Annotated in this window: 56 protein-coding genes and 1 pseudogene (2 of these 57 running past the window's edge); 23 read left to right on the top strand and 34 right to left on the bottom strand. The window is 61.7% G+C overall.

The genetic code is table 11. From position 1 onward, the window contains the following. Positions 1-706, bottom strand: partial view of a sterol desaturase family protein gene (locus AC07NR_RS11530; RefSeq protein WP_495078604.1) — the 5' portion only. It extends 530 nt beyond the left edge of the window; the window shows 706 of its 1,236 coding nt (coding positions 1-706); the start codon lies at positions 704-706; its stop codon lies beyond the left edge, outside the window. A 116-nt stretch (positions 707-822) separates the two neighbouring features. Between AC07NR_RS11530 and elbB the strand changes: the two genes are divergently transcribed. Next, complete coding sequence (elbB, locus tag AC07NR_RS11525; RefSeq protein WP_085731453.1) at positions 823-1,491, top strand: isoprenoid biosynthesis glyoxalase ElbB; 669 nt, start codon at positions 823-825, stop codon at positions 1,489-1,491. Positions 1,492-1,621: 130 nt separating this feature from the next. On the opposite strand, the gene AC07NR_RS11520 is transcribed toward elbB, so the two are convergent. Together AC07NR_RS11520 and AC07NR_RS11515 are read right to left on the bottom strand one after the other, a co-directional pair. Beyond that, positions 1,622-2,077, bottom strand: coding sequence for a YaiI/YqxD family protein (locus tag AC07NR_RS11520; RefSeq protein ID WP_065258237.1), 456 nt, complete (start codon positions 2,075-2,077; stop codon positions 1,622-1,624). A gap of 4 nt (positions 2,078-2,081) precedes the next feature. Continuing rightward, a complete protein-coding gene (locus AC07NR_RS11515) occupies positions 2,082-3,977 on the bottom strand; it encodes an FTR1 family protein (RefSeq protein ID WP_495078603.1) in 1,896 nt (631 codons plus the stop codon). Positions 3,978-4,153: 176 nt separating this feature from the next. Between AC07NR_RS11515 and AC07NR_RS11510 the strand changes: the two genes are divergently transcribed. From AC07NR_RS11510 to AC07NR_RS11490, 5 genes are all read left to right on the top strand, one after another. After that, positions 4,154-5,554, top strand: a complete 1,401-nt coding sequence (locus AC07NR_RS11510) for a COG3014 family protein (protein ID WP_495078757.1) — start codon at positions 4,154-4,156, stop codon at positions 5,552-5,554. Between the two features lie 206 nt (positions 5,555-5,760). Beyond that, the gene (locus AC07NR_RS11505) at positions 5,761-7,155 is read left to right on the top strand and encodes a COG3014 family protein (protein WP_085708949.1); all 1,395 of its coding nucleotides are present in this window, start codon (positions 5,761-5,763) and stop codon (positions 7,153-7,155) included. Positions 7,156-7,170: 15 nt separating this feature from the next. Further along, the gene (locus AC07NR_RS11500) at positions 7,171-7,545 is read left to right on the top strand and encodes a YcfL family putative periplasmic lipoprotein (protein ID WP_495078602.1); all 375 of its coding nucleotides are present in this window, start codon (positions 7,171-7,173) and stop codon (positions 7,543-7,545) included. 36 nt (positions 7,546-7,581) lie between these two features. Further along, positions 7,582-8,169, top strand: coding sequence for a penicillin-binding protein activator LpoB (gene lpoB, locus AC07NR_RS11495; protein ID WP_007951848.1), 588 nt, complete (start codon positions 7,582-7,584; stop codon positions 8,167-8,169). A 3-nt stretch (positions 8,170-8,172) separates the two neighbouring features. Next, entirely contained in the window at positions 8,173-8,916 is a 744-nt protein-coding gene (locus tag AC07NR_RS11490; RefSeq protein ID WP_495078601.1) for a penicillin-binding protein activator LpoB, read from the top strand. A gap of 61 nt (positions 8,917-8,977) precedes the next feature. Here the strand turns inward: AC07NR_RS11490 and AC07NR_RS11485 are convergent, their stop codons facing one another. From AC07NR_RS11485 to AC07NR_RS11475, 3 genes are all read right to left on the bottom strand, one after another. Then, a complete protein-coding gene (locus AC07NR_RS11485; protein WP_085708946.1) occupies positions 8,978-9,610 on the bottom strand; it encodes a LysE family transporter in 633 nt (210 codons plus the stop codon). A gap of 114 nt (positions 9,611-9,724) precedes the next feature. Next, positions 9,725-10,306, bottom strand: coding sequence for a mechanosensitive ion channel domain-containing protein (locus tag AC07NR_RS11480; protein ID WP_495078600.1), 582 nt, complete (start codon positions 10,304-10,306; stop codon positions 9,725-9,727). Next, positions 10,306-12,216, bottom strand: a complete 1,911-nt coding sequence (locus AC07NR_RS11475) for an ATP-binding cassette domain-containing protein (protein ID WP_495078599.1) — start codon at positions 12,214-12,216, stop codon at positions 10,306-10,308. The genes AC07NR_RS11480 and AC07NR_RS11475 overlap by 1 nt, the downstream gene beginning before the upstream one ends. 50 nt (positions 12,217-12,266) lie before the next feature. On the opposite strand from AC07NR_RS11475, the gene AC07NR_RS11470 reads away from it, so the two are divergent. Continuing rightward, the gene (locus AC07NR_RS11470; RefSeq protein ID WP_495078598.1) at positions 12,267-12,728 is read left to right on the top strand and encodes a TIGR02444 family protein; all 462 of its coding nucleotides are present in this window, start codon (positions 12,267-12,269) and stop codon (positions 12,726-12,728) included. On the opposite strand, the gene AC07NR_RS11465 is transcribed toward AC07NR_RS11470, so the two are convergent. Next, positions 12,725-13,900, bottom strand: coding sequence for an AlgP family protein (locus tag AC07NR_RS11465; protein ID WP_495078597.1), 1,176 nt, complete (start codon positions 13,898-13,900; stop codon positions 12,725-12,727). The two genes, AC07NR_RS11470 and AC07NR_RS11465, sit on opposite strands and share 4 nt — an antisense overlap. 192 nt (positions 13,901-14,092) lie before the next feature. Here AC07NR_RS11465 and AC07NR_RS11460 point away from each other — a divergent pair, with 192 nt between their 5' ends. Next, positions 14,093-14,758, top strand: a complete 666-nt coding sequence (locus AC07NR_RS11460) for an FKBP-type peptidyl-prolyl cis-trans isomerase (protein ID WP_248739862.1) — start codon at positions 14,093-14,095, stop codon at positions 14,756-14,758. Between the two features lie 59 nt (positions 14,759-14,817). Here AC07NR_RS11460 and rsd read toward each other — a convergent pair whose 3' ends face one another. From rsd to AC07NR_RS11420, 8 genes and pseudogenes are all read right to left on the bottom strand, one after another. After that, positions 14,818-15,276: a sigma D regulator gene (gene rsd / locus AC07NR_RS11455; protein WP_119426767.1), complete on the bottom strand. Its 459-nt coding sequence runs from the start codon at positions 15,274-15,276 to the stop codon at positions 14,818-14,820. A 185-nt stretch (positions 15,277-15,461) separates the two neighbouring features. Further along, a complete protein-coding gene (locus AC07NR_RS11450) occupies positions 15,462-16,013 on the bottom strand; it encodes a disulfide bond formation protein B (protein WP_495078596.1) in 552 nt (183 codons plus the stop codon). Positions 16,014-16,230: 217 nt separating this feature from the next. Further along, positions 16,231-17,469, bottom strand: coding sequence for a heme biosynthesis protein HemY (locus AC07NR_RS11445; protein ID WP_495078595.1), 1,239 nt, complete (start codon positions 17,467-17,469; stop codon positions 16,231-16,233). Next, a complete protein-coding gene (locus AC07NR_RS11440) occupies positions 17,466-18,605 on the bottom strand; it encodes a uroporphyrinogen-III C-methyltransferase (protein ID WP_495078594.1) in 1,140 nt (379 codons plus the stop codon). Before AC07NR_RS11440 ends, AC07NR_RS11445 begins: the two co-directional genes overlap by 4 nt. A gap of 16 nt (positions 18,606-18,621) precedes the next feature. Beyond that, complete coding sequence (locus tag AC07NR_RS11435; protein ID WP_495078593.1) at positions 18,622-19,377, bottom strand: uroporphyrinogen-III synthase; 756 nt, start codon at positions 19,375-19,377, stop codon at positions 18,622-18,624. Continuing rightward, complete coding sequence (gene hemC / locus AC07NR_RS11430; RefSeq protein ID WP_248739857.1) at positions 19,374-20,315, bottom strand: hydroxymethylbilane synthase; 942 nt, start codon at positions 20,313-20,315, stop codon at positions 19,374-19,376. The genes AC07NR_RS11435 and hemC overlap by 4 nt, the downstream gene beginning before the upstream one ends. A gap of 138 nt (positions 20,316-20,453) precedes the next feature. Next, entirely contained in the window at positions 20,454-21,200 is a 747-nt protein-coding gene (locus AC07NR_RS11425) for a LytR/AlgR family response regulator transcription factor (RefSeq protein ID WP_085708933.1), read from the bottom strand. Further along, positions 21,197-21,328: pseudogene (locus tag AC07NR_RS11420) on the bottom strand (sensor histidine kinase); the annotation flags it as partial. The gene AC07NR_RS11425 and the pseudogene AC07NR_RS11420, both read right to left, overlap by 4 nt. 343 nt (positions 21,329-21,671) lie before the next feature. Between AC07NR_RS11420 and argH the strand changes: the two are divergent. Next, positions 21,672-23,066 (top strand): argininosuccinate lyase, encoded by a 1,395-nt coding sequence (gene argH, locus AC07NR_RS11415; RefSeq protein ID WP_119426773.1) that lies wholly within the window; start codon positions 21,672-21,674, stop codon positions 23,064-23,066. 59 nt (positions 23,067-23,125) lie between these two features. Here argH and AC07NR_RS11410 read toward each other — a convergent pair whose 3' ends face one another. After that, entirely contained in the window at positions 23,126-23,785 is a 660-nt protein-coding gene (locus tag AC07NR_RS11410; protein ID WP_265812905.1) for a glutathione S-transferase family protein, read from the bottom strand. Between the two features lie 123 nt (positions 23,786-23,908). Here AC07NR_RS11410 and AC07NR_RS11405 point away from each other — a divergent pair, with 123 nt between their 5' ends. The 3 genes from AC07NR_RS11405 (at position 23,909) to AC07NR_RS11395 (ending at position 27,667) form a co-directional block, all read left to right on the top strand. Next, positions 23,909-24,193 (top strand): hypothetical protein, encoded by a 285-nt coding sequence (locus AC07NR_RS11405; RefSeq protein ID WP_495078592.1) that lies wholly within the window; start codon positions 23,909-23,911, stop codon positions 24,191-24,193. Between the two features lie 191 nt (positions 24,194-24,384). Further along, positions 24,385-24,630, top strand: a complete 246-nt coding sequence (locus tag AC07NR_RS11400) for a TIGR02647 family protein (RefSeq protein WP_007951883.1) — start codon at positions 24,385-24,387, stop codon at positions 24,628-24,630. A gap of 193 nt (positions 24,631-24,823) precedes the next feature. Next, positions 24,824-27,667, top strand: a complete 2,844-nt coding sequence (locus AC07NR_RS11395; protein WP_495078591.1) for a class I adenylate cyclase — start codon at positions 24,824-24,826, stop codon at positions 27,665-27,667. A 7-nt stretch (positions 27,668-27,674) separates the two neighbouring features. On the opposite strand, the gene rnk is transcribed toward AC07NR_RS11395, so the two are convergent. The 3 genes from rnk to cyaY form a co-directional block, all read right to left on the bottom strand. Further along, positions 27,675-28,085 (bottom strand): nucleoside diphosphate kinase regulator, encoded by a 411-nt coding sequence (rnk, locus tag AC07NR_RS11390; protein WP_495078590.1) that lies wholly within the window; start codon positions 28,083-28,085, stop codon positions 27,675-27,677. A 128-nt stretch (positions 28,086-28,213) separates the two neighbouring features. After that, entirely contained in the window at positions 28,214-28,432 is a 219-nt protein-coding gene (locus tag AC07NR_RS11385) for a DUF1289 domain-containing protein (RefSeq protein WP_085708928.1), read from the bottom strand. A gap of 1 nt (position 28,433) precedes the next feature. Continuing rightward, positions 28,434-28,766 (bottom strand): iron donor protein CyaY, encoded by a 333-nt coding sequence (gene cyaY, locus AC07NR_RS11380; protein ID WP_085708927.1) that lies wholly within the window; start codon positions 28,764-28,766, stop codon positions 28,434-28,436. A gap of 239 nt (positions 28,767-29,005) precedes the next feature. Between cyaY and lptM the strand changes: the two genes are divergently transcribed. From lptM to AC07NR_RS11350, 6 genes are read left to right on the top strand one after another with little or no spacing between them, the layout of a single operon-like run. Further along, positions 29,006-29,179: an LPS translocon maturation chaperone LptM gene (lptM, locus tag AC07NR_RS11375; RefSeq protein WP_495078589.1), complete on the top strand. Its 174-nt coding sequence runs from the start codon at positions 29,006-29,008 to the stop codon at positions 29,177-29,179. A 9-nt stretch (positions 29,180-29,188) separates the two neighbouring features. Further along, positions 29,189-30,436, top strand: coding sequence for a diaminopimelate decarboxylase (gene lysA / locus AC07NR_RS11370; RefSeq protein WP_495078588.1), 1,248 nt, complete (start codon positions 29,189-29,191; stop codon positions 30,434-30,436). A gap of 4 nt (positions 30,437-30,440) precedes the next feature. Beyond that, on the top strand, positions 30,441-31,271 hold the full coding sequence (gene dapF / locus AC07NR_RS11365) for a diaminopimelate epimerase (protein ID WP_495078587.1): 831 nt from the start codon (positions 30,441-30,443) through the stop codon (positions 31,269-31,271). A gap of 13 nt (positions 31,272-31,284) precedes the next feature. Then, positions 31,285-32,010, top strand: coding sequence for a DUF484 family protein (locus AC07NR_RS11360; RefSeq protein ID WP_114886291.1), 726 nt, complete (start codon positions 31,285-31,287; stop codon positions 32,008-32,010). A 2-nt stretch (positions 32,011-32,012) separates the two neighbouring features. After that, positions 32,013-32,912: a tyrosine recombinase XerC gene (gene xerC, locus AC07NR_RS11355; protein ID WP_114886293.1), complete on the top strand. Its 900-nt coding sequence runs from the start codon at positions 32,013-32,015 to the stop codon at positions 32,910-32,912. Continuing rightward, the gene (locus AC07NR_RS11350; protein WP_495078586.1) at positions 32,909-33,613 is read left to right on the top strand and encodes an HAD family hydrolase; all 705 of its coding nucleotides are present in this window, start codon (positions 32,909-32,911) and stop codon (positions 33,611-33,613) included. Before xerC ends, AC07NR_RS11350 begins: the two co-directional genes overlap by 4 nt. Positions 33,614-33,678: 65 nt before the next feature. Here the strand turns inward: AC07NR_RS11350 and sutA are convergent, their stop codons facing one another. The 4 genes from sutA to glnK all read right to left on the bottom strand — a co-directional run bounded on the left by sutA (position 33,679) and on the right by glnK (position 36,462). Further along, on the bottom strand, positions 33,679-34,005 hold the full coding sequence (gene sutA, locus AC07NR_RS11345; RefSeq protein ID WP_007951900.1) for a dormancy-specific transcriptional regulator SutA: 327 nt from the start codon (positions 34,003-34,005) through the stop codon (positions 33,679-33,681). A 102-nt stretch (positions 34,006-34,107) separates the two neighbouring features. Further along, positions 34,108-34,533, bottom strand: a complete 426-nt coding sequence (locus tag AC07NR_RS11340) for a secondary thiamine-phosphate synthase enzyme YjbQ (protein WP_085708920.1) — start codon at positions 34,531-34,533, stop codon at positions 34,108-34,110. Between the two features lie 215 nt (positions 34,534-34,748). Then, positions 34,749-36,086 (bottom strand): ammonium transporter, encoded by a 1,338-nt coding sequence (locus tag AC07NR_RS11335; RefSeq protein WP_495078585.1) that lies wholly within the window; start codon positions 36,084-36,086, stop codon positions 34,749-34,751. Positions 36,087-36,123: 37 nt separating this feature from the next. Continuing rightward, entirely contained in the window at positions 36,124-36,462 is a 339-nt protein-coding gene (glnK, locus tag AC07NR_RS11330) for a P-II family nitrogen regulator (protein ID WP_002555808.1), read from the bottom strand. A gap of 413 nt (positions 36,463-36,875) precedes the next feature. Here glnK and AC07NR_RS11325 point away from each other — a divergent pair, with 413 nt between their 5' ends. Continuing rightward, positions 36,876-37,136, top strand: a complete 261-nt coding sequence (locus tag AC07NR_RS11325) for an accessory factor UbiK family protein (protein WP_007920416.1) — start codon at positions 36,876-36,878, stop codon at positions 37,134-37,136. Positions 37,137-37,508: 372 nt separating this feature from the next. Here the strand turns inward: AC07NR_RS11325 and AC07NR_RS11320 are convergent, their stop codons facing one another. After that, entirely contained in the window at positions 37,509-37,814 is a 306-nt protein-coding gene (locus AC07NR_RS11320) for a HigA family addiction module antitoxin (RefSeq protein ID WP_115079643.1), read from the bottom strand. 7 nt (positions 37,815-37,821) lie between these two features. Beyond that, on the bottom strand, positions 37,822-38,100 hold the full coding sequence (locus AC07NR_RS11315) for a type II toxin-antitoxin system RelE/ParE family toxin (RefSeq protein ID WP_495078584.1): 279 nt from the start codon (positions 38,098-38,100) through the stop codon (positions 37,822-37,824). 329 nt (positions 38,101-38,429) lie between these two features. Here AC07NR_RS11315 and AC07NR_RS11310 point away from each other — a divergent pair, with 329 nt between their 5' ends. Further along, positions 38,430-39,923, top strand: coding sequence for a YifB family Mg chelatase-like AAA ATPase (locus tag AC07NR_RS11310; protein ID WP_495078583.1), 1,494 nt, complete (start codon positions 38,430-38,432; stop codon positions 39,921-39,923). 105 nt (positions 39,924-40,028) lie between these two features. Here AC07NR_RS11310 and AC07NR_RS11305 read toward each other — a convergent pair whose 3' ends face one another. Next, positions 40,029-42,005: a methyl-accepting chemotaxis protein gene (locus tag AC07NR_RS11305; protein ID WP_495078582.1), complete on the bottom strand. Its 1,977-nt coding sequence runs from the start codon at positions 42,003-42,005 to the stop codon at positions 40,029-40,031. 182 nt (positions 42,006-42,187) lie between these two features. Beyond that, positions 42,188-43,108, bottom strand: coding sequence for a LysR substrate-binding domain-containing protein (locus AC07NR_RS11300; RefSeq protein ID WP_085708898.1), 921 nt, complete (start codon positions 43,106-43,108; stop codon positions 42,188-42,190). 157 nt (positions 43,109-43,265) lie between these two features. Between AC07NR_RS11300 and AC07NR_RS11295 the strand changes: the two genes are divergently transcribed. Continuing rightward, on the top strand, positions 43,266-44,660 hold the full coding sequence (locus AC07NR_RS11295) for a NorM family multidrug efflux MATE transporter (protein ID WP_495078581.1): 1,395 nt from the start codon (positions 43,266-43,268) through the stop codon (positions 44,658-44,660). A 39-nt stretch (positions 44,661-44,699) separates the two neighbouring features. On the opposite strand, the gene AC07NR_RS11290 is transcribed toward AC07NR_RS11295, so the two are convergent. Beyond that, a complete protein-coding gene (locus tag AC07NR_RS11290; protein WP_085708896.1) occupies positions 44,700-46,370 on the bottom strand; it encodes a putative bifunctional diguanylate cyclase/phosphodiesterase in 1,671 nt (556 codons plus the stop codon). Positions 46,371-46,634: 264 nt separating this feature from the next. Between AC07NR_RS11290 and rep the strand changes: the two genes are divergently transcribed. Continuing rightward, on the top strand, positions 46,635-48,644 hold the full coding sequence (gene rep / locus AC07NR_RS11285) for a DNA helicase Rep (RefSeq protein WP_085708895.1): 2,010 nt from the start codon (positions 46,635-46,637) through the stop codon (positions 48,642-48,644). Positions 48,645-48,702: 58 nt separating this feature from the next. Next, positions 48,703-49,275: a xanthine phosphoribosyltransferase gene (locus tag AC07NR_RS11280; RefSeq protein WP_003229440.1), complete on the top strand. Its 573-nt coding sequence runs from the start codon at positions 48,703-48,705 to the stop codon at positions 49,273-49,275. A gap of 68 nt (positions 49,276-49,343) precedes the next feature. Here the strand turns inward: AC07NR_RS11280 and AC07NR_RS11275 are convergent, their stop codons facing one another. The 6 genes from AC07NR_RS11275 to dadA form a co-directional block, all read right to left on the bottom strand. After that, positions 49,344-51,266 (bottom strand): acetyl-CoA hydrolase/transferase C-terminal domain-containing protein, encoded by a 1,923-nt coding sequence (locus tag AC07NR_RS11275; RefSeq protein WP_495078580.1) that lies wholly within the window; start codon positions 51,264-51,266, stop codon positions 49,344-49,346. Between the two features lie 136 nt (positions 51,267-51,402). Further along, a complete protein-coding gene (locus AC07NR_RS11270; protein ID WP_025112727.1) occupies positions 51,403-51,819 on the bottom strand; it encodes a c-type cytochrome in 417 nt (138 codons plus the stop codon). 182 nt (positions 51,820-52,001) lie between these two features. After that, complete coding sequence (locus AC07NR_RS11265; RefSeq protein WP_003229444.1) at positions 52,002-52,550, bottom strand: cupin domain-containing protein; 549 nt, start codon at positions 52,548-52,550, stop codon at positions 52,002-52,004. An 89-nt stretch (positions 52,551-52,639) separates the two neighbouring features. Beyond that, complete coding sequence (gene alr, locus AC07NR_RS11260) at positions 52,640-53,713, bottom strand: alanine racemase (protein WP_265815088.1); 1,074 nt, start codon at positions 53,711-53,713, stop codon at positions 52,640-52,642. Positions 53,714-53,808: 95 nt separating this feature from the next. Continuing rightward, entirely contained in the window at positions 53,809-54,162 is a 354-nt protein-coding gene (locus AC07NR_RS11255) for a RidA family protein (RefSeq protein ID WP_085708889.1), read from the bottom strand. Further along, positions 54,134-55,352: the 3' portion of a D-amino acid dehydrogenase gene (gene dadA / locus AC07NR_RS11250; RefSeq protein WP_085731396.1), read on the bottom strand. Its footprint extends 86 nt past the window's final position; 1,219 of the gene's 1,305 nt are visible here — the last part of the coding sequence; its start codon lies beyond the right edge, outside the window; its stop codon occupies positions 54,134-54,136. Before dadA ends, AC07NR_RS11255 begins: the two co-directional genes overlap by 29 nt.

Raw genomic sequence — 55,352 nt, 5'->3', positions numbered from 1 at the left:
GATTCCAGCTCGCCAGCGGCGTGGTCACGCCGAAAATCACCGGTTCGTTGTCGTCCTCTTCCTGGAACGAGCCGAACAGACGATCCCAAATAATGAACACCCCGCCGTAGTTGCGATCCATGTAGAGAGCGTTCTGTGCATGGTGAGCCCGATGATTGGACGGCGTGACGAAGCACCATTCGAACCAGCCGAGCTTGGGAATGTGCTTTGTATGCACCCAGAACTGATACAGCAGATTCATCGCCGCGACACTGACAAACACCAGCAGCGGCACACCGAGCACGGCCATCGGCAGGTAAAAGATCCAGCCCAGCAGAAACCCGGTGCTGGTCTGGCGCAAGGCGGTGGACAGGTTGTAGTCCTCGCTCTGGTGATGCACCGAATGCGCCGCCCAGAGAATGTTCCGCTCGTGCCCCATGCGGTGCAGCCAGTAGTAGCAGAAGTCGTAGAGGACAAAAGCGAAGACCCACGTCCAGACGCTGTCCGCCGACAGCCTGAGCAGCGCCAGATGCTCCAGGGCAAACCCGTAGGTCACCACCCCCACGCCTTTGGTCAGCAGGCCGGTGGTGGTCGACAACACCCCGGTGCTGATGCTGTTCACCGCATCGGCCAGGCGATAATTGCTCACCCCGCGCCAACGGTCGGCGATCAACTCGGCCGCGATCAATACGAAGAAAAACGGCACCGCATACAGAATGAAGTTCATGACGCGCCCTGATCGAGATCCGTGTGCACAGATCCTAGGTGTAGCCACGGCCTGGCCCTATGGCAACGAACGACAAATTAGTGGACATTTAGCGCCATGAATCTGGAGAGAAACCCATGAGCAAAAAAGTTGCAGTGATCCTGTCCGGTTGCGGCGTGTACGACGGCGCCGAGATCCACGAAAGTGTCATCACCCTGTTGCGCCTCGATCAACGCGGCGCCCAGGTGCAGTGTTTCGCCCCGGACATCGCGCAATTGCATGTGATCAACCACCTCACCGGCAAGGAAATGCCCGAGTCGCGCAACGTGCTGGTGGAGTCGGCGCGCATCGCCCGGGGCAACGTCAAGGATGTCCGTGAAGCCGATGTCGATGATTTCGATGCGCTGATCGTGCCCGGCGGTTTTGGTGCAGCGAAGAACCTGTCGAACTTCGCCGTCGACGGCGCTGGCTGCTGCGTTCAGCCGGACGTACTGGCGCTGACCGAGGCGTTTGCCGAAGCGGGCAAACCGGTGGGCCTGATGTGCATTTCGCCGGCACTGGCCGCCAAGATCTACGGCCCGGGCGTGACCTGCACCATCGGCAATGACGCGGAGACGGCCAAGGCCATCGGCAAGATGGGCGCCACCCACGAAGACTGCGCGGTGACCGACATCATCGAAGACAAGGCACGCAAACTCGTGACCACCCCCGCCTACATGCTGGCGCAGTCAATCAGTGAAGCGGCTTCGGGGATCAACAAGCTGGTGGATCGCGTGCTTGAGCTGACCCACGAAAACGACGCCTGATCTCTCGGTCGAACACAAAACCAATGTGGGAGCGGGCTTGCTCGCGAAAACGTCAGGTCAGACAACTATTCGTTGAATGACACAACGCGTTCGCGAGCAAGCCCGCTCCCACAAGGGATTTATGTAATGTTCAGGGTTTGCGGGTGAGCCTGGTGAGGATCCGGTCCAGAGCATTGGCGAACGCCTGCTTCTCCCGGTCACCGAACGGCGCCGGGCCGCCGCTAACCTGGCCCTGCTCGCGCAGATCGGTGAACAGGTTGCGCGTCGCCAGCCGTTCACCCATGTTCTGCGCGTCGAACTCCTTGCCTCGCGGGTCCAGTGCTGCAACGCCCTTCTTCACCAGCCGGTCGGCCAGCGGGATATCGCTGCAGATCACCAGTTCGCCCGGCACCGCGTGTTCCACCAGATAATCATCCGCCGCATCCGGGCCGCTCGGCACCACGATCAGCTTGACGATCGCCAGTGCCGGTTTGCTTTGCGGCTGCCCCGCCACCAGCACCACCTCGAAGCGGCGCTTGAGGGCGAACTTGACCACCAACTCCTTGGCCATCTTCGGGCAGGCGTCGGCATCGATCCATACGCGCATCATCTCAGGCCGCCACTCGGCGCTTTTCCGCCACCCGGCTGCGGCCGTACAGCACGATAATCGCCGCTATCGCCACGGCCTGCGCCGCCAGCGAGTAGGCGTCGGCATGAATCCCCAGCCATTCGAAATCGAAGAACGCCACCGGCCGCGTGCCGAAGATCCCGGCCTCCTGCAACGCCTTCACACCATGACCGGCAAACACCACCGACAGCGCGCACAGCAGCCCCGCGTTGATGCTGAAGAACAGCGCCAGCGGCAGTTTCGCCGAGCCGCGCAGGATCACCCACGCCAGACCGAACAGCAGCACCAGCGCCGTCGCACCACCGGCCAGTACCGCGTTGTGTCCGGCAGGCCCGGCCTGCAGCCAAAGGGTTTCGTAGAACAGGATCACTTCGAATAGCTCGCGGTACACCGAGAAGAACGCCAGGATCGCGAAGCCGAAACGCCCGCCACCACCGACCAGGCTCTGCTTGATGTAATCCTGCCAGGCCGCCGCGTGGCGACGGTCGTGCATCCACACCCCGAGCCACAGCACCATGACACTGGCGAACAGCGCCGTGGCGCCTTCCAGCAGTTCGCGTTGGGAACCGCTGACATCGATCACGTACGCCGCCAGCGCCCAGGTACCGAGACCGGCCAACAGCGCCAGGCCCCAGCCGACATTGACGCTACGCACCGCCGATTGCTGGCCGGTATTGCGCAGGAACGCGAGGATCGCCGCCAGCACCAGAATCGCTTCCAGGCCTTCGCGCAGCAGAATCAGCAGCCCGGAGATGTAGCTCAGCGACCAGCTCAGACCGTCGCTGCCCAGCAAATCGGCGGACTCCTTGAGCTTGGCCTTGGCCGCGTCGAGACGCTGCTCGGCCTGCTCCGCCGACAAGCCGTCCTGCAGCGATTGCCGGTAGGCCATCAGGGATTTTTCGGTGTCCTTGCGCACATTGGCGTCGACGTTATCCAGCGAACTTTCAACCAGTTCGAAGCCTTCCAGATAGGCGGCGACGGACAAGTCATACGCCTGATCACGCTCGCCGGCGCGGTAGGCGGCAAGGCTCTTGTCCAGAGTCGCGGCGGTGTAGTCGAGCAACTGCGCCGGGCCACGCTTGACCTGCGGTGGTTGTGCCCGTTGTGCGCGGAAAGTCGCGGCGGCGGCCGGGCCTTCGGCGGCCTGCACTTCGGCCGGCGTCTGACGGGCGAGGTCGGCGATGTTGTAGGTCTTTTCGGATTTGGCCGTGGCCGGGTCGGCACTGAACTGGGCGATGTAGGTCGCCAGGTCCCAGCGCTGACGGTCGTCCAGTTGATCGGCGAAGGCCGGCATGTCGGTGCCTTCGACGCCCTGGCCGAGGGTGTTGTAGATCGCGTAGAGGCTCAGATGATCCAGACGCCTGGCATCACGCAGGTTGGCCGGTGCGGGCTCCATACCGACACCCGCAGGGCCATCGCCGGCGCCGTTGGCGCCATGACACACCGAACAGTGCTGGGTATAGAGCGGCGCACCACGGGTCGGGTCCGGGGTGATGATCGGCGCCTGGCTGACCTCATAGGCCACCGCCAGTTTCGCCCCCAGTTGCCGGGCCTGACGGGCGACGTCCGCGCCGTCCTGCTTCGCGGTGATGGCAGCCAGCAGGGCGTCGATGCCCTGCTCGAGGCCGGCCTTCTCCTGTTTGGCCGGCATGCCGGCAATCAAGCCTTGCAGCGCCCGGGTGAACTCCAGTTGTTCACGGTATTCGGCATCGTCGATGACCTTGCCTGCCTCTACCGTTGGCGGGTAATCGGCGCTGATGTAATCGAGCAGGTGCAGCGCTTGCGGCGCGCCTTCCACGGTATCGGCCAGCAGATTGAAGCTGCTCAGGGCAAACAACGGGAACACCAGCCAGGCCAGGAATCGGGACGAGGCAGTCATGAAGGGGTCTCAATTGGAAATGCGAAGTAACACATTGTTCACGTCGGGGGAGCCCGACTCAAGCTTTCTCATTGGACGCACCGGAATTATGCGCATTGTGCTGCAGCACATAGCCATCACTCGCCTCTATACTGCGTCGCCTTTCGCCCCTTTCGATTAAGGAAAATCTCGTGGTCATGCGCCATTGCCTGCTGTTCCCCTTGCTGTTGAGCGCGGTCCTGCAACTGAGCGGTTGCGGGGCCTACCGCAATTACGACCTGGAACTGGAACAGACAACCGATCAGTTGAAAGCGGGCAACACCGACGGTGCGCTGGCCCTGATCGAGGCGCATAACCCGGATGAAGAAAAAGACCTGCTGTATTACTTCGAGAAAGGTGCGGTACTCAGCGCCGCCGGCGACTTGCCACAGAGTCAGGTCGCCTGGCGCAGCGCCGAACAGATGGTGATCCAGCGCCAGGACGCCATTGAAACCACTGGCGACAAGCTGCTTTCCGCCCTGGGCAATCAATGGGGCAGCATCATCAACGACAAGATTCGTCGCTACGATGGCTATGACTATGAGAAGGTCATGCTGACCACGCAAATGGCCCTGAATCAGTTGGCCGTGAATGACTTCGATGGCGCTCGTGCGGACATCAAGAAGACCCACGAGCGCGAAACACTGATCGCCCGGCAGCGAGAGCTCGAATACGAGCGTGTTGAAAACGCCGCCAAGGACCAGGGCGCCCGTGTGCATTACAAGGACCTGCAAGGTTACCCGGTGGTCATGCTGGACTCGCCGGCGGTCATCGCCCTGAAGAACGGCTATCAAAGTGCGTTCAGCCACTATCTGGCCGGCTTCACTTATGAAGCCCTGGGCGAAAAGGATCTGGCGGCCCCGGGTTATCGTCAGGCCATTGAACTGCGTCCTGACATGCCGTTCTTCCAACAGGCCTTGCGTGACCTCGACAGCCCCGGGCTCAAGGCCGGCGAAAGCGACGTGCTGATCATCGTGCAAAGCGGGCTGGCACCGGCTCGCAGCTCGGTGCGCGTGCCATATCCGGTGAAGCTTGAAGACGGTCAGGTAATCGTCGCCAATGTGTCGTTTCCGGTGATGGTGCCCGACACCTCCACCCAGCCCTTCAATCAGATAAACCTCGATGGCCGCCAAAAGAAGCTGATCACGGTCAACAACATCACCGACATGTCCCTGCGCACCCTGCGTGACGACATGCCCGGGATCATTCAGCGCACCACCTATCGAGCGTTCCTCGCCGCAGACGTCCAGGGCACCGACAATCGGCGCAACCCGGCGAAGGCGTCGTACGTGACCCATTACGATGGATTCGAGCACGCGGACACCCGCACCTGGCGCACCCTGCCCAACCTCACTCAAGTGCTGCGCTTGCGTCTGAAGAAAGGCGAACACTCGATCAGCCTGCCAACCGCACCCGGTGTCGCACCGCTGAAAATCCGCATCGATCAGGATCGCCAGATCATCGGCCTGCGTGCCCTGGGCGACCGAATCTATGCCAACGGCAGTGCTTTCCAGGCGCCCGTTTCAGTGGAAAGCCGCGTGGTATCCGGCCTGAAATAAGTAATGGCATCTAACTAACCAGTGCAATTAAAAAGCTATTACATAGCCAGCATCGCCCGCTTATAATGCCGCGCCCTCGTTATCGCGACGCGGCATTAAAGCTCCTCTGTTTATGAGGAATTGGCAGGAGGCCAGCGCCACTGCCGATCGGTCCCAGCAGCCCGACCCGCACCCGAGGCTGTCGCTACTCATGGAAGAAGTACCCCATGGCATTCCGCGCTCCCACTCTGATCGCGCTTGGCGCAGTCACTCTGCTGTCCGGCTGTTCGGCGTTTCGCAACTACGATTCCGAACTGGCCCAGACCAATCAGCAACTGGCCACCGGCAACGTCGACGCCGCCCTGACCCTGCTTGAAAAGAACAACACCGGCCCGGACAAGGACCTGCTCTATTACTTCGAGAAAGGTGAACTGCTGCGCGCCAAGGGTGACCTGTCCGGCAGCCAGAACGCCTGGACCAGCGCCGACCAGGTGGTCGGCAAGTGGGAAGACTCGGTCAAGCTCGACACCGACAAGTACCTGGCCCAGTTCGGCAGCTTCCTGGTCAATGACAAGGTCCGTCGCTACGAAGGCTACGACTACGAAAAAGTCATGCTGACCACGCAGATGGCCCTGAACCTGCTGGCGGTCAACGACTTCGATGGCGCCCGCACCGCGATCAAGAAGACTCACGAACGTGAAGCCGTGATCGCCGACCTGCGTGACAAGGAATACCTCAAGAGCGAAGAGGAAGCCGAGAAAGAAGGCATCAAGACCCAGTACAAAGACCTGCAGGGCTACCCGGTCGCCAGCCTCGACGCCCCGGAAGTGGTCGGCCTGAAGAACAGCTACCAGAGTGCGTTCAGCCATTACCTGGCCGGTTTCGTCTACGAAGCCCTGGATGAAAAAGACCTGGCCGCGCCGGGTTACCGCAAGGCGGCCGAGCTGCGTCCGAACACGCCGCTGCTGGAGCAGGCGCTGGTCAACCTCGACAAACCGGTCAAGAGCGATGACAGCGACGTCCTGATCGTGGTGCAAAGCGGTCTGGCACCGGCCCGCGACTCGATCCGCGTACCGCTGCCGCTGCCGATCTCCAACAACGTGGTGATCACCCCGCTGTCGTTCCCGATCATCAAGCCTGACACCTCCACCGCGACCTTCGCGCAGATCGGCGTCGACGGCCAGCAACTGAACCTGACCGCCCTCAACAGCACCACCGCCATGTCCCGCCGCGCCCTGCGCGATGACATGCCGGGCATCATCGTGCGCACCATGGTGCGGGCAATCACCAAAGGCGTGGCGCAGAAGAAGATCAACGAAACCAACCCGCTGGCGGGTCTGGCCGTGGGTATCTCTTCAGCGGTGCTCGAAGGTGCCGATACCCGTACATGGCGTACCCTGCCGGACACCACTCAAGTGGTACGTCTGCGCCTGAAAAAGGGTGAGCATCAGGTTACTCTGCCGAGCGCCGTGGGTGGCACGCAGGTCAAAGTTACCGTCGATCAGCGTTACCAGGTCGTCACCCTGCGCGCCGTCGGCAATCAGGTGTTCGCCGCCGGCCTCGCCGCCCACGTGACCCCGAGCGCCGGCACCACCGCCGTAGCCAGCCTCAAACAACCTTAAGAACGGAGTCTTTGCATGCGTTTCAAACTCTTCGCCGTCGCCGCCCTCGCCGTGCTGGCCAGCGGCTGCGCCACCCCGCCACCGCCGGAGCCGGGCAGCGCCGCGAGCAAGGTCGTGGCCATGGGCCCGCAGAAACACATCGCGGTCGGCGCCATGCGCGTCGCCCGTGAGAACGGCTTCATGACCGTCAATGTGCAGTTGACCAACACCCTCAACAGCAACAAGACGTTCTACTACCGCTTCGCCTGGCTCGGCGCGGAAGGTTTCCCGATCGCCGAAGAAGAAGTCTGGAAGAGCCAGATGATGTACGGCACCCAGACCAGCTTCATCCAGGGCATCGCCCCGACACCGAAAGCCGTGGATTTCCGTCTGGAACTCAAGACGCCTTAAGCCCGACACCCTATTCCCGATTCAGAGAGCATTCCCATGTTTGCACGCTTTTCCTTCATCGCCGTCCTCGCCCTGCTGGCCTCCGGTTGCGCCAACACTTCGCCGACCCTGGGCAGCAAAAACATCAGCTACGGCGACACCAAGGCCGTTGAAACCGTGACCAACGAGTTCGGCTCGACCGACCTGCAGATGATCGCCGAATCGATGACCCGCTCCCTGGCCCAGTCCGGCATTCTGCAGGGCCGCCCGGTGGTGCAGGTCTACGACGTGAAGAACAAGACCAGCGAATACATCGACACCCGTGAAATCACCACCAGCATCAAGACTCAGCTGATGAAGTCCGGCACCGCCCGTTTCGCCAGCGACAACACCGCGATGCAGAGCCAGGTCGACCAGCTCAAGCTGCAAAACCAGAGCGGCCTGTACAAGAAGAGCACCGTGGCCAAGACTGGCAACATGATCGCTGCCAAATACCGTCTTGAAGGTTCGATCAGCTCGATCGTCAAGCGCAGCAGCGACTACAAGGACGTCTTCTACAAATTCAGCCTGCAACTGATCGACGTTGAAAGCGGTCTGGCCGAGTGGATGGACGAGAAAGAGATCCGCAAAACCACGGAGCGTTAATCGATGCGCGCATGGATTGGCATGATGGCCCTGGCTTGCGCGTTCAGCGCGCAAGCGGCCCCGAAAGTCGCGGTAACGGATCTGGCGTACCAGGAACGCGTGGAGCAATACATCCACGTCGTTTCGTCGAAGAACAATTACCGCGAGGGCTACTACAGCTCCAGCGGTTCTTCGAGCTACGACGAGTTCGAATCCAACACCAGTTACATCGAGCAGGCCGAACTGCGCAAATTCACCGGCGATATCAAGGGTGAAATCCTGCGCACCGGCATGTTCCAGTTGATTCAGGGCACGCCGTACACCACCTCGTCCAAGGGTGACATCTACGATGTGATCAAGCGGATCAAGGCCGGCAACTTCAAGGGCGCCGACTATGTGCTGTTCGGTACGGTGTCCGACATCGACTTCACCCAGGACATGAACGAGCTGGCCAATACCGACAGCTATTCAGCCGTACTGGGCCTGACGCTGGTGGCGGATTTCAGCCTGATCAACACCAAGACCTACGAGATCACCTCGGCCTTCACGGCGATGGGAGAAGCGCAGGACACCAAACTGGTGAACCACCGCGACATCAAGATCTCGCTGAACCGCCCACGGGTAGTGCGTGATGTCTCGAAGGCGTTGGGTGAAGACGTGGCCGGACAACTGAGCATGCAGCTCGGCGGTGGCGGTTACGAGCAGCCGCGTGAACCGCAGCAGCGCAACAATCTGCCGCGTGATACGGCGCCAGTGATTCTTCACTGACCGACCGCCGGAAACGAAAAAGGCGACCTGAAAAGGTCGCCTTTTTTTATGCCTGCCCGCTTTACGCGGCGGCTTTGCGCAACGTCGCCATGAACGCCGCTGCACCGATGAACAGCCCGGCAAAGGTGCGGTTCATGCGTTTTTGCTGGGTCGGTGTGCGCAGCAGACGCAGCACCTTCGACGCCAGACCGGTGTAGCCGGCCATGACGATCAGGTCTACGCAGATCATGGTCACGCCGATCACCACATACTGGATCAGCAGCGGTGCGTGAGGATTGATGAACTGCGGCAGCACCGCCAGCATGAACACCAGGGCCTTGGGGTTGCTGATGTTGACCAGGAACCCACGGAACACCAGCGCCATCGGCCGGCCGATCGGGCGTACCGCCGCGTCATCGCTCATGTCCATCGGCAGTGCGCGCCACTGCTTGATCGCCAGGTAAACCAGGTAGGCGACGCCGAACCATTTGATCGCATGGAACGCCGTGGCCGAAGCGGTGAGGATCGCGCCGACACCGGCACCGACGATGGCAATCTGCAAGGCCAGGCCCAGTTGCAGGCCCAGGGCGTTCCAGTAACCGCGCCAGAAACCGTATTGCAGACCGCTGGACATCGACGCAATCGCGCCGGCGCCCGGAGAAAGGCTGATTACCCAACACGCGGCAAAAAACGCCAGCCATGTTTGAAGCTCCATCGCACACCTCGACTCAGACTCGTGACAAACGTCCAAGCTAATGGGATTCAGGCTGGATGACTACCGATTTTTTTCAGGATGTTGCGGCCGCCGACCAACGTGGCCGGCGCCCGATCACTTTTCGAAACCGCTGGAAGGGAATACATCCGTGCCACGCCAGCGTCGCACCGAACGCTGGAAGAACAGGCTGTTGGGGACCTGCACCATGGCGCTGCCGGTGCCGAGTTCTTCGGCTTCGATCAGCGTGGTGTAGAGCAGATTGATCGCCACCACCCGGCCTTTGACGCCGGGCTTGTCGGTGGTGTCCACCAGCTCCACCACATCGCCCAGACGAAACGGGCCGACGGTGAAGATCAGAATCGCGCAGAGCAGGTTCGACAGCACACTCCACATGGCGAAGAACGCCACCGCCGCCACCGCGACGAAGCCCGACAACGCTGTCCACAATACCGTGGCCGAGACCCCGAGCCGTTCCAGCACGAAGATCAGTGCACTGCCCATGATCAGCCAGCGCAGACCACCGCGCAGCGGCATCAGCAACTGCGGCGGGAACGGATACTTCTCGCCCAGTCGCGTCAGGAACCGCGCGACGACACGCTGAGCGAAGTACCCCGCCAGCAGGATCAGCAGAATCTGCACGCCCAGCCAGATCGGCTCGACCCACACCGCCGGCAGCGGCAGCTTGAACGCGTCCATCAGGACAGCGCCTCCAGCTCCGCCTGCATGGTTTCCAGGGTTTCCAGCGCCTGCATCCACGCCTCTTCAAGTTCGCCTTCGCGGACTTTCAGTTTGGCCTGTTCAGCCAGCAGGTCACGCAATTCGTTCTTGCGCGCCGGCTCGTAGAGATCGCTGTCGCCGAGGCTGGCGTCGACCTTGGCCAGTTTCTCGTGCAGCTTGCCCAGCTCGGCTTCGAGCTTGTCGGCTTCGCGCTTGTGCGGCGCCAGTTGCTGACGCAACGCAGCGGCGGCCTGACGCTGGGCCTTCTTGTCGGTCTTGTCCGGGTTCACCGGCGTGTTGCTGACCGGGGCGTTGCGCTGACGGTACTCGACCAGCCAACGGGCGTAGTCTTCGAGGTCGCCATCGAACTCTTCGACCTTGCCGTCCGCGACCAGGAAGAAGTTGTCGGTGGTGCTCTTGAGCAGGTGCCGATCGTGGGAAACCACCAGCACCGCGCCACTGAATTCCTGCAACGCCATGGTCAGCGCCAGGCGCATTTCCAGGTCCAGGTGGTTGGTCGGTTCGTCGAGCAGCAACAGGTTCGGCCGTTCCCAGGCGATCAACGCCAGGGCCAGACGGGCCTTTTCGCCACCGGAGAAATTCAGCACCGGCTCGTCGATCCGCGCCCCACGGAAGTCGAAACCGCCAAGGAAGTCGCGCAGGGTCTGCTCGCGTTCGGTCGGCGCCAGACGCTGGAGGTGCAGCAACGGGCTGGCCTTGGCATCCAGCGAATCGAGCTGATGCTGGGCGAAGTAGCCGACCACCGTGTTCTCGCCGCGAGTCAGGCGCCCGGCCAGCGGCGACAGCTCGCCGGCGAGGTTCTTGATCAGAGTCGATTTACCGGCGCCGTTGGGGCCGAGCAGACCGATTCGCGCACCGGGGGTCAGTTGCAGCTTGACCTTCTCCAGCACGGTTTTCTCGCCATAACCCAAACGCGCATCGGACAGGTCGATCACCGGGCTGGAGATCTTGGTCGACTCGCGGAACACGAAATCGAACGGCGAATCGACGTGGGCCGCCGACAGCTCTTCCATGCGCTCCAGCGCCTTGATCCGGCTCTGGGCCTGACGGGCCTTGGTGGCCTGGGCCTTGAAGCGGGCGATGTAGCTTTCCATGTGCGCACGCTGCGCCTGCTGCTTCTCGTAGGCCTGTTGCTGCTGGGCCAGACGCTCGGCACGGGCGCGTTCGAACGCGGTGTAGCCGCCACGGTAGAGCACCAGTTTGCGCTGATCGACGTGGGCCACGTGATCGACTACTTCATCGAGGAAGTCCCGGTCGTGGGAAATCAGCAACAAGGTGCCGGGGTAACTTTTCAGCCACTCTTCGAGCCAGATGATGGCGTCGAGGTCCAGGTGGTTGGTCGGTTCGTCGAGCAGCAGCAGGTCTGACGGGCACATCAAAGCCTGCGCAAGGTTCAGACGCATCCGCCAGCCACCGGAGAAATCTCCTACCTGACGATCCATCTGCTCGTTGGTGAAACCGAGACCGGCCAGCAACTTGCGTGCACGCGCGTCGGCGGTGTAGCCGTCGGCGCTGTCGAGTTCGGCGTGCAGGCGCGCCAGAGCAGCCCCGTCGTGGGCCTCTTCGGCCGCTGCGAGATCACGCTGGACCTCGCGCAGGCGCAGGTCGCCATCGAGCACGTAGTCGACCGCCAGACGCTCGAGGGTGTCGACCTCCTGGCGCATGTGGGCGATACGCCAGTCGGCCGGCAGCAGGCAGTCGCCCGAGTCCGGGTGCAACTCACCGCGGAGCAAGGCGAACAGGCTGGATTTGCCGGCGCCGTTGGCACCGATGAGGCCGGCTTTGTGGCCGGCGTGCAGAGTCAGCTCGGCGTCTTCTAGCAGACGTTGCGGGCCACGCTGTAAAGTCAGGTTCTGAAGTCGGATCATAATGGCGGCGGAGTCTACCAGCTTCGCTCACAACTGGCGCGAGTAGCACGATGTCCTCTGACCTGTGGAGCTTTGCCCTTGCCGTCTACGCCCGTCCCGGCGTGGAGGATGCCTGCCTGCGCCTGCAATCGGCGGGGGCCAATGTGTGCCTGATGCTGTGTGGTTTGTGGCTGGAACAGCGCGATGCGACTTGCGACGAGATACGTGCGCAACAGCTTCAGGAACTGACCGTTCCTTGGGACAAAGAGGTGGTTCAACCGCTGCGCGCGATGCGCATGCAGTGGAAAAACCTGGCCGACACCGATCCTGTGCTCAAGGGTATGCGCGAGCAGATCAAAGGGTTGGAGCTGGAGGCGGAGCGCGCGTTGCTGTCGCGACTTGAAGGCACGGCGCAGGGCTGGAAACGTAATTCGAAGGAATCGAGTGACTGGCTGGAAGTGCTGGCCGGCCCTGTGGCCAACCTGAACCGCGACGCGCTGCAAGTGCTGCGCGTCGCGGCGACCGGCGCTTAGGAAGCGCTGGACGGGTTGCTGGCGACGCTCGACACCGGCGCCGAGGATGGCGTGGTTGCGGTGGTCGAGGTAGTGGCGGCCGATGCAGGTGCTGTAGTCGCAGCCGGGTTTGCCGGAGCGGCAGGTTTGGCAGCAGGAGCGGTGGCCGGTTTGGCTGCAGCAGGCTTGGCAGCGGCTGGTTTTTTCACTGCTGGTTTTGCAGCAGGTTTTGCGGCTGGCTTGGCGGCCGGTTTAGCGGCGGTCGCTGGTTTGGCGGCGGCAGTTGCAGGCTTGGCAGCGGCAGCCGGTTTGGCAGCCGGTTTGGCGGCTGGTTTCGCAGCAGGCTTGGCAGCAGCAGGTTTGACCGCTGCTTTTACCGCAGGCTTGGCCGCTGGTTTCGCTGCAGCTTTGGCAGCGGGTTTGGCTGCAACCGGTTTGGCAGCGGTTTTGGCCGCAGGCTTGGCAGCAGCAGTTCTGGCGGCTGGTTTAGCAGCCGGTTTGGCGGCGGTTTTGGCGGCTGGTTTAGCAGCCGGTTTGGCAGCTGCGGTTTTTGCCGGAGCCGCTTTTGCAGCAGCGGTTCGCGCAGCAGGTTTGGCAGCGGCTGGTTTTGCGGCAACCGGCTTGGCGGCAGCTGGTTTTGCAGCGGTGGTTTTAGCCGCAGGTTTCGCAGCGCTTGCGGCTGCGGGTTTCTTCGCTGCAGGTTTTGCGGCGGCTTTCACTGGCGCTTTGGCCGGTGCCTTTGCAGCAGGTTTGGCGGCCGCTTTTTTCGCAGGCGCCGCTGCCGGTTTTGCCGAGCGCAGGGACAACGCCTTGCCGACGGCTTCCTGTACACGACCGACACCCTGGGCCAGTTTCAGGCTTTCCTGGGCATCGCGCTTGAGTTGCAGAATGTAGCTGCGGGTGTCGGACTGACGATCCTTCAGCGCATCGAGCAGGTCTTCGAGTTCCTTCACGGCAGCCTTGGCCTTGGTCTGCGCCTTGGCTTTACCGGCTGTGGCTGCGTCCTGCAATTTGGTGCGGGATTTGTGCAGTTTTTCTTGTGCCTTGCCGCGTTGCTTTTCCAGTTTGGCGAGCAGTTTTTCAGCATCAGCCAAGGCTTGGGAGCAAGCGTTTTCCAGATGTTCGAGCAGGCTGCCCGAGAGCTGTTGGAGTAAGTGCAACGGAGTGTTTACAGGCTTCTTGGTGGCCGACATGGTTTACCTCCTGGCTGACGTGAGTGCGGCTCATACTAGACCTCTGCTGCTACCGCCGCTAGGGCATGTTGACAGTATCGAATGCACTCGGTTGCAGGCTCACGAAAAACTTCTGCACATTGCTCAAAGCAGTTCACCGTTGCAGAGCTTCGCGCTGGCATAATCCACCGCAATTCAGGACGGAGAGTGCCCATGTCGCGCTACCTTTTTTTATCCCTCTGCATGATCTTTTCGGCGGTCCAGGCCGACGAAAAAAACACCGCGAACGATGCCCACGATCTGGCCTACAGTCTCGGCGCGAGCCTCGGTGAACGGCTGCGTCAGGAGGTTCCGCAACTGCAGATCCAGGCCCTGATCGAAGGCCTGCAACAGGCTTATCAAGGCAAGCCGCTCGCCCTGAGCGAGGCGCGGATCGAACAGATTCTGGCGGATCACGAATCGCAGACGGCCGAGCATGCAGCCATCCCTTCGACTGAAGCTGCGATGGAAAACGAACAACGCTTTCTCACCGCAGAAAAAGCCAAGCCCGGGGTGAAGACGTTGGCCGACGGCATCCTGCTGACCGAACTGGCACCGGGTACTGGCCCAAAGGCCGGCCCTGACGGGAAAGTACAAGTGCTGTATATCGGTCGGCTGCCGGATGGCACCGTGTTCGACCAGAACACTCAGCCGCAGTGGTTCAATCTCGACAGCGTGATCGCCGGATGGCGCACCGCCTTGCAAAACATGCCGGTGGGTGCGAAATGGCGATTGGTGATTCCATCGGATCAGGCTTACGGCGCCGATGGTGCCGGCGACTTGATCGCGCCGTTCACACCGCTGGTGTTCGAAGTCGAATTGCGTGGCGCGACCAGTTGATCGCCCAATAAAAAACGGTGCGCTGTTGGCGCACCGTTCTTGTGTCTTGCGGGACCGGTTCAGGCCTGAACCGAATCCTCTTCCTTGTGGGCGGTATGCAGCACTTCGATCAGGCAGTCTTCCAGTTCGAAGCGCTCGTGGAGCAGCCCACCCAGCTCCTTGAATTTTTCGGCAACGCATTTGCCTTCATCGCAAAGATCGTTGAAGGCCAGCAGTTTTTCCGTGATGACATCGATGCGCGGGTAGATCGTCTCGGCCAGTTCCAGGCCGCGCTTGTCGTTGAAGGCCTTGGCCTCGCCCGTCAGCTGTTCGTAGATTTCGAAGTGCCCGGCCGACACGTAATCGACCAGTACGCCGCAGAATTCCTGCAAGGGCTTTCGATCTTCGGACAGTGCCTGAGGTTCTGCGCCCAGCTTGTCGTAGGCAGCGATCAGTTCCTCACGCTCCTGGAGCCAGCGGTCGATCAGCAGATGAACTCCACCCCAACGTTCCTGAGCATTCTGACAACTTTCGAGCATGGCGATCTCTCTTCCCTTGTGGGTCATGCTGCCCTACACCCGCGCCCCTTCTTGTGGCTATTGCTTTGAGAGGCGTTCGGGCAGAGCGTCATCGAGCAACACAAATCCAATGACACGTGCGGGCCAGATTATGCCCGCACGCCTGTGGCTTCAAGGTACGCAGGAGAGAAAGTTCATACAAGTGTTTAATCCCTGACCAGCCCCCGGTGCGACGCTTCGCCGCTGAGCGGTCGCTGCAGAGCGCTCCAGGCCAGTCGCAGCAATTGGTAAACCGCAAGGATCGACATGGCGACGAAGAACAGCAGACTCCACTCCGGAACGCTCAGATCGAACAGCGTCCAGGACATTTGCGAGCAATCCTCGCTGTCAGTGAACATCCGCGCCAGGGCGCAAAGCCACGGCAGCTGGCTGAATAATTCCTCGGTGCCGGGCGCGCACTGTGCCAGATGATGCAGCGAATCGCTTTGCAGGAGCACCTGCCGCCATGCAGCCATGGTCGCACCGAGACTGGCCGCCAGCGCACCGGACCAGTAGAGCGAAAGGCCGAAGCGCCCTGGCCCGTGCACCGCCGCCACACCGCAGCAGGTGGTGAGGATACTCAGGAAAAGCCGTTGCACCAGGCACAGGCTGCACGGCACGAGACCCACCGCGTACTCAAGGTAATAGGAAGCTCCCAGCGCCAGTGTTCCCGCCGTGAAAGCCATAAAAAACAGGGAGCGTGAGCAGGTCAACGACATGGGTTATCCGTAACAATAAAGACAGGCAGTTACGGTAGAGGAAAGGGCCTCGGCCTTTCAAGGCAGGTCACTGGCGACACTTCACCAGAGATGTAGGGAAATCCCGACAGACGCGAGAGGAAAGAATGTAGGGCTCTGTAGGACTTTGCCTCAGAAGTGAAATAGCGGTAACTATTCAGTCGAGAATATGGGCGAGGGAGCGCACTCCCCCATCCACTCAGGCGTGAGCCTGCACCGGTAAAGGCGCGGCCAGCAGGCGTTCGTCCAACAATCCCAGACCTTCCTGGAACAGCTGGTTGCTGCGCTCGGTATCACCCAGCCGGGCCAGCAGTCGCGCCAGCTCCGCGCAGGCTTCCGGGTTGCGCTGCGTACGCAGGCTGCTTTCCAGATAGTCCCTCGCCTTGCCCCACAGACTGGCTTGCAGGCACAGTCGGCCGAGCGTCAGCAGCAGGCTCGGGTCGGCGGGATGCTCCTTGAGCCAGCCCTCGGCCACCTGCAATTGACGCGCCGGATCACTGCCGCGCACCAGGCCATAAAGGCGCGCCAGGTGGCTGTCGTACTTACGCTTGAGGGCGTTGCGCAACACCTCTTCCGCCTCGACCTGCGCGCCGAGCTGACGCAGTTGCTCGGCGTAGGCCAGTACCAGCGGCGACTCCTGGCGCTGTGACGAAGTCAGTTGCTGCCAGGCACGGTTGAGCGATTGCAGACCGATCGCGCCATCTTCTTCGCGATGTGCCGCCAGCGACAGGTTCTCTCCCCAGGCGCGACGTTCCAGCTCGGCCAGTTCGGCAGGCGGCAGGACTTTGTCCTTGCGCAGCTCGGGCAGCATGCGGATCACCGCCGACCAGTCACCGCGCTGCTGATGCAGTCGCTGCAACTGACGCAGGGTCTGGACGTTATGCGGATGACGCTCGCGCATGGCCTGCAAGGTCACCAGCGCACCTTCGGTATCGCCACGGTCGGTTTGCAGTTGCGCATGACTCAAGGCAATCGCCAGTTCGGCCTGAGGCTGACGCTCGAGCGCGCGCTCCAGCAGACGATCACTTTCCTCGTAATTGCCTTGCTCGTTGGCAGCACGGGCGGCACCGAGGTAATACAGCAATGGTTGGCGCTCGGCCTCGGCAGCCCGATAAAGGTGACGCTGGGCGCTGGCCCAGCGACCTTCGGCCAGGTCCAGTTGACCGTGCTCGATCGCCACTTGCACACGACGGCTGCGGTTGCGGCGCGACCATGGATTGACCACGCCACCGGAAGTCAGCACCAGCTCAACCAGCGCCTTGATGCCCCAGATCAGCAGCCAGAGCACCGCCACCAGCGCCAACGTCGCCCACAGGCTCGACTCATAGCGGAAGCTTTTGTAGGCCACCAATACGTAACCGGAATGCTCGGCAATTGCCAGACCAAGGGCCGCCGTCGCAGCGATCACCAGAAACACGATGACGTACAGACGCTTCATGGCGTGGCCTCCTGCGCGGTGGCGGCAGGTTTGGCGAAGGGTTTCACCGAGTCTTCAGCGTTGACGTTACGGCGCTCAAGATAGGCCTGCACGGCGCTGAGGGTGCCCGCCAGATCCGGCGTAACAACCGTGACCGGCTGCTTGCTCAACTCCGCGACCTGCTCAAGCATGATTTTGCTCTGCGGGTTGTCCGGGTTGAAATTACCCTTGAGCACGTCCCGCGCTTCGGTCAGTGCCTGGGTGTAGACCGCTGCCTGACCATTGAGCGCCGCCCATTGCGCCTGCTCCAGCGAAAGGCTGAGGGCCAGACGCACCTGGCTCAGGCTCTGGCCGGCAAGCAGCGGCCGCACGTTCTTGTCGGCATTGAAATCGATGCGGATGTAGCGCGAGATCTGATCCCACCACTGCGACCAGCGACTGGCACCGTCGCCGTCGGAGGTCAGGCCCAGCAGCGAATCGCCGCGATCCTTGTATTCGGGCGCCAGTTCGGTGAGCCCGATGACCTGATCGCGCAGCGCGCCCAGCTTCAGGAACAGTCCGGTACGATCGGGTTGCTCGGCACTGCGCAACGCCACCAGGGTTTTCGCCACTTGCTCACGCGCGGCAAACGAACCCGGATCGTTTTGCTCCTTCAGAATATCGTCGGCACCCTGCACCAGAGCCTGAGCGCTGCTGATGTCCTGCAAGGCAGAAAGACGCAGGCTGGCCAGTCGCAGCAGATGCTCGGCCTCGGCCAGACGCCAGTCCTTGCGGCTTGCGCCGAGGACGGTTTCCAGGCGCTGATTGAGGCGCTGCTGATCGCCCTGCAGTTGCGTGACCAGGCGCTGGCGCTCGGCGAGCTCGTCAGCACCGGGCAACTGTCCGAGACGCTCGGTCAGACGCTGCTCGTTGAGTTTCAGGTTCTGGGCCTGATCATTCAGCGCCTGCACCTGACTCAATTGCTCCTGCGTGTTGGCTTGCAGGTGTCGCACCTGCCAGACACCCCAGCCACCCACCGCAACACCGGCGGCGCCGAGCAGCAGCGCGACAATGGCCAATCCGTTGCCTCGGCGCGGTTCAGCGGCCGGTGGCGGTGCATCAACCGGTGCATCGATCACAGGTTGAACGTCATCTTTAGGCAAGGCTGTTTCGCTCACGTATCCATCCTTTGCATTAGAGAACGGGCACGGGATGCTCCCGTAACGCCGTCAGCAAGGCCGCAGCACTGGCGCCGCGACAATCCACAACTGTTCGGGCCCCGGCGGCGCGTGCCTGCTCGGCGACCCTTGGGCTTGGAACAAACAACGGCATCTGCGCTAGCGCCGGCCATGTATCGCCGGCCAATTGGCGCAGGTGCTCAAAACCCTGTCCACTGCTGACCACCAGCCCGTTCAGGCGTTCCGCCGCAATACGTCGGGGCAGTTCCCGCGGCGGATAGTCCGGCAGGTCACGGCGGTACAGTTCCAGATACTCGACACTAGCACCAAGCGCGCGCAGGCGCTCGGCCAGCAGCTCGCGACCACCCTCTCCGCGCAGGATCAACACCTGCGCGCCGGGCTGTGCAACGACCTCGAGCAGACGCGGCAATTGCAGCAAGGCTTCACTGTCATCGCCTTCGTCCGGGCAATGCGCATCGAGACCCCGATCCCGAAGAATCTGCGCCGTCGCTGCGCCAACGCTGAACCAGGGCATGGCCGGCACGGCATCAATCAATTGCCCAGCGATGCGTGCCGCCGGTTTGCTGACCACGATCACCGCGCTGTAGCGCGACAACCCGGCAAAGGTCTGGCGCATTGTGTCAGAGACCGGCAGCGGTGCGATTTCCAAAAGCGGCAGGCAGCTGCTGAAAATCCCCTGCCCGGCCAGCACCTCGGCCAGCGCCTCGCAATCGTCAGCGGGGCGCGTCAGCAGCAGGCGCCAGGTCGTCACTCGTGACCTGCCTCGCCGTAGACAGCCTTGAGAATGTCGTCGGCACCCTGACGGAGCAAATCTTCAGCGACCTGCACACCCAGCGCTTCCGCGTCAGAGCGCGGCGCACGGGCTTCGGCACTCAACAGCTTGCCACCGCTCGGCTCGCCGACCAGACCTCGCAGCCACAATTGCTCGCCTTCGAGCACGGCGTAGCAGGCGATCGGCACCTGGCAACCGCCATTCAAGTGTTTGTTGAGGGCACGCTCGGCGCTCACACGGTCAGCCGTATCGGCGTGATGCAGAGGTGCGAGCAAGGCGTGGATTTCAGTGTCGGCACTGCGGCATTCGATACCGACTGCGCCCTGGCCACCGGCCGGCAGGCTGTCGTCGACGCTGATCGCAGAAGTGATGCGATCTTCGAAACCGAGGCGAATCAGACCGGCCGCCGCGAGGATGATTGCGTCATACTCGCCGGCATCGAGCTTGGCCAGACGGGTGTTGACGTTGCCGCGCAGGAAACGGATTTCCAGGTCGGGACGACGGGTCAGCAACTGTGCCTGGCGACGCAGGCTGGACGTGCCGACGATGCTGCCGGCCGGCAACGCATCAAGGCTGGAAAAAGTATTGGAGACAAAGGCGTCGCGCGGGTCTTCGCGCTCGCAGATGCAGAACAGACCGAGACCTTCGGGGAAGTCCATCGGCACGTCTTTCATCGAATGGACGGCGATGTCGGCTTCATTTTCCAGCAGCGCGGTTTCCAGTTCCTTGACGAACAGGCCCTTGCCACCGATTTTCGACAGAGGTGAATCAAGCAGCTTGTCGCCGCGACTGACCATGGGCACCAGCGTCACCAGCAATCCCGGGTGGGCTGCTTCCAGACGGGCTTTGACGTATTCGGCCTGCCAGAGGGCCAGTGCACTTTTGCGGGTGGCGATGCGGATTTCGCGAGAGGACATGGATCAATCCGTACTGAATAGATACGGCGGATAATAACAGCTCAGCCAAATCCACTTTGACCTGAATCAGAAACGGCGTGGCCTCCCTGGCCGGCAATGCCTGGTGAATGGAGAAACGAGCCGCCCGACGCCAGCGGGCTAAAGCCCCTGCATCATTTTGCGCACGCCCGCCACATGACGGCGGCTGACGATCAGCGCGTCACCGTTCAGGCCCTTGAGGAACAACTGGAAGTGGCCCAGCGGCGTACGTTGCAGGCGTTCGATGCGGTCGCGGGCGACCAGCGCATTGCGGTGGATCCGCACGAATCGCTCGCCGAACTCGTCTTCCAGGGCCTTGAGCGGCTCGTCCAGCAGGACTTCACCGGCTTCATGACGCAGGGTCACGTATTTGTGATCGGCAATGAAATACACCACCTGATCCAGCGGGATCAGTTCGATGCCTTTGCGGGTTCGGGCGCTGATATGACTGCGCGGACCATTGCCGCTTTCGGCGGCGGGACGGGTCAGGGCCGATAGCTGAGCCCGATTCGGACGTTCGGCCCTTTTCAGGGCTTCCTGCAGATGTTCGGTTCTCACGGGTTTCACCACATGGCCCACGGCGCTGGCCTGCAGGGCCTCCAAGGGAAATTCATCGATACCGGAGCAGAACACCACGGCGGGCGGGGTTTCGCGTTCGCACAGCCGGGCAGCCACTTGCAGGCCGTCGAGGCCCGGCATGCGGATATCGAGCAGCACGATATCCGGCTTGTGGCTGTCGATCAGTGCCAACGCCTCTTCGCCATTGGTGGCGCTGGGCTCCAGGACTGTGTAGCCCTCGAGCTCGCTCACCATTCGGGCGAGGCGCTCGCGGGCCAGTGGTTCGTCATCAACGATCAGGACATTCATATTGCGCTGGATTCCTGCGTGAGTCTCGCACAAGGATAGCGTAGACAAGTGGAGTGACGTCCGTCACCGCGATCCACGCTAAGACTAGCGCGAGCGCCAAAAAGTGCCGTACGTCGGCCGGCAATATTTGCCGACACCCGGGACGCACCGCCCAAAGCTCGCTGCTGTCTGCGTTTTACGCAGGGTATGCCGATGGTCAAAACACCCACCCCTCTCTTCTTATAGTCGGCGGCCAGACCTTTGCACGATCCACAGTCGCGCCGACCCTTAGTCCTACTGTAGACGCTCGCCGGGCCGATATTGCTCAATCGGAAAATATCCTTGCGCAAATCCCCCGGAACCGGCGGCGACTATGAACGCAGAGATGAGAAAAAAACGTATCGACCAGTGTCAACGACAGGATTGGCAACCCTGTTATTATCCGCGCCAGCGTTTCACGCCTTCTTTCTTCAAGCCGATACGAGCGAATTCATGAGCACTGACAAGACCAATCAGTCCTGGGGCGGCCGCTTCAGTGAACCCGTCGACGCCTTCGTCGCCCGCTTCACCGCCTCCGTCACTTTCGACCAGCGCCTGTATCGCCACGACATCATGGGCTCGATCGCCCACGCCACCATGCTGGCCAAGGTCGGCGTGCTGACGGATGCCGAGCGCGACAGCATCATCGATGGCCTGAAGACCATCCAGGGCGAAATCGAGGCCGGCCAGTTCGACTGGCGCGTGGACCTCGAAGACGTGCACATGAACATCGAGGCACGCCTGACCGACCGCATCGGCATCACCGGCAAGAAGCTGCACACCGGCCGCAGCCGCAACGACCAGGTCGCCACCGACATCCGTCTGTGGCTGCGTGACGAGATCGACCTGATCCTGGCCGAGATCACCCGCCTGCAAAAAGGCCTGCTGGAGCAGGCCGAGCGCGAGGCCGCGAGCATCATGCCGGGCTTCACCCACCTGCAGACCGCACAGCCTGTGACCTTCGGTCACCACATGCTGGCCTGGTTCGAAATGCTCAGCCGCGACTACGAACGCCTGGTCGACTGCCGCAAGCGCACCAACCGCATGCCGCTGGGCAGCGCCGCGCTGGCCGGCACCACCTACCCGATCGACCGCGAATACACCGCACAACTGCTGGGCTTCGACGCTGTCGGCGGCAACTCGCTGGATAACGTGTCCGATCGCGACTTCGCCATCGAATTCTGCTCGGCCGCGAGCATCGCGATGATGCACCTGTCGCGCTTCTCCGAAGAGCTGGTGCTGTGGACCAGCGCGCAGTTCCAGTTCATCGATCTGCCGGACCGTTTCTGCACCGGCAGCTCGATCATGCCGCAAAAGAAGAACCCTGACGTGCCGGAGCTGGTACGCGGCAAGACCGGCCGTGTGTTCGGCGCCCTGATGGGCCTGTTGACCCTGATGAAAGGCCAGCCGCTGGCCTACAACAAGGACAACCAGGAAGACAAGGAACCGCTGTTCGACGCCGCCGACACCCTGCGCGACTCGCTGCGTGCCTTTGCCGACATGATCCCGGCGATCAAACCGAAACACGCGATCATGCGTGAAGCGGCGCTGCGCGGTTTCTCCACCGCCACCGACCTGGCCGACTATCTGGTGCGCCGTGGCCTGCCGTTCCGTGACTGCCACGAAATCGTCGGCCATGCCGTGAAATACGGCGTCGATACCGGCAAGGATCTGGCGGAAATGAGCCTGGAAGAACTGCGTCAGTTCAGCGACCAGATCGAGCAGGACGTGTTTGCCGTGCTGACCCTGGAAGGTTCGGTGAATGCCCGCGACCACATCGGCGGCACTGCGCCGGCGCAGGTCAAGGCTGCCGTGGCTCGCGGTCAGGCGTTGATCGCCGGCCGCTAAAAGCATCGCGGGCAAGTCGAATCATCGACTTGCCCGCGAACTCGCTTCAGAACAAATTTCTACTTTTTGGCGGCGATCATCGCCAAAAACGTCGGCATCGCCGCTTCCTTGTCTGCTGCAATCTTCTGCACATGCGGATTCTGCTCAAGTCGCTCCAGCAGTGCCTTGGCCTTCGGCATGTCCGCCAGCAGATCCAGACCGAACAGCTTATGCCCCACCGCAGCCGCCAGCGGCACGCTGTAGAGGAAGTACAGGTCAGCGATGCTCAGGCTGTCGCCCGCCACATACGGGGCGAACTTGCCGTGGCGGCCCAGCGCCGCAAAACCCAGCAGCAATTCAGACTTGGTTTTTTCCTTGATCGCCTCCGGCAGCGCCGCGCCGAAAAACGCTTCGCCGTAACAGGCTCGGGCCGGCAGCTCGATGTACAGCTCGATCTCCTTGGCCACCGCCAGCACCTGGGCGCGCGCAAACGGCTCGGCCGGCAGCAGCGGAACACCCTTCTGGCTGCTTTCGAGGTATTCGAGCATCACCATCGTTTCGTTGATGTAGCCACCTTCGGCCCCCAGCACCGGCACCTTGCCGCGTGGGCTGATGGCCAGAGACTCCGGCGTTGGCGTCGGGTAGAAGGTGACTTCCTCGAACGGCAGGCCCTTTTCCAGCAGCGCCAGTTTGACCATGTTGTAGTAGTTGCTGACTGAGAATCCGTAGAGCTTGAACATCACATAGCCTCCAGGCCGTGCGGGGTGGGCAGTGCCTGTTTATAGATCGCTCCGGGGAATCCCGCCAGCAGCATCACGCCGCTGAATGCGGGTAAACTGGCGCCTTTCCTTGAGGAGCCTGCCATGAGCGAGCCGACAGACATCGATAACGACGAAGAAGAGTTCACCGAGAGCACTTTGATCGAAGCCATCGAAAACCAGATCGAAAGCGACAACCCGCCCGCAGCCAAGGCCACGTTCAACAAACTGACCCTGGTCGGTTACGAGCGCGAAGACATCCTGAACCTGATGGCCCACGTGCTGGCTTACGAAATCGACGCCATGCTCGATGACGACCGCGCGTTTAATACCGAATGGTACGAAGCGGCCCTTCGCGCCCTGCCTGAGTTGCCACCGGAAAAGGTTTAACCGGGCAACCCGATGTGGGAGCAGCCGGGCTCCCACACAATTTGTCACCCTTCTATCCGGCCTCCTCCCGCCCCCTGACTACACTGGAATCCACCCCTGAGACAAAAACCCTGGCGCACACTGGACAGGCCGCGCCGGCAGGTTCACCTTAGGGGCGCTGTCGTCCAATTCCTAGAAAGTCTGGAGTCCTTATGTCGCTTACCCCTGAGTTGGTTGCCGAACTGGAAGTCCTCGCACTCTTCAACCTGGACAGTTCCCAGGAAGGTCTGAAAATTCATCAGACCGCTGCCCCGAAGCACATTGCTGCTGCCCAACGCCTCTTTGAAAAAGAACTGACAGACCAGCCTGATGGCGGTTACCTGACCAGTCTCGGTCGCGATGCCGCACAAAACGTGCAGACCGTACTGACGATTCTGAAAGAGCAACAAACCGCCTGATCCTCCCGACTTTGCCCACGGAAACCTCCGCCACGGGATTTCCGCGGGCCAGCCCGGTCGCTGCCGACGCCGCGCGGTGGAAATCTGGCGTCAAAAAACAAATTCAGCTTAATGCTCGCGCTGCACAGGCGCTAAACTCCCTCGCATTCCGTGACCCTCTGCCTCCGAGCCCTGCGAGCCGGTTTGAGTCGACATGACCCGCACCCATGAAATCCGCCCCGACCTGGACGAGGGAATCGACCGCAAGGTACTCAGCCAGCTGCGCGCACGCTTTCTCAAACTCAACGAAGGCCGCCTGAACCGGGCCCTCGAAGGCCTGTCGACGCGCCAGCAAAGCGTGCTGACCCTGTTGCCGCTGTTTTTCCACGTCAATCATCCGCTGCTGCCCGGTTATGTCTCGGGCAGCACGCCGGCCGGGTTGTCGAATTACGAGCCGGACGCCGACGCACTCACCGAAGCCCAGCGCCTGACGCGTTCGTTTTCCTACAAGCCGCGCCACGGCAGCAACCCGCCGCGACCGATTCACGGCCTGTTCCTGATGGGCAGCCTCGGCACCCTGGCCCAGGCCGACCAGAGCGACATGGACGTGTGGGTCTGCCACGCCCCCGACCTGAGCGACAGCGAACTCGCCGAACTGCGCAAGAAATGCCAGTTGCTCGAAGCCTGGGCCGCGAGTCAGGGTGCGGAGGCGCATTTCTTCCTGATCGACCCGGTGCGATTCGTCAAAGGCGAGCGCGATACCCAGCTCAGCTCCGAAGACTGCGGCACCACCCAGCACTATCTGCTGCTGGACGAGTTTTACCGCACCGCGATCTGGCTGGCCGGGCGCACGCCGATCTGGTGGCTGGTGCCGGTCTACGAAGAGCGCGCATACGACCAGTACACCCACACCCTGATCTCCAAGCGTTTCATCCGCAACGATGAAACCCTCGACCTCGGCCCACTGGCGCACATTCCGCCGGGCGAATTCGTGGGCGCCGGGCTGTGGCAGTTGTTCAAGGGCATCGAGTCGCCTTACAAGTCGGTGCTCAAGCTGCTGCTGATCGAGGTCTACGCCAGCGAACATCCGCAGGTGCAGTGCCTGAGCCTGCGCTTCAAGCAGGCGGTATTCGCCAACCGGCTCGACCTCGACGAGCTGGATCCGTACATGGTGGTTTACCGCCGGATCGAGGAATACCTCACCGCGCGCAATGAACCCGAGCGCCTGGAACTGGTACGCCGTGCACTGTACCTCAAGGTCAACCGCAAGCTCACCGGCAACAGCCGCACCCAGAGCTGGCAACGCTCATTGCTGGAAAGACTGGCCAGTGAATGGCACTGGGACCAGCGGCAACTGGCGCTGCTCGACAGCCGCAGCCAGTGGAAAGTGCGACAGGTCAGTGCCGAGCGCCGGGCTCTGGTCAACGAGCTGAACTACAGCTACCGCTTCCTGACCCAGTTCGCCCGCACCGAGCAGACCGTCAGCCTGATCAACAAACGTGACCTCAACGTTCTCGGCCGACGCCTGTACGCCGCGTTCGAACGCAAGGCCGACAAGGTCGAGTTCATCAACCCGGGCATCGCCCCGGATCTGGCCGAAGACACCCTGACCCTGGTGCAGTCGCCGAACAAAAAGGAACCCGGGCAAACCCAGTGGGGCCTGTACAACGGCAGCCTGACGGCGCTGGAGTGGGAGCACTTTGCGCCGATCAAGCGCAGCCGCCAGTTGCTGGAACTGCTGACCTGGTGTCATCGCAACGGCGTGATCGACAGCAGCACCCGACTGGCCCTGCACCCCGGCACCAGCGACATGAGCGAGTTCGAACTGTTCAACCTTCTCGGCAGCCTGCAACAGAGCATCGCCCTGCCCTTGCCGACCGTTGCCGAAGAACCGCTGCTGCGCGCCAGTGTGCCGAGCGAAGTGCTGATTCTGGTGAATGTCGGGGTCGATCCGCTCAAGCATCACCGCGACCTGAACATCCTGATGACCACCGAACGCACGGACTCCCTGAGCTATGCCGGCGTGCGCGAGAACCTGGTGCTGACCCTTGATCAGGTCACGCTCAACAGCTGGAACGAAGTGCTGGTCAACCGCTTCGACGGCCCGCATGCGCTGCTCGACTGCCTGCGCGATTACCTAAACAACCTGCCGCGCGGACTGCAACAGCCCTCGCTGCGAGTGCGTTGCTTCTGCCACAACCGCGCGCAATTCATCGCCCGCCGGGTGGAAGATATCGTCGATACTGCGCAGAACTTGCTGCTCAGCGACTTGAATCACCGCTACCTGATTCAGGTGCAGCAGCACTATCACGTACTGGAACTGGTCCCGGGACAGGTCAGCCATGTCGCCCTCGCCACCCTGCCGGCACTGCTTGATTACCTCGGCGAGGAGCAGCCGCGCTACAGCCCGCTGCACCTGGACCCGATGGCGCTGGAAGACCACGACCTCGCGCTGATCCTGCCGATGGGCCAGCCCGAATGCATTCAGGTGTTCTACCGGATCACCGAGCAGACGGCCGAGCTGTATGTGCTCGATGAATTCAACGCATTGTGGCAACAACATTTGCCCTATCACGACGAGCAAAGTCTGCTGGTGCCGTTGCAACGGTTCCTGCAATCAATCCAGTTCCGGCGCGAAGCACTGTTGCCGATGGACTCGAACCACGCCGCCAGCCTTGAAATCTTGTATTACCAGTTATTGCCATCAGGACCGGGGCGCGCAAGACGGGTCGAAATGCGCCCGGCGCCGCAGACGCCGGTCAACAAACCGTTCTACGACGTGCAGGCGATCATCGGCAAAGCCGCACCGGGCGAGGTGCAGGTCACGTTGTATTGCAATCAGCGGGAATTCTGCGAGCTGGAACATGGCGACCAGCTGTTCAGCGTGGTCGCCCGGGAAATCGTCGGTCAGCGCCGGGAAGCCGAGCGCTACCGCTGCTACATCACCGACCTGGACCTGTCGGGCGTGATCGGTGACGGGCAGAGTTCGAGCAATCTGTATCTGCGTTACAAGGCCGACCTGGAACGCTCTCTGAACGAGGCGCTCGAGCAGGTCTGAGGCAGGGTTATTCCGGGAAGTCGCCGCCATTGGCCGGCTGCGATTCGACTTCCAGCAAGGTCAGCTTCAGGGTCTTGCCGCCCGGCGCCGGCCAGTCGATGTGCTGACCGACCTTGAGGCCCAGCAGCGCGCTGCCGACCGGGGCCAGGATCGAGATTTTGCCTTCATCGGCGTTGGCGTGTTTCGGATAGACCAGGGTCAGGTGGTAGTCCTTGCCACTGCTTTCTTCGCGACAGTGCACACGGGAATTCATCGTCACGACATCGGCGGGCACTTCATCGTGGCCGACCAGGGTATCGGCGCGGTCCAGTTCGGTTTGCAGCGCGATCACGCCCGGCAGCGAGTCATCCAGGCTGTCGATCAGGCGTTCCAGACGTTGCACGTCCAGACGGGTAAGGGTGATGGAAGGTGCGGTCATGATCCGGGCAGACTCCTTTCTTCTGCACACAAAAAAAGCAAAACCCCGCCAAAAAAGACGGGGTTTTCACCAGGCCTCGATGGGTTGAGGCGTTTCCGGACACTATCACAGCTCAAAAAATATACAAGCTACGCTCCGGCGAGCTGCCGGCGTTGCATCGCCTGCGCACAGATTACCCGGCGGCGCTCGTCATCGGCCGAACGCCATTCACGGATGTCTTCGACATGGCGCATGCAGCCGAGACAGACCTTCTGCTCGTCCAGCCGACAGACGCCGGTGCACGGTGAAGGCACGGCCGGGCTGACGTTGCTGTAGAGCGGCTTGGCAGGGCGTGGCGCGGTCGTCATCTCAGATTTCGTCGAAATCGAGTTTTTCGCCGGCACGCTCCCAGACGATTCGCTCCAGCATTTCGCCCAGCAACTCTTCGGTTTTCTCGCAGGTCCACTTGCCGGCCTGCTCGTCATAGTCGAAATGGAAACCACCGGAACGGTCAGCCAGCCACAACTGACGCAGAGGCTCCTGACGGCTGAAGATCAACTGGCTGCCGTTATCGAACTTGATAGTCAGCACACCGGCCGAGTTCTCCATGTCCAGATCCAGGCCACTTTCATCAAAGATGTCCTCCAGCGCTTGCTGGGTGGCATCGACCAGATCATGGAAACGGGCTTCGGACAAACTCATTGCGGCAACCTCAAAAAATGTCTGATCAGGCTCAAGCGCCGCAAGATACGGTCGCGGCCAGCCGATTGCAAAGGATAACGACCAAGCGCCCTGCCCGGCGACGAAATATGCACCCACCATGCAGGAAAGTTTTCCGCGCCGCAGCCCGAGCCCCGCCGGACGGGAGTTCCGTCGCATAGGCAAGCTGCCGGGTGGCCGGTATACTCCGGCGCAATTAACGCATATTCAAGGATTTCGCCATGAAGCGCCTGATCTCTTCCCTTGCTGCGCTCGTCGCGGTTGCCTGTCTCGTTTCGGCCTGCGGTCAGAAAGGCCCGCTGTACCTGCCCGATGAAGATCAGGATCCGGCTGCACAAGCCCAGTCTTCGCAAAAGCAGCCGTCCAAAGCACACAAGCACGACGTCTACCAATAAGGGATCGCCATGGACGCTTTTAACTACCGTGGCGGGGAACTGTTCGCGGAAGGTGTGGCGCTGTCCGCCATCGCCGACCGCTTCGGCACACCGACCTACGTCTACTCCCGCGCCCACATCGAGGCCCAGTACCTGGCCTATGCCGATGCGCTGGCCGGCATGCCGCACCTGGTGTGCTTCGCGGTCAAGGCCAACTCCAACCTCGGCGTCCTGAATGTCCTGGCCCGCATCGGCGCCGGTTTCGACATCGTCTCCCGTGGCGAGCTGGAACGCGTCCTGGCCGCCGGTGGCAGCCCTGACAAGATCGTGTTCTCCGGTGTCGGCAAGACCCGTGACGACATGCGTCGCGCGCTGGAAGTCGGCGTGCATTGCTTCAACGTCGAATCCACCGACGAGCTGGAGCGCCTGCAAGTGGTCGCCGCCGAGCTGGGCGTTCGTGCACCGATTTCCCTGCGCGTGAACCCGGACGTCGATGCCGGCACCCACCCGTACATTTCCACCGGTCTCAAAGAGAACAAGTTCGGCATCGCCATCGCCGACGCCGAAGACGTGTACGTGCGTGCCGCACACCTGCCGAACCTGGAAGTGGTCGGCGTCGATTGCCACATCGGTTCGCAACTGACCACCCTGCCACCGTTCCTCGACGCGCTCGATCGCCTGCTCGATCTGGTGGATCGCCTGGGCGATTGCGGTATCCATCTGCGCCACATCGATCTCGGTGGTGGCCTGGGTGTGCGTTACCGCGATGAAGAGCCGCCATTGGCCGCCGACTACATCAAGGCCGTGCGCGAGCGTCTGGTCGGTCGTGACCTGGCGCTGGTGTTCGAACCGGGCCGCTTCATCGTCGCCAATGCCGGCGTGCTGCTGACCCAGGTCGAGTACCTCAAGCACACCGAGCACAAAGACTTCGCCATCGTCGACGCAGCCATGAACGACCTGATCCGCCCGGCCCTTTACCAGGCGTGGATGGACGTGACGGCGGTCAAGCCGCGCGACAGCGCCGCACGCAAGTACGACGTGGTCGGCCCGATCTGCGAGACCGGCGACTTCCTTGCCAAGGATCGCGAACTGGCGCTGGAAGAAGGCGACCTGCTGGCCGTGCATTCGGCCGGGGCCTACGGTTTTGTGATGAGCTCCAACTACAACACTCGCGGCCGCGCCGCCGAAGTGCTGGTAGATGGCGATCAGGTATTTGAAGTGCGTCGCCGCGAGACCGTGGCCGAGCTGTTTGCCGGCGAAAGCCTGCTGCCGGAGTAACCCCATGCTGCTGCGTTTTACCAAGATGCACGGCCTGGGCAACGACTTCATGGTCCTCGACCTGGTCAGCCAGCACGCGCACATTCAGCCCAAGCACGCAAAAATGTGGGGCGACCGGCACACCGGCATCGGTTTCGACCAGTTGCTGATCGTAGAGGCGCCGAGCAATCCGGACGTGGATTTCCGTTACCGGATCTTCAACTCCGACGGCTCCGAAGTCGAACAGTGCGGTAACGGTGCGCGCTGCTTCGCCCGCTTCGTGCTCGACAAGCGCCTGACCGCCAAGCGGCAGATCCGCGTCGAGACCAAGGGCGGCATCATCGAACTGGACGTGCGTAACGACGGCCAGATCGGCGTGAACATGGGCGCGCCGCGCCAGGTGCCGGCAGACATTCCGTTCCAGGCGACCGAGCAAGCTCTGAGCTATCAGGTCGATGTCGACGGTACGCCGGTCGAGCTGGCGGCGGTGTCGATGGGCAATCCCCACGCGGTACTGCGCGTGCAGGACATCAACACCGCACCGGTGCATGAGCTGGGGCCGAAGATCGAACACCATCCGCGCTTTCCGGCGCGGGTCAATGTCGGTTTTCTCCAGGTCATCGACCGTAACCGTGCACAACTGCGCGTCTGGGAACGCGGTGCCGGGGAAACCCAGGCCTGCGGCACCGGCGCCTGCGCTGCTGCTGTAGCTGCGATCAGCCAGGGGTGGATGGATTCGCCGCTATTGATCGACCTGCCGGGCGGGCGCCTGTCCATCGAATGGGCAGGCCCCGGCCAACCGGTGCTGATGACCGGTCCGGCAGTGCGTGTATACGAAGGACAAGTCCGTCTTTGAGTGAGCAGAAGCCATGACCGATAAGCCTCAGGTACCCGCCCGACAGTCCGGTGAAACAGCGTCCGAGAGCCTGGAGGCGGCAGCGGTTGCCGCGTACCTGGAGGCTCATCCGGACTTCTTCGTCGAGCACGAAGAGCTGCTGCCGTCCCTGCGCATCCCCCATCGTCGCGGCGACACCGTGTCGCTGGTCGAGCGCCAGATGTCCATCCTGCGCGACCGCAATATCGAGATGCGCCATCGCCTCTCGCACTTGATGGACGTGGCCCGGGACAATGATCGCCTGTTCGACAAGACCCGCCGCCTGATCCTCGCCCTGATGGACGCCGCTACACTGGAAGACGTGGTAATCAGCGTCGAAGACAGTCTGCGCCAGGACTTTCAGGTGCCCTTCGTCAGCCTGATCCTGCTCGGCGATAACCCGGCTCCGGTCGGCCGTTGGGTGACCCACGCCGACGCGCAGACTGCCATCGGCGGCCTGCTCACCGAAGGCAAGAGCGTCAGCGGCAGCCTGCGCGAACACGAGCTGGACTTCCTGTTCGGCGAAGAGCAGCGCAAGCAGATCGGCTCCACCGCCGTGGTCGCCGTCAGCCACCAGGGCATTCACGGGATCCTGGCCATCGCCAGCCGTGATCCGCAGCACTACAAGAGCTCGGTCGGCACGCTGTTCCTCAGCTACATCGCCGAAGTCATGGGCCGCGTACTGCCACGGGTCAACAGCTCCCTGCGCTCGGTACGCTGAGCATGGAACGACAACTGGATGCTTACTGCGAACACCTGCGCAGTGAGCGGCAGGTGTCGCCGCACACGCTGTCGGCCTATCGGCGCGACCTCGATAAAGTCCTCGGCTGGTGCAACAAACAGAACGTCGGCAGCTGGCAGGCCCTGGACATCCAGCGCCTGCGCAGCCTGATCGCCCGCCTGCATGCCCAGGGCCAGTCTTCACGCAGCCTTGCGCGTTTGCTCTCGGCAGTGCGCGGGCTCTATCACTATCTGAATCGCGAAGGCCTTTGCGATCACGACCCGGCCACTGGCCTGACACCGCCCAAAGGCGAACGCCGCCTGCCGAAAACCCTCGACACCGACCGAGCGCTGCAACTGCTTGAAGGCGCGGTCGAGGACGACTTTCTGGCCCGACGCGATCAGGCGATCCTGGAATTGTTCTACTCTTCAGGCCTGCGCCTGTCGGAACTGACCGGGCTCAATCTCGATCAGCTCGACCTCGCCGACGGCATGGTTCAGGTGCTCGGCAAAGGCAGCAAGACGCGTCTGTTGCCCGTCGGCAAAAAGGCCCGGGAAGCGCTGGAGCAATGGCTGCCGCTACGTGCATTGACCAACCCGGCGGACGACGCGGTGTTCGTCAGCCAGCAAGGCCGGCGCCTCGGCCCGCGAGCGATTCAGGTGCGGGTCAAACTGGCCGGCGAACGTGAACTGGGGCAGAACCTGCATCCGCACATGCTGCGGCACTCTTTCGCCAGCCACTTGCTGGAGTCCTCCCAGGACCTGCGGGCGGTGCAGGAACTGCTCGGCCACTCGGACATCAAGACCACCCAGATCTATACCCACCTGGACTTCCAGCATCTGGCGGCGGTCTACGACAGCGCCCACCCACGGGCCAAACGCATGAAAGGCGACGATTCATGAGCATCCAGTTGATCACCTTCGACCTCGACGACACCCTGTGGGACACCGCCCCGGTGATCGTCAGCGCCGAAGCGGTTTTGCGCCAGTGGCTGAGCGACCATGCACCGAAGCTGGGCGCGGTGCCGGTGGAACATCTGTGGTCGATCCGCGAGCGCGTGCTGAGCAGCGAACCGGGACTCAAGCACCGCATCAGCGCGCTGCGCCGGCGAGTGCTGTTCCATGCTTTGGAAGAGTCCGGATATGCCCACGGCGAAGCGTCGGAACTGGCGGACAAGAGTTTTGAGGTGTTTCTGCATGCCCGACATCAGATCGAGGTGTTCCCGGAAGTCGAGCCGATCCTGGAGACCCTCGCCAAACATTACGCCCTCGGCGTGGTCACCAACGGCAATGCCGATGTGCGTCGTCTCGGGCTGGCGGATTACTTCAAGTTTGCGCTGTGCGCCGAAGACATCGGCATCGCCAAGCCGGATGCGCGGCTGTTCCACGAAGCCCTGCAGCGTGGTGGGGTGAGTGCCGAAGCGGCGGTGCATATCGGCGATCATCCGGGAGATGACATTGCCGGAGCGCAGCAGGCGGGCTTGCGTGCGATCTGGTTCAACCCGGCAGGCAAGGTCTGGGAAGCGGAGCGCTTGCCGGATGCGGAGATTCGCAGCCTGAACGATCTGCCCGCCGTGCTCGCTCACTGGAACAGTCTCGGCTAGTTTTCTTTCGCCCATGAAAAAGCCCGCAGCGACGGCGGGCTTTTTCAGCAAGCAAGCGGCACGCCTCAGATAGGGCGGCTGCCGTACTTGTTGTCCGGCTTCTTGGGCGGATCGGCGACCACGTTGGCCTCCACTTCCTGCACTTTGCCGCCACGGGCAAGGAACTCTTCCATGGCCTTGGCCAGGGCGTCGCGCTCCTTGTTCTTGGCTTCGATGCTCGGCAACTCGTCTACCGACACCGCAGCCTTGGCCTTGCCTTTGGCAGCCGGGGCCGGCGTATCGTCACCGCCATCGTCTTCAGCAACGTCTTCCGCTGCCGCTTCCAGACCGTCTTCGGCCTCGTCTTCGTCGCCTACTTCGAGGTCGTCGTTTTCCAGATCATCGTCGCTCATGTTCTACCTCATGACTTGCGAAAAGCAGATTAGTTATAGACCAGCTTTGACGACTGTCGAAAGTCGCCGTAAAAAAATCAGTAACCATTGGTGACCAACGGTTTATGCCCCTTCACCGTGCAAGGTGGCGAGGACTTTGCGGGCACCGCCATGATCGCGATGCTCGCCCAGGTAAACGCCTTGCCAGGTGCCCAGTGCCAGTCGACCCGCCGTTACCGGCAAACTGATCTGGCAGCCCAGCACGCTGGCCTTGAAGTGCGCCGGGAGGTCGTCCAGGCCTTCGTCGTTATGCTCATAGCCGTCTGTTCCTTGTGGGATCAGACGATTGAAAAATCGTTCGAAGTCGCGACGTACCGCCGGATCGGCGTTCTCGTTGATGGTCAACGACGCCGAGGTATGCTGTAGCCACAAATGCAACAGACCGACCCGGCATGCCTTGAGTTCGGGCAGTCCGGCGAGCAACTCTTCCGTTACCAGATGAAAGCCCCGGGGCCGTGCCCGCAGGGTTATCAGAGTCTGTTGCCACATACAGTTCTCCGCACGTTCGGGGCGCATTCTAGCGCGCTCTGAAAAAAAACAAAGGCCCTAATATTCCTTCAATGATGTAAGCCATTGGCCGTAGAAAAACACCCGTCGTAAACACGACCAAAGCAGTACGAAAAATCCATTCAGCCACATCAGGGATGACAAATTCCGGACAAAAAAATGCCCGGCGAACCGGGCAAGTTTTTTGAGGCGCGTTCTTACAGGTTGTAGCCGCGCTCGTTGTGTTGTGCCAGGTCCAGGCCCACCGATTCTTCTTCCTCGGTGGCGCGCAGCCCCATCACGGCGTCCAGCACCTTGAGGATGATGAAGGTGACGATCGCGGTGTAGATCACCGTGAAGCCGACGCCTTTGCACTGAATCCACACTTGGGAGGCGACGTCGGTGACGGTGCCGAAACCACCCAGCGCCGGAGCGGCGAACACACCAGTGAGGATTGCGCCGAGGATACCGCCGATACCGTGCACGCCGAAGGCGTCCAGGGAGTCGTCATAACCGAGTTTGCGTTTCAGGCTGGTGGCGCAGAAGAAGCACACCACGCCAGCGGCCAGACCGATGATCAGCGAGCCCATCGGGCCCACGGTGCCGGCCGCCGGAGTGATCGCCACCAGACCGGCAACCACGCCCGAAGCGATACCCAGCGCACTTGGTTTGCCGTGGGTGATCCACTCGGCGAACATCCAGCCCAGTGCAGCGGCGGCGGTTGCGATCTGAGTGACCAGCATCGCCATGCCGGCGGTGCCGTTGGCCGCAGCTGCGGAGCCGGCGTTGAAGCCGAACCAGCCGACCCACAGCATCGCCGCGCCCATCAGGGTGTAACCGAGGTTGTGCGGCGCCATCGGGGTGGTCGGGAAACCTTTGCGCTTGCCCAGTACCAGGCACGCCACCAGACCGGCGATACCGGCGTTGATGTGCACCACGGTGCCGCCGGCAAAGTCGAGCACGCCCCAGTCGCCCAACAGCGAACCCGGACCGCTCCAGACCATGTGCGCAATCGGCGCATACACCAGGGTGAACCAGACGCCCATGAACACCAGCATCGCGGAGAACTTCATGCGCTCGGCGAAGGCACCGACGATCAGCGCCGGGGTGATGATGGCGAAGGTCATCTGGTAGGTAACGAATACCGCTTCAGGGAACAGCGCCGTCGGGCCGGTAATGCTGGCCGGGGTGACGCCTGCCAGAAAGGCCTTGCCGAAGCTGCCGACGAAGGAATTGAAGTTGACGACGTTGGCTTCCATCCCGGTGGTGTCGAACGCCATGCTGTAGCCATAAATGAACCACAGGATGGTGACCAGACCGGTAATGGCGAAGCACTGCATCATCACGGAAAGAATGTTTTTCGACCGCACCATGCCGCCGTAGAACAGCGCGAGGCCCGGAATGGTCATGAACAGCACGAGGGCCGTCGAGGTCAGCATCCAGGCGGTATCGCCGGAATTGAGGACTGGAGGCGCCACCGGATCTGCCGCCAAAGCCAGGCCGGGCATTACGATGGACAACAGGGCGCCTAGCCCTGCGAATTTACGCAGAGTCATATTGTTTTCTCCTGGGGCGTTGGGTTTGTGGCGGCGTTTAGATCGCGTCGGTATCGGTTTCGCCGGTACGGATGCGAATCGCCTGTTCCAGATTGACCACGAAGATCTTGCCGTCACCGATCTTGCCGGTGTTGGCAGCCTTGGTTATCGCCTCGATAACCCGATCCAGATCCTTGTCGTCGATGGCAACGTCGATTTTCACCTTGGGCAGAAAATCGACCACATACTCCGCGCCGCGATACAGCTCGGTGTGACCCTTCTGCCGGCCGAAGCCTTTGACTTCAGTTACGGTAATGCCCTGCACGCCGATTTCGGACAGCGACTCGCGCACGTCGTCCAGCTTGAACGGCTTGATGATGGCAGTGACTAGCTTCATGAAACTCTCTCCCGAATTGGTGGACTTGCCCCAGGAAAACAAACCCGACTCAAGTCTAAGCGCAGTGCCTGGCTTTGTAACGCATCGTCGGCCCTACCCGCCCGACTGACGCCAGCTAACCGCTCCCGACGAAACTCCCCGTCCCGTCCGGCGCACTGCATTCGTCACAGCGACTGCATCAGTGCATGGGTCACTACCGACTAAGCAGAAAGCTTGCCATCTCGCCAAAATCCCCTGATTTCAATCCCTTGGCCGCGACCGCCGATGCCATCACCGAAATGGCACACGGGATACGCACAACAACGGTGCGCAGCCGTCCGTCCCTTTGCGCGAAAAGCGTGCATCCGGGCCCGCGCGAATGACTATAGACACTGCGTGATACACTGCCGGCCATTGTTTCCAGGACATATCCCATGCTCGCGCCCAAAGACTTCCTCGACGCCCTGAGCGGCACCGCCTCCCGCCTGTTCAGCGGCGACACGCCATTGCCAAAAGCCGAAATCGAAAGCCAGTTCAAGATGCTGCTGCAAAGTGCCTTCAGCAAACTGGACCTGGTGAGCCGGGAAGAATTCGATAGTCAGATGGTGGTACTGGCGCGCACTCGCGCCCGGCTTGAGAGCCTTGAGGCGAAGGTGGCGGAGATGGAAGCGAAGTTGACGCCGCCGGCTGAGTGAGGCCTCATCCCAGCCTGCAACTGGTTGGCAAAAATTTCGCTGATGCTTGCGCCGGTGATCAAACCTGCATAACCTCGGAACACGCGAGTGTGTCCACTAAGGATGCGCAGGCCTTGGCCTCACCAAAGCTTGCAAATTAAAAACCGTCTCCTCAAGGCGGTTTTTTTTCGCCTCGAGATAAGTGCGGCCGGTGCGTGGGATGTTGTCGTTACGTGCGGACCAGCGCTCGAACCGAGTGGTCTGCTGGCGGGACGAGCATATTGGGTTTGGCTAAAAAGCAAAAAAGGCGTCCGTAGGACGCCTTTCAAATGTTTTCTGAGAAGTAGTCACAGCAACTGTTTAGCTCCCAGCCGTTCGACCTTGGGTTCAGAATCAAGCACAATGCGCCAGCCGCTCCACTTGATCACGGATGGAAGCTCCTCTCTCAATTTCAGCTTTTCGCAAATCGTAAGTCGATTGCAGGTTCAGCCAAAACTCAGGAGTAGTGTCCAGGCAGATTGAAAGCCTCAACGCCATATCAGCGCTGATACCTCTCCGCTGTAGAACGATGTCGTTCACCGTTGGAGTAGACACACTCAATGCTCTCGCCAACGCAGCAGCTGTAAGGCTCAGAGGTTCCAGGTACTCCTCTTTGAGGATCTCGCCGGGATGGACCGGACGCATACCATTCTTAGTCATAGTCACCTCAGTGATAATCGACGATTTCAACATCCTCAGGACCATTAAGACCCCAGACGAAGCAAATTCGCCATTGAGCATTGATCCGGATGCTGTATTGCCCCTTTCGATCTCCTTCCAGGGCCTCCAGTCGATTTCCCGGAGGAGACCGAAGATCAGCCAATACAACTGCCGCATCAAGCATCGTCAGCTTACGTTCCGCGACACTCAATATGGCTGACCAGAAACGGGTTTTACCGCTGCGGAACAGGTATTCGGTTTCAGAACATCTGAAGCTAACGATCATAATTTAAAGCTTAACGTTATGCATTAATCTTGAGTGTATTCGAGGAACCCATCAAAGCAAATCAGCCATGTTGCGCTTTGTATACCCTCTCAAGACTTTCAGAAATGGACTACTCACGCGTCCTGCCCCCCAATGAAACCGTCGCTATTTCCTACACAAATAGTCCCTATTTCCGCTTGTAGTATCGGATAGATTTCTTGCGACTCGCTTCAGCAACATCCTGCGAAATTTTCGCGCTCCACTTGTCCCGCTTAAACGTCATCTCCCTACTACCCTTCAAAAAACCGCAGGAAGCGGCCCCCGATTCAGATTCAACTCAAGGAACGACCATGTCCCTCGCCATTGTCCACAGCCGCGCCCAGATTGGCGTGGATGCGCCCGCCGTCACCGTTGAAGTCCATCTGGCCAATGGTTTGCCCTCGCTGACCATGGTCGGCCTGCCCGAAGCAGCGGTGAAGGAGAGCAAGGACCGGGTGCGCAGCGCGATCATCAATTCCGGGCTGCAGTTTCCGGCGCGGCGGATCACCCTGAATCTGGCGCCGGCGGATCTGCCCAAGGATGGCGGGCGCTTCGACCTGGCGATTGCGCTGGGGATCCTGTCGGCGAGTGTGCAGGTGCCGACATTGACGCTGGATGATGTGGAATGCCTGGGTGAGCTGGCGTTATCCGGCGCAGTGCGGGCGGTGCGCGGGGTGTTGCCGGCGGCACTGGCGGCGCGCAAGGCCGGACGGACGCTGGTGGTGCCGCGAGCGAATGCCGAGGAGGCATGCCTCGCATCGGGATTGAGGGTGATTGCGGTCGATCATCTGCTGGAGGCAGTGGCGCATTTCAATGGGCATACGCCGGTTGAGCCTTATGTCTCGGATGGGCTGATCCATGCCACCAAACCCTATCCCGACCTGAATGAAGTGCAAGGCCAACTGGCCGCTAAACGAGCGCTGCTGATTGCCGCTGCCGGCGCCCACAACCTGCTGTTCAGCGGGCCGCCGGGGACGGGCAAGACGTTGCTGGCCAGTCGTTTGCCGGGGCTGCTGCCACCGCTGGCCGAGAGTGAGGCGCTGGAAGTGGCTGCGATTCAATCCGTCGCCAGCGGCACGCCGCTCACTCATTGGCCGCAACGCCCATTCCGCCAACCGCATCACTCGGCCTCCGGACCGGCACTGGTCGGTGGCAGCTCAAAACCGCAACCCGGCGAAATCACCCTCGCCCATCACGGTGTGCTGTTTCTCGATGAACTGCCGGAGTTTGATCGCAAGGTGCTGGAGGTTTTGCGCGAACCATTGGAATCCGGCTGCATCGTGATTGCCCGGGCCAAGGAACGGGTGCGGTTTCCCGCACGATTCCAGCTGGTGGCGGCGATGAATCCCTGCCCCTGTGGATATCTTGGCGAGCCAAGCGGCAAGTGCTCGTGTACACCGGACATGGTGCATCGCTATCGCAACAAGCTGTCGGGGCCGCTGCTGGATCGTATCGACTTGCATCTGACGGTGGCGCGAGAGGCCACAGCGTTGAACCCAGCGGTGAAACCGGGAGAGGACAGTGCCAGTGCGGCGGCGTTGGTCGCCGAGGCCCGCGAGCGGCAGCAAAAGCGCCAGGGTTGCGCCAATGCGTTTCTCGATTTGCCGGGACTGAAGAGGCACTGCAAGTTATCCACAGCCGATGAAACCTGGCTGGAAACGGCGTGCGAAAGGCTAACCCTGTCGCTGCGCTCGGCGCATCGGTTGCTCAAGGTGGCGCGGACGCTGGCGGATCTGGAAACGTGCGCGGATATCAATCGCGCGCATCTGGCCGAAGCGTTGCAGTATCGGCCGGCGACTCAGTAGGTACTGAGTTTTTGGAGAGCCCAAATGCAAGCAGGCTCGCTCTCACAGGACCAACACAGATCCTTTGGGAGCGAGCCTGCTCGCGATAGCTTTTTCAGAGACGCATCAGCGGAAGCGATCAACCTCGGAACGCAAATCCGCCGCCAGCTTCTCCAGCTCTTTAGCGGTTACCGCCAGATTGGAAACCACCTCACGCTGCTCACTGTTGGCCATCGCAATGCTCTGCAGATTGCTGCTGAGCAGCGTCGCGGTGCTGCTCTGCTCCTGAGTCGCGGTGGTGATCGCGGCGAACTGCTGACCCGCCGAGCGGCTCTGTTCATCGATCCGCGCCAGCGCCGAAGCGACGTTGGCATTGCGCGACAGTCCTTCCTGCATCAGCACGTTGCCCTGTTCCATGGTGCTGATGGCGTTACCGGTTTCCTGCTGGATGCTGTGGATCATCCCGGAGATTTCATCGGTCGCCTGGCGGGTGCGCGACGCCAGGTTGCGCACTTCGTCAGCCACCACGGCAAAGCCGCGACCCTGTTCACCGGCACGGGCCGCTTCGATGGCCGCGTTGAGCGCCAGCAGGTTGGTCTGTTCGGCAATCGAGGTGATCACGCTGACGATGCCGCCGATTTCCTGGGAGCGCTGACCAAGGGTGTTGATCACGCTTGCCGTGGTGTTCAGCGCGCCGGCAATTTGCTCCAGCGAGGAAGAGGCTTCTTCCATCGAGCTGCGACCGATCTGGGTCTGCTGGGCATTTTCCTGGGCCAGACGCTGGGTGTTGCCCATGTTGTCGGCAATGTTCAGCGAGGTTGCGGAAAACTCTTCAACCGCACCGGCCATGCTGGTGATTTCGCCGGACTGCTGCTCCATGCCTTCGTACGCGCCACCGGACAAACCGGACAGTGCCTGGGCACGGCTGTTAACCTCTTCCGAAGCGCGGCGGATGTGCTCGACCATGGTCGACAGCGCCTGGCTCATCTGGTTGAACGCGCGGGCCAACTGGCCGATTTCATCGTTGCTCGACACACTTAGACGCACGCTCAGATCACCAGCGCCCAAGGCTTCGGCCTGACGCACCAGATCACCCAGCGGCTGCAGCTTGCTGCGCAGCAGCCACACCGCAGAACCGACCGCGATCAGCATCGCCAGCAGACTGCCGATGGCCAACTGGAAGCCAACGCTCCAGGTCACCTCGCGGATCTCGGACTTCGGCATGCTCGCCACCACCGACCACGGTCCACCTTCGAACGGCACGGCAATGCTGTAGAAGTCTTCGGACTTATCGCTCCAGAACCGGCCCTTGCCCGGCGCTTTCGCCAGACCGTTGACCACCGGCACTGCTTGATCCGGATCCTGTACGCCCGCCGGCGCGACCAGCCATTTGTTCTGCTCGTCCAGCAGCGCCAGGGAACCGCTCTGGCCGATGCGGAAGCGCTTGAGGTTGTCGAACTGGGCGTTCTGCGCATCGGTGTAGTCGAAGCCGACGAACAACACCGCGATCACCTTGCCGCTGCTGTCACGCACCGGGGTGTACTGAGTCATGTAGGAACGATCGAACAGCAACGCACGGCCGACGTAGCCCTGCCCCGCCATCAACTTTGCGTAGGCCGGGTGCGCGTGATCGAGCAAGGTGCCGATGGCGCGGCTGCCGTCCTGTTTGGTCAGCGAGGTGCTGACCCGCACAAAGTCTTCGCCGCTGCGCACGAACAGCGTGGCAACGCCCGCCGTCATCTGCTTGAACTCGTCGACTTCCTTGAAGTTGTTGTTCAACACTTCGCTGCCCAGGTGCAGGCCCGGGGTCTGGGTGCCCGCCACGCTGACCGGCTCGTCCGGGTGAATGCTCAGGCCCGCGCTGAAGCGCTTCTCGAACAGCCCGCTCAGGCGCTGGGTGCTTTCACGCAGCGTGCCGTGGAAGGTGCTCAACTGGTCGGCGAGCAGACGGGCTTCGCTGGCCAGGTGTTCTTCACGGGTGGCGAGGTTGGCGGTGTCCAGCGAACGCAGGGCGAACACCGTACTGCCACTGATGACAACCGCCAGTATCACGGCGAGCGCAAGGCCCAGCTGCGAGGCGATCCGGGCGCGAGGTTGAGACATGGACAGCTCCTGGCCGAGTCTGCGGATCCTCCCTGATCGCGGCTCGGAAAAATTCTAATAATGGGGGTGATGCGCAGAACCGGCACGACGGTTCCACTTGGACGTATTCGGCGGTGAACGCGAATACTTGAGCGCACAGCAGGGTTATGGCCCGGGGCCGGCATTGTGGCGGCTCGAACGTTTCAGCTCAAGCGCGCGACCACCGGCAGTTCCATCGCTCGAACTTCGCCCTGAAGGAAATCACTGAGCCGGCGCAAACGTTCACCTCCCGGACGAGTCTTTGGCCACACCAGGTAGTAATTCAGGCCGCTGGCGACCGCCGTCGGCCACGGCAGACTCAAACGTCCTTGCGCCACATCCTCGGCCACCATCAGCAGATCGCCCATGGACACGCCATAACCCCGGGCCGCCGCGATCATCCCCAGTTCCAGGGTATCGAACACCTGTCCGCCCTTGAGTGATACCTGATCCGACAACCCCATGTGCTCCAGCCAGCTGCGCCAGTCGCGGCGATCCGGGGTCGGGTGCAGCAATTCGGTGGAGGCCAGTCGTGCCACATCCCAGGGCTGGTCATTGAGCAGGTTGGGGGCGCCTACCGGAATCAGCTCTTCCGGAAACAACAGGCTGGCCTCCCAGTCCGGCGGAAAATGCCCGTCGCTGAGCAGCACCGCGCAATCGAAAGGCTCGTTGTTGAAGTCCACCGAGTCCACGTCCATCCAGGCACTGGTCAGTTGCACTTCATTGCCCGGCTGCAAATGGCGGAAGCGACTGAGCCGCGCCAGCAACCAGCGCATGGTCAGGGTCGACGGGGCTTTCATGCGCAGGATGTCATCTTCGGCGCGCAAGGTATTGCAGGCCCGCTCAAGCGCCGCAAAGCCTTCACGGATGCCGGGTAACAGCAGGCGCGCCGACTCGGTCAGTTGCAGGTTGCGTCCGCTGCGGTGGAACAGCCGACAGGCGAAATGCTCTTCGAGCGTGCGGATGTGCCGGCTCACCGCACTTTGAGTGATCGACAACTCTTCGGCGGCGCGGGTGAACGAACTGTGCCGCGCCGCAGCTTCGAATGCACGCAGGGCATACAAGGGTGGAAGACGACGGGACATGCACAGCGCTCCAATGGCGGGATTGCGCCAACTTAGCAGAATTGCTTCTGGATGAGTTTTAATCATGCCACCCATCCTTTTTATCCCTTTGTGCAACCCGCGCCAAACCCTGAGAATCGACGGTCTCTTGCTCCCTCTTTTATAAGGATGTGAAACCATGCAGCGTCCTGTGCGTACCGAACTCTGGGCCATCCTGCGGCTGGCGGGGCCGTTGATCGCCTCGCAGTTGGCGCACATGTTGATGGTGCTGACCGACACCCTGATGATGGCCCGCCTCAGTCCCGAAGCACTCGCCGGCGGCGGGCTGGGCGCGGCCAGTTACTCGTTCGTGTCGATCTTCTGCATCGGCGTGATCGCGGCGGTCGGCACTCTGGTGGCGATCCGTCAGGGTGCCGGTGACATTATCGGTGCCGCGAAACTGACCCAGGCCGGCCTGTGGCTGGCGTGGCTGATGGCGCTGGGCGCCGGGTTGCTGTTGTGGAACCTGAAACCGGTGCTGTTGCTGTTCGGCCAGACCGAGACCAACGTCAACGCTGCCGGACAATTTCTGATCGCCCTGCCGTTTGCCCTGCCCGGCTACCTGAGCTTCATGGCCCTGCGCGGTTTCACCAGTGCCATCGGCCGGGCGACGCCGGTGATGGTCATCAGCCTCGCCGGCACGGTGGCCAACTTCCTGCTCAATTACGCGTTGATCACCGGCATGTTCGGCCTGCCGAAACTGGGGCTGACCGGTATCGGTCTTGTTACCGCGATTGTGGCCAACTGCATGGCGCTGGGGCTGGCGTGGCATATCCGCCGGCATCCGGCCTATGACGCTTACCCGCTGCGCGAGGGCCTGTCGCGGCCGAACCGGCAGTACCTGAAAGAACTCTGGCGCCTGGGCCTGCCGATTGGCGGAACCTACGCGGTGGAAGTCGGGCTGTTCGCCTTCGCGGCGCTGTGCATGGGCACCATGGGCAGCACCCAATTGGCGGCGCACCAGATTGCCCTGCAAATCGTCTCGGTGGCATTCATGGTGCCGGCGGGGATGTCGTATGCGATCACCATGCGCGTCGGCCAGCATTACGGCGCCGGGCAATTGAACGACGCGCGGATGTCCGGGCGGGTCGGCATCGTCTTCGGTGCAGTGGTGATGCTGGGGTTTGCGATGGTGTTCTGGTTGCTGCCGAATCAGCTGGTCGGTTTGTTCCTCGACCATAACGATCCGGCGTTTGCCGAGGTGATTCGGCTGGCCGTGAGCCTGCTGGCGGTGGCGGCGTGGTTCGAGCTGTTCGACGGCACGCAGACGATTGCCATGGGCTGCATCCGTGGGCTCAAGGATGCCAAGACCACCTTCCTGGTCGGGCTCGGTTGCTACTGGCTGATCGGCGCGCCGGCGGCGTGGTTGATGGCGTTCCATCTGCACTGGGGGCCGACCGGCGTCTGGTGGGGTCTGGCGCTGGGCCTGGCCTGCGCGGCGATCAGCCTGACGCTGGCGTTCGAATGGAAGATGAAGCGGATGATTCGGCTGGAGCCGCAATCTCGAGGATTCAAGATCGCTCAGCCGGAGTGACGGGCTACGGGAGCAATCCTGCTCCCGCAAGCCTTTTAGTCAGACCACAATTCCCAGCGGAGGCTGGCTGGCGTCAGCAATCAGATAGTCAACCAGTTCCGCCAACGGCAACGGCTTGCTGATCAGGTAACCCTGTACCTGATCGCAGCCGAATCCGCGCAACAGGTCCAGTTGCTCCCGGGTTTCCACCCCTTCGGCCACCACTTCCAGGTGCAGGTTGTGCGCGAGGTTGATCATCGCGTGCACCAGCTTGCGGTTCTCTTCGCGCTGTTCCATGCCGCCGACGAAGCTCTTGTCGATTTTCAGCAAGGTGATCGGCAGGCTGTTGAGGTGCACGAACGACGAAAACCCGGTGCCGAAATCATCCAGCGAAAAGCGCACGCCGAGGCGGCCGAGAGCGTCCATGGTTTGTTTGACCAGGTCGCTGCGGCGCATCACGGCGGTTTCGGTGAGTTCGAATTCCAGCCATTGCGCCTCGACCCCACGCTCGGCGATCAAGCGGCTGAGCGTCGGCAGCAACTGGCTGTCCTGAAACTGGCGGAACGACAGGTTGATCGCCATGTGCAGCGCTGGCAATCCGCGTTCGCGCAATGCCTGCATGTCACGCAGGGCCCGGGAAATCACCCAGTAACCCAGAGGCACGATCAGACCGCTCTGCTCGGCCAGCGGCACGAATTCGCTTGGCGGCAACAGGCCGCGTTCGCTGTGACGCCAGCGCACCAGGGCTTCGAGGCCGACGATCTGGCCGTCCTGCATGTCCAGGCGTGGCTGGTAATGCAGCTCCAGTTCGTCGCGGCGCAACGCCCGGCGCAGTTCGCTTTCCAGATCCGCAATGCTCCGGGCGTTACGGTTGATTCGTTCGTTGAAGATGTGAAAAGTGCAGCCCTGAGTGCTTTTGGCCTGTTGCATGGCGATATGCGCATGCCACATCAATGGATCGGCGCCACCTTGGGCGCGGGCGTGTGCAATGCCCAGACTGGAGCCGATCAGCAGGCTTTCACCGTCGATCCAGTAAGGCTCGGCCAAGGCTTCGGTGATGCGCTCGGCCATCCATTCGGCCCGTTGCGGAGCACGGCGGGTGTCGATCAGCAGGGCGAATTCATCGCTGCCCAGGCGCGCCAGTTGATCGCCGGCCTCCAGCTGGCTTTTCAGCCGGGCGACCACTTGCAGGATCAACCGGTCGCCGGCCTGATGGCCGAGGGCGTCGTTGGCGTAGCGGAAGTTGTCGAGATCGAGATGCCCGAGGGCCAGGCCGCGACCGTCATTTTCGGCGAGGCGCGCGGTCAGCAAGGTCTGAAAGCCCTGACGGTTGGCGATGCCGGTCAGGGGATCTTGTTCGGCCAGGCGTTGCAGGGTGTTTTCCAGCACGCCGCGTTCGCGTACATGACGAAGGCAACGCCGCAGCATGCCGGCATCGAGGGCATCGAACACCAGCCAGTCGCTGACGCCATCGGGCGCGGTCGCCGGTTCGTGTTCCAGCAGCAACACGGTCGGCAGGCTGCAACGGCCGGGGGCCGGCTGCAAGGCGGGAACGGTCAACAACACCGCATGGCGGTTGTCTTCGAACAGACTGCTGACCGACTCCCAGCTCGGCGCGCTGATCAGCACCGCCGCGCTCCCCAACGGAGCCAGACACTCGCGCAATAACGCTGTCCACGCTGGCTCTTCGGCCAGTAGCAGCAAACGCAAGGGTTCGACAGGCGTAGTCAAGCTGACTCCCTAGACTCTGCAATGATGTGGGCGGCGGGCATTATGCCGTTCTGCCAACCAATGACCAAATGACAACGGTTATCAAAACGTTATTTTGTGTCACGAATGAGAACATTAGCCGCAAAATCACCGCGCATCCTGCGTGAAAGTATCAAAACCGGCAAATTTGAATCGCGTGGTGCGTCACAAGTCGGAGAGAGCAGCACAAATCGCTGAGCCTGTTAAAATGCCGGCCCATTTCGTCAACGACTCCCGAATTTTCGTATGTCCCGACTCAATCCCCGGCAGCAAGAAGCCGTGAACTACGTCGGCGGCCCTCTATTGGTGCTCGCCGGTGCTGGCTCCGGCAAGACCAGCGTGATCACGCGCAAGATTGCGCACCTGATCCAGAACTGCGGCATCCGTGCCCAGTACATCGTCGCCATGACCTTCACCAACAAGGCCGCGCGCGAGATGAAGGAACGGGTCGGCACCCTGCTGCGTCCCGGCGAAGGTCGTGGCCTGACGGTCTGCACCTTCCACAACCTGGGCCTGAACATCATCCGCAAGGAACATGAACGGCTGGGCTACAAACCCGGTTTCTCGATCTTCGACGAAACCGACGTCAAATCGCTGATGACCGACATCATGCAGAAGGAATACGCAGGCGACGACGGCGTCGACGAGATCAAGAACATGATCGGCGCCTGGAAAAACGACCTGATCCTGCCGGCCGTGGCCCTGGAAAACGCCCGCAACCCCAAGGAGCAGACCGCCGCCATCGTCTACACCCACTACCAGCGCACGCTCAAGGCGTTCAACGCGGTGGACTTCGACGACCTGATCCTGCTGCCGGTGAAACTCTTCGAAGAACACGCCGACATCCTCGAAAAGTGGCAGAACAAGGTGCGTTACCTGCTGGTGGACGAGTACCAGGACACCAACGCCAGCCAGTATTTGCTGGTGAAAATGCTCATCGGCAAACGCAACCAGTTCACCGTGGTGGGTGACGACGACCAGTCGATCTACGCCTGGCGCGGCGCGCGGCCGGAAAACCTGATGCTGCTCAAGGACGACTATCCGTCCCTGAAAGTGGTGATGCTGGAGCAGAACTACCGCTCCACCAGCCGCATCCTGCGCTGCGCCAACGTCCTGATTTCGAACAACCCCCACGAATTCGAAAAGCAGCTGTGGAGTGAGATGGGCCACGGTGACGAGATCCGCGTGATCCGCTGCCGCAACGAGGACGCCGAAGCCGAGCGCGTGGCCATGGAAATCCTCAGCCTGCACTTGCGCACCGACCGCCCGTACAGCGATTTCGCGATCCTCTATCGCGGCAACTACCAGGCCAAGCTGATCGAGCTGAAACTGCAGCACCATCAGGTGCCGTACCGTTTGAGCGGCGGTAACAGCTTCTTCGGCCGTCAGGAAGTGAAAGACCTGATGGCCTACTTCCGCCTGATCGTGAACCCGGACGACGACAACGCCTTCCTGCGCGTAATCAACGTGCCGCGCCGGGAAATCGGTTCGACGACCCTGGAAAAACTCGGCAACTACGCCACCGAACGCAAGATCTCGATGTACGCCGCCACCGATGAACTCGGCCTGGGCGAACATCTGGACAGTCGCTTCACCGATCGCCTGTCGCGCTTCAAGCGCTTCATGGACAAGGTGCGCGAGCAGTGCGCCGGCGAAGACCCGATCTCCGCCCTGCGCAGCATGGTCATGGACATCGACTACGAGAACTGGCTGCGCACCAACAGTTCCAGCGACAAGGCCGCGGACTACCGGATGAGCAACGTCTGGTTCCTGATCGAAGCCTTGAAGAACACCCTGGAAAAAGACGAAGACGGCGAAATGACCGTCGAGGACGCCATCGGCAAACTCGTCCTGCGTGACATGCTGGAACGTCAGCAGGAAGAAGAAGACGGCGCCGAAGGCGTGCAGATGATGACCCTGCATGCGTCCAAGGGACTGGAATTCCCTTACGTGTTCATCATGGGCATGGAAGAGGAAATCCTCCCGCACCGTTCCAGTATCGAAGCCGACACCATCGAAGAAGAACGCCGCCTGGCCTACGTGGGCATTACCCGCGCGCGCCAGACCCTCGCGTTCACCTTCGCCGCCAAGCGCAAACAGTACGGCGAGATCATCGACTGCGCGCCCAGCCGCTTCCTCGATGAGCTGCCGCCGGACGACCTGGCCTGGGAAGGCAACGACGACACACCGACCGAAGTCAAAGCCGTGCGGGGCAACAGCGCATTGGCTGATATACGCGCGATGTTAAAGCGCTAGAATTGACCACTTTTTTTAAAACCTTAGGGCGCACAAGGCGCCAACAGAGGACAGCTTCATGGAAGCCCTGCACCAGAAAATCCGCGAACAAGGCATTGTGCTTTCCGACCAGGTCCTGAAGGTCGACGCCTTCCTGAACCACCAGATCGACCCGGCCCTGATGAAGCTGATCGGCGACGAATTCGCCACGCTGTTCAAGGATTCGGGCATCACCAAGATCGTCACCATCGAAGCGTCGGGCATCGCCCCGGCGATCATGACCGGTCTGAACCTCGGCGTGCCGGTGATCTTCGCCCGCAAACAACAGTCCCTGACCCTGACTGAAAACCTGCTGTCGGCGACCGTCTACTCGTTCACCAAGAAGACCGAAAGCACCGTGGCCATTTCCCCGCGTCACCTGACCAGCAGCGATCGCGTGCTGATCATCGACGACTTCCTGGCCAACGGTAAGGCGTCCCAGGCACTGATCTCGATCATCAAGCAGGCCGGCGCCACCGTCGCGGGTCTGGGCATCGTGATCGAGAAGTCGTTCCAGGGCGGCCGTGCGGAGCTGGACTCGCAGGGTTACCGCGTCGAGTCGCTGGCTCGCGTGAAATCGCTGAAGGATGGCGTGGTGACTTTCATCGAGTAACCCGCAACACCGCAGGACTTCTGTGGGAGCCAGTTTGCTGGCTCCCACCGTTGTTTTGGGGTGGACAGTTATTGCGCGGTGGCCTTCAGGCCAGTGAGCAACAACCGCTGAAACAGGTCTTCCTTCAGGCCTTCCGGGTCGGTGAGCTGCATGCGCGCCAGATGCTCCGGATACAGCGAAGCCTCCGGCGCGTCCAGCGCTGCCTTGCCCAGCTCCAGAATCTCCGTCAGTTTGAACTTGCTCTTCAGCCAGTTCAGCGCCCGCAACAGATCCTTCTCGACCTCATTGAAATCGCAGCCCAGCGGATACTCCGGAAACAGGTTCGGATGCCGCGCAGCAATCGCCTGCAAGCGTTGCGGGGTGTTGTCGGTAAAGCGCGGATCGAGACGGAAATCCTTCGGCAGCTTGCCGACCTTCTGCGCCTGCTCGATCAGGCCCTGCTGGAAGCGTGAGTCGCTGATGTTCAATAGCGCCTCGATCACTACCGCATCGGACTTGCCACGCAGATCGGCGATGCCGTACTCGGTCACCACGATGTCGCGCAGATGCCGCGGAATCGTGCAGTGGCCGTACTCCCAGACAATGTTCGAACTGACATCGCCGCCGGACTCGCGCCAGCTGCGCAGCAGCAGGATCGACCGCGCATCGTGCAGCGCATGGCCCTGGGCGACGAAGTTGTATTGCCCGCCGACGCCGCTGAGCACCCGGCCATCCTGTAGCTGATCGGACACCCCGGCCCCGAGCAGGGTCATGGTGAATGCGGTGTTGATGAATCGCGCATCGACGCGTTGCAGGCGTTTGAGTTCTTCCTGACCGTACAGCTCGTTTATGTAGCTGATGCGGGTCATGTTGAATTCAAGACGTTTACTGTGGGGCAGCTCGCGCAGGCGCTCATAGAAACTGCGCGGCCCGAGGAAGAAACCGCCGTGCACTGAAATGCCGTCGGTTTGCGCCGCCTCGTCGAGGGTGCCGGCGTTGGCCTGCTCTTGGGTCTGGACATCCGGGTAGACCTTGCGCCGGATGATCCCGGCGTCCGCCAGCACCAGCAGGCCGTTGACGAACATTTCGCTGCAGCCGTAAAGGCCTTTGGCGAACGGCTCAGTGCCACCCTCGCGTTCGATCAGTTGCGCCCACTGGCTGAGGTTCACATCGGCCAGCAACTCCCGGTAGCCGGCATTATCAGCCTGACGCGCCAGCAACGCAGCGGTCAGCGCATCCCCCATCGAACCGATGCCGATCTGCAAGGTGCCGCCATCGCGCACCAGCGTACTGGCGTGCAAACCGATGAAGTGATCCTGAAACCCGACGGGCATGTTCGGTGTGGAAAACAGCGTGCTGCTGTCCTTCTCGTCGATCAGCAGGTCGAAAGTATCGATGTCGACTTCGGCATCGCCCGGCATGTACGGCAACTCTGTATGCACTTGGCCGACCAAAAGGATCGTCTCCCCCGCCGCCCGGCGCTTGGCGATCATCGGGAACAGATCGAGGGTGATGTCCGGGTTGCAACTGAGGCTCAGACGATCCGGATGTTCGCTGCTGCTGGCGAGCAACTGCGCCACCAGGTTCAGCCCGGCGGCGTTGATGTCGCGGGCCGCGTGGCTGTAGTTGCTGCTGACGTAATCCTGCTGGGCCGATGCGCTGTTGAGCAGGCTGCCGGGCTGCATGAAGAATTGCTCGATGCGGATGTTCGCCGGAAGGCTGTCGCGGCGCAGGTCAGCGAGGAAATCCAGCTCCGGGTAATCGCCAAACACCCGCTCGACGAAGGGTTCGATGAAGCGCTTCTGCAAGCCATCGCCCAAGGCCGGACGGCCGAGGCACAGGGCGGTGTAGATCGTCATTTGCCGTTCGGGCAATCCGGCAATCCGCCGGTACAGCGCGTTGACGAAGGGATTGGGTTTGCCCAGCCCCAGCGGCAGACCCATGTGGATGTGCGCCGGCAACCGTGCCAGCACGTCGTCCACTGCCTGTTCGATCGAACACAACTGCACCATCTGAAGCCTCCTGCCCGTTCCGTGAATAGAGGTACGACCGAGATTGCCGGTTGTTTGCTGCAATGAACAGCCTCAGGCCCGAATCGCAGGCACAAAAAAACCGTCCGAAGACGGTTTTTTTCGTCAGAAGCGCGCCTTATTTCAGGCCGGACATCTTCTGGATCGCGCCCTTCAGCTCGTCATCCGAGCAATCGGCGCAGGTGCCTTTTGGAGGCATCGAGTTCAGGCCGGTGATGGCTTTGGCCAGCAGGCCGTCGAGGCCGCCCTGGTGATCGGCGCGGTCTTTCCAGGCTGCTGCATCACCGATTTTCGGTGCGCCCAGCAGGCCGGTGCCGTGGCAAGCGTTGCAATGTTTGGCAATCACTTCGTCCGGCGTCTTGGCGCCGCCACCGCCGCCTGCCGAAGCGGCGACTTCCATCCCCTTGCACTCTTGCCCTTGAACACACACCTGGCCGACAGGCTCGAGGCGTTTGGCAATGTCGTCATTCGTCGCAGCTTGAGCGCTGACAGCCCAGAGGGCCAATACGGTTGCTGGTGCAGCCAGCATTTTCATAATTAGATTCACGCGTTCACCCTCAATGGTGGCTATTCACGCCTGCGGCCACGGTTCGCAGGCGGGCGCAAGTATAGCGGGTAGCCCGCCACACTGAAACAACCCCAAAGTTAAAGGGGTCTTGTTGCGCATCGGTCAAACAGTCCGGACACCTTTGCCGCAGTGGCCTGGCGTCTCTCGGTTTAAAAGTTCGCCGGCGTGGCTGCGCTGATTAGTCGCGCCGGTGCGTCGAACGGATTACGGAAACGATGCGGCTTGGTACTTTCAAAGTAGTAGCTGTCGCCGGCTTCGAGGATAAAAGTTTCAAGGCCCACCACCAGTTCCAGACGACCTTCCACCAGAATCCCGGTTTCTTCGCCTTCATGGGTGAGCATTTCTTCGCCGGTATCGGCGCCCGGTGGATAGATTTCATTAAGGAACGCGATGGCCCGGCTCGGGTGCGCGCGGCCGACCAGTTTCATGGTCACGGCACCGTCGGAAATGTCGATCAGCTCGTTGGCCTTGTAGACGATCTGGGTCGGTTTTTCCTGGAGGATTTCTTCGGAAAAGAACTCGACCATGGACATGGGAATCCCGCCCAGCACTTTCCTCAGCGAACTGATCGAAGGACTGACGCTGTTCTTTTCGATCATCGAAATGGTGCTGTTGGTGACGCCCGCGCGCTTGGCGAGTTCACGCTGGGAAAGCCCTTTGAGCTTGCGGATCGATTGCAGTCGTTCACCGACGTCCAAGGCTTGGGCCTCCTGAGTGTTGTAGAAATATTGAGCGTTATCATGGCGACAGCGTTCAGTATTTACAACACTTGGGCCCGGCCCGGGCCTCAACCCTCGGAATAGAGCCTTGGCACCCGGCGCAGGTTGCAGAAAATCTGGTACGGAATGGTGTCCGCCCACTTCGCCACGTCGCTGGCGAGGATGTTCTTGCCCCACAGCTCGACGGTCGAACCCAGACCTGCTTCCGGTACGTCGGTCAGGTCGATGCACAGCATGTCCATCGACACGCGGCCCAGAATGCGGCTGCGTTTGCCGGCCACCAGCACCGGGGTACCGGTCGGCGCCTGGCGCGGATAACCGTCGGCGTAACCCATGGCGACCACGCCGATGCGCATCGGTTTGTCGGTGATGAATTTTGCGCCGTAGCCCACCGGCTCGCCGGCCGGCAGTTCGCGCACGCTGATGACTTTCGACTCCAGGGTCATCACCGGCAGCAGGCGCTCGGCCACGGCGTTGGCTTCTTCGAACGGGGTGGCGCCGTAGAGCATGATGCCCGGACGCACCCAGTCGCTGTGAATCTGTGGCCAGCCCAGCACTGCCGGCGAGTTGCGCAGGCTGACTTCGGCGGCCAGGCCCTGACGCGCAGCCTCGAACACGGCGACCTGATCGGCGCTGCTCTGCTCATGCAGCTCATCGGCCCGGGCGAAGTGGCTCATCAGCACGACTTTCGCCACTTTGCCGCTGGCCAGCAGACGCTGATAAGCCGCCGGGTAATCCTTCGGATGCAGGCCGACGCGGTGCATGCCCGAATCGAGTTTCAGCCACACGGTGATCGGTTTGCTCAACGCCGCTTGCTCGATGGCTTCGAGCTGCCACAGCGAATGCACCACGCACCAGAAATCGTGCTCGACGATCAGCGCCAGCTCATCGGCCTCGAAAAAGCCTTCAAGCAACAGCACCGGCGCACGAATCCCGGCGGCACGCAGCTCCAGGGCTTCTTCGATACACGCCACCGCGAAGCCGTCCGCTTCAGCCTCCAGCGCCTGGGCGCAACGTACCGCGCCATGGCCGTAGGCATCGGCCTTGATCACCGCCAGTGCCTTGGCACCGGTGATTTCACGGGCGATACGGTAGTTGTGACGCAGGGCTTCTAGATCGATCAGGGCACGGGCAGGACGCATGGCAGCAGACTTCTTGGCGGTCATGGGAATAAAAACCGGCGCTGGCTGACGACGTGAACCGCCAACAGCACCGGGAGAGGGATCTTTACAACGGGTTACGGCAACGCGGCGACGATGGAGATCTCGACCAGAATGCTCGGCTTGGCCATCTTCGCTTCGACGGTGGCCCGGGCCGGGGCGGCGCCTTTGGGCAGCCACTGATCCCACACCGAGTTCATCCCGGCGAAGTGCGCCTCGATGTCGTTCAGGTAGATCGTCGCCGACAGTAGATGCTGCTTGTCAGTCCCGGCCAGATCCAGCAGACGCTCGATGTTGGCGAGCACGTCGCGGGTCTGCTGTTCGACACCGGCGTTGAAGTCATCGCCGACCTGCCCGGCCAGATACACGATGCCGTTGTGGCTGACGATCTGACTCATGCGCTCATTGGTGAGCTGGCGCTGGATTGCCATGCTTTGCGGACTCCTGGGTCTTGTTGCCATAACGGGAAATATCGAGGCCTTCGGCGCTGATCTGCGGCTTTTTCTTCGCCATCAGATCAGCCAGCAAACGACCGGAGCCGCACGCCATGGTCCAGCCGAGGGTGCCGTGACCGGTGTTCAGGAACAGGTTCTTGAACGGCGTGGCGCCAACGATCGGGGTGCCATCCGGTGTGGTTGGACGCAGGCCGGTCCAGAAACTGGCTTCGGCCAGATTGCCGCCCTGAGGATAAAGGTCGTTGACGATCATCTCCAGGGTTTCGCGCCGACGCGGGTTCAGCGACAGGTCAAAACCGGCGATCTCCGCCATGCCGCCAACGCGGATGCGGTTGTCGAAACGGGTGATCGCGACCTTGTAGGTCTCGTCGAGAATGGTCGAAGTCGGGGCCATGGCCGGGTTGGTGATCGGCACGGTCAGCGAGTAGCCCTTCAACGGATAAACCGGGGCCTTGATGCCCAGCGGCTTGAGCAGTTGCGGCGAGTAGCTGCCGAGAGCCAGCACGTAGCGGTCGGCGGTTTCCAGCTTGCCGTCGATCCATACGCCGTTGATGCGGTCACCGGCGAAGTCGAGGCGCTGGATGTCCTGACCAAAACGGAATTCCACACCCAGGTTCACGGCCATTTCGGCGAGGCGGGTGGTGAAGATCTGGCAGTCGCCGGTCTGGTCGTTCGGCAGGCGCAGGGCACCGGCAAGGATGTCGGTGACGCTGGCCAGGGCCGGCTCGACGCGGGCAATGCCGGCGCGGTCGAGGACTTCGAACGGCACGCCGGATTCTTTGAGGACGGCGATGTCCTTGGCGGCGCCATCCAGCTGCGCCTGGGTGCGGAACAGCTGGGTAGTACCGAGGCTGCGGCCTTCGTAGGCAATGCCGGTTTCGGCGCGCAGTTCATCGAGGCAGTCGCGGCTGTACTCGGACAGACGCACCATGCGCTCCTTGTTCACCGCGTAACGATTGGCGGTGCAGTTGCGCAGCATCTGCGCCATCCACAGGTACTGGTCAATGTCGGCGGTGGCCTTGATCGCCAGCGGCGCGTGGCGTTGCAGCAGCCACTTGATGGCCTTGAGCGGCACGCCCGGCGCAGCCCACGGCGAGGCATAGCCCGGCGAGACCTGGCCGGCGTTGGCGAAACTGGTCTCCATGGCCGCGGCTGGCTGCCGGTCG

It is taken from the genome of Pseudomonas sp. GW821-FHT09C09 (assembly GCF_059418105.1).
This window is presented reverse-complemented; position numbering and strand designations above follow the sequence as displayed.

What these genes read in the sequence shown, in the direction of transcription:
- lpoB (WP_007951848.1), top strand. Translation starts at nt 7,582, where the DNA reads ATGTTTGCACGCTTTTCCTTCATCGCCGTCCTCGCCCTGCTGGCCTCC.
- AC07NR_RS11465 (WP_495078597.1), bottom strand. Translation starts at nt 13,900, where the DNA reads ATGTCGGCCACCAAGAAGCCTGTAAACACTCCGTTGCACTTACTCCAA.
- AC07NR_RS11520 (WP_065258237.1), bottom strand. Translation starts at nt 2,077, where the DNA reads ATGCGCGTATGGATCGATGCCGACGCCTGCCCGAAGATGGCCAAGGAG.
- AC07NR_RS11255 (WP_085708889.1), bottom strand. Translation starts at nt 54,162, where the DNA reads ATGGCAATCCAGCGCCAGCTCACCAATGAGCGCATGAGTCAGATCGTC.
- AC07NR_RS11470 (WP_495078598.1), top strand. Translation starts at nt 12,267, where the DNA reads ATGTCCTCTGACCTGTGGAGCTTTGCCCTTGCCGTCTACGCCCGTCCC.
- AC07NR_RS11360 (WP_114886291.1), top strand. Translation starts at nt 31,285, where the DNA reads ATGACCGATAAGCCTCAGGTACCCGCCCGACAGTCCGGTGAAACAGCG.
- rnk (WP_495078590.1), bottom strand. Translation starts at nt 28,085, where the DNA reads ATGACCGCACCTTCCATCACCCTTACCCGTCTGGACGTGCAACGTCTG.
- rsd (WP_119426767.1), bottom strand. Translation starts at nt 15,276, where the DNA reads ATGCTCGAAAGTTGTCAGAATGCTCAGGAACGTTGGGGTGGAGTTCAT.
- AC07NR_RS11405 (WP_495078592.1), top strand. Translation starts at nt 23,909, where the DNA reads ATGAGCGAGCCGACAGACATCGATAACGACGAAGAAGAGTTCACCGAG.
- elbB (WP_085731453.1), top strand. Translation starts at nt 823, where the DNA reads ATGAGCAAAAAAGTTGCAGTGATCCTGTCCGGTTGCGGCGTGTACGAC.
- glnK (WP_002555808.1), bottom strand. Translation starts at nt 36,462, where the DNA reads ATGAAGCTAGTCACTGCCATCATCAAGCCGTTCAAGCTGGACGACGTG.
- AC07NR_RS11480 (WP_495078600.1), bottom strand. Translation starts at nt 10,306, where the DNA reads ATGGACGCGTTCAAGCTGCCGCTGCCGGCGGTGTGGGTCGAGCCGATC.
- dapF (WP_495078587.1), top strand. Translation starts at nt 30,441, where the DNA reads ATGCTGCTGCGTTTTACCAAGATGCACGGCCTGGGCAACGACTTCATG.
- AC07NR_RS11450 (WP_495078596.1), bottom strand. Translation starts at nt 16,013, where the DNA reads ATGTCGTTGACCTGCTCACGCTCCCTGTTTTTTATGGCTTTCACGGCG.
- AC07NR_RS11300 (WP_085708898.1), bottom strand. Translation starts at nt 43,108, where the DNA reads ATGTCCCGTCGTCTTCCACCCTTGTATGCCCTGCGTGCATTCGAAGCT.
- cyaY (WP_085708927.1), bottom strand. Translation starts at nt 28,766, where the DNA reads ATGAGTTTGTCCGAAGCCCGTTTCCATGATCTGGTCGATGCCACCCAG.
- AC07NR_RS11385 (WP_085708928.1), bottom strand. Translation starts at nt 28,432, where the DNA reads ATGACGACCGCGCCACGCCCTGCCAAGCCGCTCTACAGCAACGTCAGC.
- AC07NR_RS11320 (WP_115079643.1), bottom strand. Translation starts at nt 37,814, where the DNA reads ATGACTAAGAATGGTATGCGTCCGGTCCATCCCGGCGAGATCCTCAAA.
- AC07NR_RS11475 (WP_495078599.1), bottom strand. Translation starts at nt 12,216, where the DNA reads ATGATCCGACTTCAGAACCTGACTTTACAGCGTGGCCCGCAACGTCTG.
- AC07NR_RS11445 (WP_495078595.1), bottom strand. Translation starts at nt 17,469, where the DNA reads ATGAAGCGTCTGTACGTCATCGTGTTTCTGGTGATCGCTGCGACGGCG.
- AC07NR_RS11350 (WP_495078586.1), top strand. Translation starts at nt 32,909, where the DNA reads ATGAGCATCCAGTTGATCACCTTCGACCTCGACGACACCCTGTGGGAC.
- sutA (WP_007951900.1), bottom strand. Translation starts at nt 34,005, where the DNA reads ATGAGCGACGATGATCTGGAAAACGACGACCTCGAAGTAGGCGACGAA.
- AC07NR_RS11500 (WP_495078602.1), top strand. Translation starts at nt 7,171, where the DNA reads ATGCGTTTCAAACTCTTCGCCGTCGCCGCCCTCGCCGTGCTGGCCAGC.
- argH (WP_119426773.1), top strand. Translation starts at nt 21,672, where the DNA reads ATGAGCACTGACAAGACCAATCAGTCCTGGGGCGGCCGCTTCAGTGAA.
- hemC (WP_248739857.1), bottom strand. Translation starts at nt 20,315, where the DNA reads ATGTCCTCTCGCGAAATCCGCATCGCCACCCGCAAAAGTGCACTGGCC.
- AC07NR_RS11275 (WP_495078580.1), bottom strand. Translation starts at nt 51,266, where the DNA reads ATGGTGCAGTTGTGTTCGATCGAACAGGCAGTGGACGACGTGCTGGCA.
- alr (WP_265815088.1), bottom strand. Translation starts at nt 53,713, where the DNA reads ATGCGTCCTGCCCGTGCCCTGATCGATCTAGAAGCCCTGCGTCACAAC.
- AC07NR_RS11490 (WP_495078601.1), top strand. Translation starts at nt 8,173, where the DNA reads ATGCGCGCATGGATTGGCATGATGGCCCTGGCTTGCGCGTTCAGCGCG.
- AC07NR_RS11325 (WP_007920416.1), top strand. Translation starts at nt 36,876, where the DNA reads ATGCTCGCGCCCAAAGACTTCCTCGACGCCCTGAGCGGCACCGCCTCC.
- AC07NR_RS11395 (WP_495078591.1), top strand. Translation starts at nt 24,824, where the DNA reads ATGACCCGCACCCATGAAATCCGCCCCGACCTGGACGAGGGAATCGAC.
- AC07NR_RS11510 (WP_495078757.1), top strand. Translation starts at nt 4,154, where the DNA reads ATGCGCCATTGCCTGCTGTTCCCCTTGCTGTTGAGCGCGGTCCTGCAA.
- AC07NR_RS11340 (WP_085708920.1), bottom strand. Translation starts at nt 34,533, where the DNA reads ATGTGGCAACAGACTCTGATAACCCTGCGGGCACGGCCCCGGGGCTTT.
- AC07NR_RS11460 (WP_248739862.1), top strand. Translation starts at nt 14,093, where the DNA reads ATGTCGCGCTACCTTTTTTTATCCCTCTGCATGATCTTTTCGGCGGTC.
- AC07NR_RS11505 (WP_085708949.1), top strand. Translation starts at nt 5,761, where the DNA reads ATGGCATTCCGCGCTCCCACTCTGATCGCGCTTGGCGCAGTCACTCTG.
- lptM (WP_495078589.1), top strand. Translation starts at nt 29,006, where the DNA reads ATGAAGCGCCTGATCTCTTCCCTTGCTGCGCTCGTCGCGGTTGCCTGT.
- lysA (WP_495078588.1), top strand. Translation starts at nt 29,189, where the DNA reads ATGGACGCTTTTAACTACCGTGGCGGGGAACTGTTCGCGGAAGGTGTG.
- AC07NR_RS11485 (WP_085708946.1), bottom strand. Translation starts at nt 9,610, where the DNA reads ATGGAGCTTCAAACATGGCTGGCGTTTTTTGCCGCGTGTTGGGTAATC.
- AC07NR_RS11305 (WP_495078582.1), bottom strand. Translation starts at nt 42,005, where the DNA reads ATGTCTCAACCTCGCGCCCGGATCGCCTCGCAGCTGGGCCTTGCGCTC.
- AC07NR_RS11425 (WP_085708933.1), bottom strand. Translation starts at nt 21,200, where the DNA reads ATGAATGTCCTGATCGTTGATGACGAACCACTGGCCCGCGAGCGCCTC.
- AC07NR_RS11280 (WP_003229440.1), top strand. Translation starts at nt 48,703, where the DNA reads ATGGAAGCCCTGCACCAGAAAATCCGCGAACAAGGCATTGTGCTTTCC.
- AC07NR_RS11410 (WP_265812905.1), bottom strand. Translation starts at nt 23,785, where the DNA reads ATGTTCAAGCTCTACGGATTCTCAGTCAGCAACTACTACAACATGGTC.
- AC07NR_RS11315 (WP_495078584.1), bottom strand. Translation starts at nt 38,100, where the DNA reads ATGATCGTTAGCTTCAGATGTTCTGAAACCGAATACCTGTTCCGCAGC.
- AC07NR_RS11295 (WP_495078581.1), top strand. Translation starts at nt 43,266, where the DNA reads ATGCAGCGTCCTGTGCGTACCGAACTCTGGGCCATCCTGCGGCTGGCG.
- AC07NR_RS11515 (WP_495078603.1), bottom strand. Translation starts at nt 3,977, where the DNA reads ATGACTGCCTCGTCCCGATTCCTGGCCTGGCTGGTGTTCCCGTTGTTT.
- AC07NR_RS11310 (WP_495078583.1), top strand. Translation starts at nt 38,430, where the DNA reads ATGTCCCTCGCCATTGTCCACAGCCGCGCCCAGATTGGCGTGGATGCG.
- xerC (WP_114886293.1), top strand. Translation starts at nt 32,013, where the DNA reads ATGGAACGACAACTGGATGCTTACTGCGAACACCTGCGCAGTGAGCGG.
- rep (WP_085708895.1), top strand. Translation starts at nt 46,635, where the DNA reads ATGTCCCGACTCAATCCCCGGCAGCAAGAAGCCGTGAACTACGTCGGC.
- AC07NR_RS11335 (WP_495078585.1), bottom strand. Translation starts at nt 36,086, where the DNA reads ATGACTCTGCGTAAATTCGCAGGGCTAGGCGCCCTGTTGTCCATCGTA.
- AC07NR_RS11270 (WP_025112727.1), bottom strand. Translation starts at nt 51,819, where the DNA reads ATGAAAATGCTGGCTGCACCAGCAACCGTATTGGCCCTCTGGGCTGTC.
- AC07NR_RS11400 (WP_007951883.1), top strand. Translation starts at nt 24,385, where the DNA reads ATGTCGCTTACCCCTGAGTTGGTTGCCGAACTGGAAGTCCTCGCACTC.